We start from the raw sequence: 57,671 nt of genomic DNA on the forward strand, positions 1-57,671 counted from the left end.
AAGTCTCCAACCATTCTTGCAAAGTGTGCAACCATTTGGGCAAAGTGTCCAACAAAGGCAGGAGTGTACAACCATTATCGCGAAGCGTCCAACCATTCTTGCCGAGTGTGCAACCATTTGGGCAAAGTGTCCAACTAAGGCTGGAGTGTACAACCATTATCGCGAAGCCTCCAACCATTCTTGCCGAGTGTGCAACCGTTTGGGCAAAGTGTCCAACGAAGGCGAGAGTATGCAACCATTCTGCAGAAGCGTCCAACCATTTACCCAAAAGGCTCCAACCAATGAAAAAGCACCAACTACTATCACAATTCAACAAGCGTGAATTATGCGAGTAACTGGCGCTGGTGGGTAAAAGTCAGAAAGCTAGGTAGGAACGTGGGTTGACGGCTACGCCATCTTTTTGTACTTCAAACTGTAAATGGACTCCTGCTACTGTATTCCATTCATTCTCTGAAGTTGTGGCGAGCGCCTGACCTTGGCTTACTTCCTCACCTGGTTTGACTTGGATCGCTGTGACTGAACTGTAAATGGTCGTCAGTCCGTTTGCGTGGGATAGGATGATTGCGTCACCCATGAATGGGTCGTTCACAACTTCTTCTACTTTGCCGCTAAGTGCTGCGACCACTCCGAATGGCTTGCCTTGAATGGAAATCATTACGCCAGTATTGGTCACATATTCTTGATCGAATACGAGCAGGGCATTTTCGCGTGTAGCAGCGTCCGCTTCTGGGTCGTAAAAATCTTGTACAATGACCACGTCGTCATAGAGTTCTTCGGCAAATGGATATTTTAGTTTTTCATTTGCTGCGTTAGTCTCCACAATTGGCGAATCTTTTGCGTCCTTTCCTGCAACGTCTGCCAGCCCCGGGGAATCTTCCGTCATGAATGCATTATAACCCCAGATCATGCCGACGAAGACGATTGCGATACCGGAATAGACTATAGGCCAAAACCAACTTTTTGTCTTTGCACTTTTGTTCTTCTGAGAAGGGGCTTTCGGTTTTTCTTCTCGCATTGTCATCACCTCACTCGCTATTGTTTGCAAGTGAAGGAGTTTTTAAACATTTGGAATCAACTAATGTGAACTTTTTTATTTGTGCGCCGCTGTAATAGTGTAAAAGAATGTCTTCCGCCTTCCATCCTTTCTGAGCATATGCCTCTGCCCCGTATTGGCTCATTCCTACGCCATGGCCATAACCGATTGTTGTCATATGCACAATTTCGTTCGTGACGTCGTAGGCGATATCGAAATCTGTCGATGCAAGCCCCAATAAATCCCGCATTTCTCGGCCACTCATCTCGAAATTAGAAGCCACAACCTTTTGAACTCGTCCGGTTGGGTTTCTAACAAGCTGTAATGATTTAAAACGCTCGGCACCCCATTGACTACCTATTTTATCATTCCATTCAGCTAGCTCCATCTTCGATTCGCGTTCCACTTTTGGCGCCACGTCCTCCTCCCCAGGACTGTCCACACTTTGTAAATAGGGAATATCATTGCCACTGAAGTTTTGTGCAGTTTCAGTTTTACCATTAGATGTAGAAAAAAACATGGCCGATATCATTTCTTCACCATAGACAAGCGTATCCCCTGCTGTGGCTTCTACGGCTGCACGCACTTTTCTTTCGTTGTTCTTAAATTCTTTCTCCCAGCGCTTTTTACGCTGCGCTTCACTGGAATAAACTTGGGCGGATACGTCCGCTGCGATTGGTTTTTCACCGTAATTTGTCGTTCGGAGTGCGTAGGTCCGTGCTGCAATTGCTTGAGCCTTCAGTGCTTCCTGCTGAAAAGTAGCGGGCATTTCACCGGCAACTACTCCAACAACGTACTCTTCCAATGTAATGGACTTGTCCATACCCGCTACTGTAATCATAATCGGGCAAAGTTTTTCTTCAGTTTCCTCGATTTTGCTGCTCGTATCCGGTGGTTGTTTTAACAAAACAGGGATAAAAAATAAGAGTATGATGAATAATACGGCTAGTAGTTTGTCCATGATTAAGTATATGAGGTCGTGCGAGGTTTATGCATCCTTTTTTAAGACGTGAGGTATGGAACAAGTAAAAAAGACTGTAGATGGTGTCTACAGTCTTTTGGGATGCACTTTATCGTTAAGCGAGTTGTGCTGTTTTTTCAGTTTGCATTTCTGGTGAAACGCGGACGATATCTGCTCCGAGTGCTGCAAGCTTACCGTGGAAATTGACGTAGCCACGATCCAGATGCGATAACTCAGTGACACGTGTAACCCCTTCTGCTACAAGGCCGGCTAAAATAAGCGCTGCTGCTGCACGAAGATCAGTCGCTGCTACTTCTGCTCCTTGTAATTCAGATGGGCCCGTAATGATAACGGATCTGCCTTCAATTTTAACGGATCCATTCATACGACGGAATTCTTCGACATGCATGAAACGGTTTTCGAAAACAGTTTCAGTTAAAACACCCGTACCTGATGCTGTTAACATCAATGCCATCATTTGGGATTGCATATCTGTTGGGAAGCCAGGATGTGGCATTGTCTTTAAGTCAACAGATTTCAATGGTAACTGGGCTGTGACACGCACACCTTCGTCTAGCTCTGTGATAACGACACCCATTTCGCCTAATTTGGAAATTAGCGCAGCATTATGCTCAGGAACAGCGTTGTCAATAATGACGTCGCCACCTGTAATGGCCGCTGCCACCATGAATGTACCCGTTTCAATACGATCGGGTATAATGTGATGCGTTGTGCCGAATAATTTCGCTACACCTTCAATTCGAATTGTGTCCGTACCAGCCCCAACAACTTTTCCACCCATTTCATTGATAAAGTTCGCAAGGTCTACTATTTCAGGTTCCTTTGCTGCGTTTTCAATGATTGTTGTGCCTTTTGCTAAAGCGGCAGCTGTAATAATATTTTCAGTCGCCCCTACACTCGGAAAATCGAGGTAAATTTTAGCGCCTTTCAAACCACCTTGTGCTCTCGCCTCAACATGTCCATGACCGAATGTAATTTCAGCTCCCATTGCTTCGAAGCCTTTTAAATGCTGATCAATTGGACGTGAGCCTATTGCACAGCCACCTGGAAGAGCAACTCTCGCGTAACCATTACGCGCCAAAAGTGGCCCCATGACGAGAATCGAAGCACGCATTTTACGCACATATTCAAATTGCGCCTCATCCGATAGCGTGCCAGTTGAGTCGATAATCACTTGATCTTTTTCTGGGAAATGCTCCACTTTCGCATTCAAACTTTTGAGTACTTCATTAATCGTTCCGACATCTGAAAGATTCGGCACATCACGTATAATATTTGATCCCTCTGATGCAAGTAATGCAGCTGCGAGTATTGGCAATACTGCATTTTTAGCACCTTCCACCCGGACATTTCCTCTAAGAACACGTCCACCATTGATAATAATTTTATCCAAAGTAAGTCCCTCCGACTCCTAAGTTGTAGCCATACATATTATAGACATTTATCTACATTTTTCTTATTAGACATTTACCGTAAAAACATATCCTATTTTACATTGCCTACGCCCAATAAACAAGCGGCGTCAGGGCTATTTTCTGAACCTACTACTAAGTAGTCTATACTATGTATAGTTTTGACGTTTTGTGTCATAACAACGAATGGTCAATTTCATGCCATCGCCCCGTATATGCACTATTTCTTGCGATAGTTGTCATATACGCGGCGATAACATGGATTATTTTACATTGTCGTTCAAATTGGATAATTATTCTTGTCTCATTAAAAAGTTACTTGAACATAAATGGGAGCCTTCCTGACCAATAGGATATCTCCAAAAAGAAATTTGATACGGACGAACCGATAGCAATGCTAAGTAAAATAAACAAAAGCTGCGCTTGCATCACATGATTCTTTTTAATTATTTTTTCCGGCATAATTGCCTGTAATGCAAAAAAAGTGATACCGATGAAAAAAATATGTGACACAATTGCGAGCAAGGGTTGAAATGCCATCATATTGGTCATGCTTCAGCCTCCTGTAAACGCGATAAAAGGCGGACAGAAGAAACTTATTCCTCTGCCCGCCATCATCAACAACTCATTTTTTTCTTGTTTCGTATACATCGATACGAGTGAGGGCACGCTTCAGTTCAAGTTCCGCCAATTTGTAATTACTTTCATCTTGATCGGCGCGCAATGTATCTTCTGCACGTTTTGCCGCAGCTTGTGCACGAGCAATATCGATAGATGAAGCCATTTCTGCACTTTGTGCTAGGACAGTAACAACATCGGGACGGACTTCAAGAAAACCACCATGTACCGCTATATGTTCTGTCGCGTCATCCTTCTTCAGGCGAAGTGCACCAATTTGAAGTGGTGCTACCATCGCAATGTGGCCGGGAAGGATCCCGATTTCACCTGTTTCAGTAACCGCGATGACTACATTCGCATCCGTTTCACAAACAGGGCCGTCGGGAGTGACGATATTGACTTTAATTGTCTTCATTTTTTCCCCTCCTGGTCGCTTAATTCAAATTCGCCTTGGCGAATTTGGCGCAGATTTTATCGAGCAGGGCTCACTAACTCCCTTGAAAAATCTGTCGCATCCGCCGGAGGCTTTAATTTAATTCCTAAAGAGTTAAATTAAACTTCTACGCCCATTGCTTTTGCTTTTTCGATAACTTCCTCGATGCGTCCAACAAGTCGGAATGCATCTTCCGGAAGATGATCATAGCGACCTTCAAGGATTTCGCTGAAGCCTTTAACTGTTTCAGCTACAGGCACATAAGAACCCTTCTGTCCTGTGAACTGCTCTGCTACGTGGAAGTTCTGTGACAAGAAGAATTGGATACGACGCGCGCGTCCTACTACCAATTTGTCTTCTTCGCCAAGCTCATCCATACCAAGAATCGCGATGATATCCTGAAGCTCACGGTAACGCTGAAGCGTCTGTTGTACTTGACGTGCAACCTCATAATGCTCTTCGCCAATGATGCTTGGGCTTAGTGCGCGTGAAGTTGAAGCAAGTGGGTCAACCGCTGGGTAAATACCCATTTCAGAAAGTTTACGCTCAAGGTTTGTCGTTGCATCAAGGTGAGCAAACGTCGTTGCTGGAGCTGGATCCGTATAGTCATCCGCAGGAACATAGATCGCTTGGATAGATGTAACAGAACCGACGTTTGTCGATGTGATACGCTCTTGAAGCTGACCCATTTCCGTTGCTAGTGTCGGCTGGTAACCAACTGCTGATGGCATACGACCAAGTAGTGCTGATACTTCAGAACCCGCTTGTGTGAAGCGGAAGATGTTATCGATGAACAGAAGAACGTCCGCGCCTTTTTCGTCACGGAAATATTCTGCCATTGTCAAACCTGTTAGAGCAACACGCATACGTGCGCCAGGTGGCTCGTTCATTTGACCGAATACCATTGCCGTTTTGTTGATAACGCCAGAATCTGTCATTTCATAGAACAAGTCATTTCCTTCACGCGTACGCTCTCCAACACCAGCGAATACCGAAATACCACCGTGTTCTTGTGCAATGTTATTGATTAGTTCTTGGATCAGAACTGTTTTACCTACACCCGCACCACCGAAGAGGCCAATTTTACCACCTTTGATGTATGGAGCAAGTAAGTCAACAACTTTAATACCCGTTTCTAGGATTTCAACTTCTGTTGAAAGGTTTTCAAATACTGGAGCAAGACGGTGAATTGGGTCGCGACGGTCTGTTGCCGGAATTTCCTCACCAAGGTCAATAATTTCCCCAAGTACGTTAAATACACGTCCTAGTGTTACGTCACCTACTGGAACTGAAATCGCAGAACCCATATCGTCTACGACTGAACCACGTTGTAAACCATCTGTTGATGACATTGCAATTGTACGTACTGTATCGTCCCCAAGGTGAAGCGCGACCTCAAGTGTCAACGTTTCAGGCTCAGTGTTTGGACGATTAATCTGGACCTTCAATGCGTTATAGATTCCAGGAAGTTGACCGTTTTCAAACTTAACGTCAACAACCGGACCCATTACTTGAAGTACATGTCCTTTATTCATACTTTTCCCTCCTGTCTTACTTTTGCCGTACAGTATCAGCCCTTTTACTCGAGAGCTGCAACGCCACCGACGATTTCTGTAATTTGTTGCGTAATCGCGGCTTGTCGTGCACGGTTGAATGAAAGTGTTAAAGAATCTATTAAGTCAGCTGCATTATCAGATGCAGTTTTCATTGCTGTCATACTTGAAGCATGTTCACTTGCCTTGCCGTCAATCAATGCACCGAAAATAAGACTTTCTGCATATTGAGGGAGAAGCACTTCAAGAATTTTTTCGCCTGAAGGCTCAAACTCATAGGAAGTCGTTGCCGATGCCGATATGACGTCTGTGAGCGGAAGCAATTTCTTTTCCGTCACTTCACTTGAGATGGCGGAGACGAAGTGGTTGTAATACAAATACACTTCATCATACGCGCCTTCTGTGAACATGCCAACAGCTCGATTAGCGACTTCTTTTATTTCGTTGAATGATGGGTGATCACTAACTCCTTCGAGGCTTTCGACAATATTGAAATCAAGACGTTGGAAAAATTCAAGACCTTTCCGCCCGATCGCAATAATCATCACTTCGTCTTTCGACGCATGACGTTTTTCGATTGCATTTTTAACCGTGCGTAGGATGTTGGCATTATAGCCTCCTACGAGTCCACGATCCGAAGTAATTACGATGTAACCCGTCTTTTTAACAGGACGAGAAACGAGCATTGGGTGACCCGAGTCACTTGTACCCGCAGCAATAGCGCCTACAACTTCTTGAATTTTCTCCATGTAAGGAACAAACGCTAAAGCGTTGTTCTCTGCACGCGTTAATTTGGAAGCGGAGACCATTTGCATCGCTTTGGTAATTTGACTTGTTTTCTTCGTCGATTTAATACGGTTTTCTATATCGCGTAATGATGCCACTGACATTTCACCACCTTATCGTTTTTTAGGGGTGTTCAAAAAGTCCGTTGAATGTCCAACCTTTTGTGAACAACCACCTTTAGATCAAGAATCGTTTTGGCGTTGTTGTCAAATACGTTTCCTTGGAGAAGGATTGAACTACATCCTTCCTTACTTATTCTACTGAGACGAAGTTTTTCTTGAACTCTGTAATTGCTGCTACCATTACGTCGTCCGCTGGAAGATCCTTTGTCTTGCGAATATGATCATATACGTCAGTGTGGTTCGTTTCAAGCCAGCTTAGCATTTCGCTTTCGAAACGTAAGATGTCTTTGACTGGAACATCGTCAAGATGTCCACGCGTTAATGCGTAAAGAACGACAACTTGTTGTTCGACTTTGAATGGTTTGTTCAAATCTTGCTTCAAGATTTCAACTGTACGTACACCACGATCTAGCTTAGCTTGTGTTGCAGCATCAAGGTTAGAACCGAATTGTGAGAATGCTTCTAGCTCACGGAATGCTGCAAGGTCAAGACGTAATGTTCCCGCAACTTTTTTCATTGCTTTAATCTGTGCTGAACCACCTACGCGTGATACGGAAAGACCAGGGTTAATGGCCGGACGTACACCCGAGAAGAATAGGTCAGACTGAAGGAAGATTTGACCGTCTGTAATTGAAATTACGTTTGTTGGAATATAAGCGGAGATATCCCCTGCTTGTGTTTCAACGAATGGCAATGCTGTAATTGAACCTGCACCAAGTGTATCGTTCAACTTCGCTGCACGCTCAAGAAGGCGGGAGTGAAGATAGAAGACGTCACCAGGATAAGCTTCACGACCCGGAGGACGACGAAGTAGCAAGGACAGTTCGCGGTATGCTGCTGCTTGTTTTGATAGGTCATCATAAACGATTAGCACGTGCTTACCGTCAAACATGAATTCCTCAGCCATTGTTATACCTGCATAAGGTGCAAGGAATAGTAGTGGAGCTGGTTGTGAAGCAGAAGCTGTTACAACGATTGTGTAGTCAAGTGCACCGTTTTTACGTAATGTTTCAACAACACCACGAACAGTCGATTCTTTTTGACCAATTGCAACGTAGATACAAATCATATCTTGGTCAGCTTGGTTCAAAATTGTATCGATGGCAACAGTAGTTTTACCTGTTTGACGGTCACCGATGATCAATTCACGCTGTCCACGACCGATTGGAACTAGTGCATCAATCGCTTTAATGCCTGTTTGAAGTGGTTCATGAACGGATTTACGCGCCATTACCCCTTGTGCAGGACTTTCAATTGGACGTGATTTTGTTGTTGCAATCGGACCTAGTCCATCAACTGGTTGTCCCAGTGGATTGACAACGCGTCCAATTAGTTCTTGACCAACTGGTACTTCCATAATACGACCTGTACGACGTACTTCATCGCCTTCTTTAATGTCTGTGTATGGGCCAAGGATAACGATACCAACGTTGTTCGCTTCCAAGTTTTGCGCCATACCTAGAACACCTGTAGAGAACTCAAGAAGTTCTCCGGCCATGACGTTGTCGAGGCCATGAGCTAGTGCGATACCGTCACCAATTTTAATAACTGTACCTACTTCGCTCACTTTCAACTCAGACTGATAATTTTCAATCTGCTGTTTTATGAGAACGCTGATTTCTTCAGCTTTGATGCTCATGCATGTCACCCCTCAAATTTCAGTTTTATGATCCGATAAGATCCCGTTTCAGACGTTCAAGCTTCGCGCTTACGCTGCTGTCGTAAATCTGATTGCCAATTTGGAGACGTACGCCACCAATTAGCGCTGGATCGATGATGTTATCAATTTTCAAGGATTGTTTACCAACCTTTTGTGCGAACGCATTTGAAATAGATTGACTGATTTCATCCGAAAGCGGCAGTGTAGAATACACCGTAGCTTCAGCGACACCCGCTGAATCATTTGCAAATGTGTTGAACTCATCGACAAAGTGAATCACTTCGTTCATGCGTTTCCCGTCAAGCAGGACGTTCAATGTATTCAAAATAAGCTGATTTGCTCCCTTGAATAGGTCTGTAAGCAGTTCCTTCTTTTTTGCCAATGGTAATTTAGGTGACTCAAGCAATTGCCCAAGTCCTTTATTGTCTTGGAAAACCTTTTTCAATTCTTGAAGTTCTTCTTGAATTGAAGTGATTTGTCCATTTTGTTGTGCGAGTTCGAATAGGGCAAGTGCGTAGCGTTTTGCTGCAATCGATTGGCTCATCGACCCTCGCCTGCCTTCGCAATCGTCTCTTCAATCAATGCGCGGTTATCCTCTTCGGAAATTTCTTTCCCAAGCACTTTAGACGCTGCAAGGATGGAAAGTGATACGAATTCTTCGCGGACTGCTGCAACAGCTTTGTCCTTTTCTGTCGCAATTTCAAGCACCGCCGCTTCTTTCATGCGGTTGGCTTCTGCACGTGCAGTAATGATTAGCTCATCACGCTGTGTCTCGCCTTGCTTACGAGCGTTTTCAACAATCGATTGGGCGTTTTCACGTGCTTCTTTTAGCAACTCACGTTGTTCTTCAAGAAGTTTTTGCGATTCCAAGCGACTTTTTTCAGCTGCTTCGATTTCATTTGAAATCAATTGAGCCCGTTGATCCATAATGCCCATTAGTGGTCCCCATGCAAACTTCTTCAGAAGTAACATGAGTATCGTGAAAAATGCCACCGTAACGATAATATCGCCAAGGTTAAGACCATTTGGGTTATTTAATTTTGCCAATCCACTAGCAGCTCCACCATCAGCTGCCAATAGGGCGAAGGTATCCAAAAACACGATTGTTTCACTCCCTTCAAGAGCTTATATCTTTTTTAAGTATAGATACTTTCTTTATTTACATAAATGAATGGCGAAGGACTACATAGTATGTTCTTCGCCATTGAATTCAATTCTCGCAGAGAAATGAATGTCATTACTCTGTAGCGTATTACTTATTTGTTCATTACGATAAATGCAATAACTGCTGCGAAAATCGGAACAACCTCAACAAGTGCAACACCGACGAACATGTTTGTTTGAAGAATACCGCGTGCTTCTGGTTGACGTGCAATTCCTTCTTGTGTGCGTGATACAACAAGACCTGCACCAAGACCTGCTCCTAGTGCTCCTAAACCGATTGCGATTGCTGCTGCTAATAGACCAACTGATCCTACCATTATTGTTTCCTCCTAAGAATTCCTGTTTTTTGTTTTGTCGCTCGTTTAAACGAGCATTATATGCTTAATGGTCTGTTGCCACTTTATGTGACATGTAAACCATCGACAACATAACGAAGATAAATGACTGGATCCCCCCGACGAAAATCGAGAAGCCCATCCAAGCAAGCGATGGAACAACTGCTCCAAACAACCCGAGTATACCTGATGTTGCAAGTCCAGCCAATAGGCCAAGAAGAACTTCACCGGCATAGATGTTACCATAAAGACGCAGACCGAGTGTCAACGTATTTGCAAATTCCTCCACTACTTTAAGCGGTGCAAGGAAAGGGAGCGGCTTAAGGTAGCCTTTTCCATATTCTTTCAGACCTGTCATCTTAATACCGTAATAGTGTGTAAGAACAATGACCGTACTTGCCAGTGTCAATGTCACTACAGGGTCAGCTGTCGGTGATTTCCACCACAGGTCCCCTTTCCAATAGATTGCCATTGGAAGTCCTAGTACGTTCGCTACAAAGAGAAACATGATAAGTGTGATTCCTAATATGTGGAATCGCCCACCCGTTTTCCAATCCATGTTACTTTTGATAATCCCTTTGACGAAATCCATAACCCATTCAAAGAAATTTTGCATTCCTGTCGGCTTTAGCTGCAAACTACGTGTAGCGAAAAACGCGATGAGGAATACAATCAGACATGTGATGAAGAGCATTAGGACGTTAGATAGGTTGAATGTCATTTCGAATGCTGTTCCCGCGAAAGCCGTGCGTAACGGATTTCCATGTTCCATTTTTCGTTCACCTCCCTTAAGCACCCAAAATTAAATCAATCTTTCGTATCGCTTCACATTCATGAGAAAGCTTTATTGATGTCTTGCGTGGTAGATGATCCTCTCCACTAGTAGGAGAACGTAAGGTATCGCGAATCCGATAACTGTACTGATCAGGTCGAAATGTTCTGGCATCGCGGTCGCAAGTGCTGCCGCACCGACACCAGATGCAAAACGTAACACAGTCCCAAGTGATAAACTTTGCTTACCCTCTGAGAATTTCTGTTCCATTCTCTCCATTTTACGGATAAGGATCCAGAAATTATACAATCCAAACAGAGATCCTAGTATTAAACCTGCGAAAACTGTCTTAAAATCAGTAAATCCCCAACCTAGAACGAACAATGCTAGACAAAAAAATAGAACCCTTTTTTGCCTTCTATAAATTTCTTGCAAGGTTTGCATGGTAGGTTATTCTCCTGACTCATATTTTAGGATTGTACGGTGCTTTGTGTCTATGCGTTTATGTATAGTCACAAGCCTAACACACGGAAAAGCGGGGGTGGCTCTTGTCTCATAGTTTAGCCAAACACGGGCAAAGACTTTGAAAAAAGATAAAACCAATAAGTTGTGCGAGTAGCGTCGAAAGGTAGGTCATTTGGTGAATGCTCCGATGAGCCTAGCGTGTCTATGATTGACAACTAGGAGCATCCCTACATTTTCAACGTAATTAAGATAGGATGCTAGCGGTATCTTAGCACCACTAGATGTTGTGCTGCTACAAATATATAAGAAACCCCTATCATTCTTACCCTTTGTAAGCATACAATAGGCGAAAATTGATGTCAATTGATTCCCGTGAAATTCTTCACAAAGTGTTCGTTTTGTCAAACATTCGACAAATTTGCAATGCAGTTGTAATATGTCCAGCGATTTTCGAATTCAAGATAAATAGGGGGTTTCCCTAAGATCACTTTATTGTCGGTGTTTTGGGAACTGGATCGCCTATTTGTGGAACTGAGCTACCTCGAACTGAACATCCAAGTGTCAGACAATCGGATGTTCTAGACTTCTAGCAGTAGAAAAAAAACGACCGAGTTGCCTCGGCCGTTTATCCGTTTACTTTTCAATAGATGTTAAATACTCTTTCAGTGCTTCGACGATTCGTTCAGAGGCATGTCCGTCTCCGTAAGGGTTGGACGCTTTGGCCATTCTTGAATATTCCGCTTCGTCGGTAAGCAATGTATCAGTCAGTGTAAAGATTGTTTCTTCATCAGTACCCGCCAGCTTCAGTGTTCCAGCTTCGATACCTTCTGGACGTTCAGTCGTATCGCGCAAGACGATGACCGGTTTGCCGAGAGATGGTGCTTCTTCTTGGATACCGCCTGAATCAGTCAAAATAATATGTGAGCGTGCAGCAAAGTTATGGAAGTCAACCACTTCAAGCGGCTCGATTAAATGAACGCGGTTATTGTTGCCAAGAAGCTCATCTGCTACTTCGCGAACTGCCGGATTCATGTGAACTGGGTAAATGACCTGAATATCATCGTATTTCGCAAGTAGGCGATTAATAGCACGGAACATATTGCGCATTGGTTCACCGAGGTTTTCCCGACGGTGCGCCGTGAGTAGAATAAGCCTATCTGTCCCAATTTTGTCAAGAACAGGGTGCGAATATTCCTCGAGCACAGTTGTCTGAAGTGCATCAATTGCTGTATTACCCGTTATATAAATACGATCTTCTGGTTTTCCTTCATTCACTAAATTGCGAGCTGACTTTTCTGTCGGTGAAAAATGAAGATCTGCGATAACACCTGTTAGCTGTCGGTTCATCTCCTCTGGATATGGAGAGTATTTGTCCCATGTACGAAGCCCTGCTTCAACATGCCCGACTGCAATGCGGTTGTAGAAAGCGGCTAGACTTCCTATGAAAGTCGTCGATGTATCGCCGTGAACGAGCACGATATCCGGCTGTGCTTCTTTCATAATTCGATCGAGTCCTTCTAATCCGCGCGTTGCGACGTCTACAAGCGTTTGTCGATCTTTCATGATATTCAAATCAAAATCAGGTGTGATGCCGAATGTTTCTAGTACTTGGTCAAGCATTTCGCGATGCTGCGCTGTAACTGTTACAATCGGTTCAATATCATCCGAATGCTTTTGTAGTTCTAGCACGAGCGGAGCCATCTTAATCGCTTCTGGTCGCGTACCAAAAATCGTCATCACTTTCCATTTCTTCTTCAAACCATTCACGCCTTCCCTATCATTTTGTACCGAATAGTCGATCTCCAGCATCGCCTAGTCCTGGTACGATGTAGCCTTTTTCATCAAGTCTTTCATCAAGCGCAGCAATGTAAACGTCGACGTCTGGATGTGCTTCCGTCATTGCTTTTACGCCTTCCGGTGCCGCAATCAGGCACATGAAGGTGATGTTTTTTGCACCACGACTTTTTAATGAATCGACTGCTGCGATTGCAGATCCGCCCGTTGCAAGCATCGGGTCAACAAGGATGAAATCGCGAACCGATACGTCGGAAGGAAGTTTCACGTAATATTCGACTGGTTGCAATGTTTCAGGATCGCGGTACAAGCCGATATGCCCGACTTTTGCTGCTGGAATGAGGTTAAGAATTCCATCGACCATCCCAATACCTGCACGCAGAATCGGCACAATGCCCAGTTTCTTTCCTGCAAGTACTTTCGATTTTGCCGTACAAACAGGCGTTTCGATTTCTACTTCTTGAAGCGGTAGTTCACGTGTAATTTCATATGCCATGAGTGTTGCTACTTCATCAACCAGCTCTCGGAATTCTTTTGTTCCTGTGTTGGTATCACGTATGTACGTAAGTTTGTGTTGGATTAGTGGATGATCAAAAACATGTACTTTCGGCATATATATTCGCCCCTTTTCAAAATGTCCTGTTCATTATAACAGAAGCATGCTGCTTCAGGCACGTCAAACACCCATAAGTTTTGAAGGGAGTCAATTTCCGGCAGTCTAAGGGCGCGACGTCCTGTCGCAACGACTGCATACCCACGTCCTGTGGGCACAATTCAAAATTCGGACGCAATTACGCCAAGACCTCATTGATTATCTTATTTCTCACCAAGTAGTCGGTCTATTTCGAGTAAAGGCACTGGCTTGTAGTAGTAAAAGCCTTGCCCCACTTTACAGCCCAACTCACGCAATTTTTCACCTTGCCATTCTTCTTCAATTCCTTCTGCAACTGTTGAGAAGTTCAAATTATTAGCCAGTTGGATAATCGTCCGAACAACTGCGAGCGTAGCGGGTTCACCAATTGCATTGATAAAGCTACGGTCTATTTTTAATTCGCTTAATGGGAGTTGGGGTAAATAGCTTAACGATGAAAATCCAACACCAAAATCATCTACGGATAATTCAAAGCCCGCTTCATGCAGGTCTAGGAATATCAATTTCGCTTTGAGTATATCTGTTAAGCCGATACTCTCGGTCAATTCAAGCTTAATATGAGTTGGTAAAAGGTCGTATGTCGCAATCTGCTTTTGTAGATCCTCCACAAATGTCGGTGCAAAGAAATGCTGGGCAGAAATATTGACAGCCACCTGATACATTCTTTCACCAGCCTGTTTCCGCTGGCGTTGCCATTCCATTACTTTCGATAAAATATGAATTTCTAAGTCAATAATTCTACCGATATTTTCAGCAGCTGGAATGAATAAAGAAGGTGGCACTTGTCCGAGTGTAGGCGAGAACCAACGGGCTAACGCTTCAAAAGAAATAATGCTACCATCCTTTAAATCTACCTGCGGCTGTAAATAGACTTCGATTTGATCGGTTAATAGTGCCTTCGATAGCTCATTGAAGATTTTCATTTCTTTTCTCGTTTCCTCGTACTGTAAATCCTTATAAAAGGAAATGGCATTTCCGGATTTCTTCTTTGCATCTGTCAATGCCGTATCAGCACGTCGGAGTATATCCTCACCACTAAGGTCATTTTCCAATAATGCAACCCCGATTTTTAAGGTGATAAACATTTCCTGACCCGCAATCATAAAAGGTTTTGCAACGAGATGGTTGAGCTCAATAATGTTATATCCATTATCCTCAGGCAAAGGCTCATTGGTGAAAACAAGCGTCGCACTTGCAAAACGTCCTACAAAGTTAGGCCTCCCAATCCCTACTCGCTCAATACGCTGGCTAAGTTGAATGAAGAGCTCATCGGCTGCTTCTCCGCCGTACAAGTCCACAATTTGACCATATTCACCTGGCTCAATAATCGCTGCAAAATGATTGCGTCCATCCCGCAGGTTTTTTTCAAATTTCTTCAAAAATGCATGACGATTCGGAAGCCCTGTTTCTGGATTCGTAAAGGCAAGCCGATAATACTCAGCCTGCTGACTATAGTGAATTCTTGTCGTTTGAATAATCGGGATAACCTTTTCCAAAAAGCGAATTTGCGTTTCAGTCGGCTTCATCGATTTCTTATTAAAGATTGTCACAAGCCCACTCACATCGCCATCGCTGTCTATTATCGGAATTGACAATTCGGAGTAAAATTCACCGAGAGAACTCGTTTCTTGCCCCTCTCGCACAATCAACTCACTCGGTAAGGGCGTTTTGTCATAGACATCTTCCAGAAGCTTATCTATTAAATGAGGTGAGACGTCGTCTGCGGCACCAGTATACCAATTTCCCTCTTTCTCCTTGAACAAGATTGAACAGGCCGCATCTTGCCAAAAGAAGGATTTGATGACATTCGCAATTTTTTGGATAAGACTTGTCGGTTGCTCACTTTCATTAATGCCAGCAAAAATATCTTCCTGAAGTTTGAGCAAAATTTCGTCTTTCTTCCTCTCCGTCGTATCCGAGCAAAATGCTATTGTGTATAAATTATCGCCATGCTCGTCGATAATCGGTTGGATTACTAGCTCATTCCAAAAAGGTGTACCATCTTTTTTATAATTCAGCACCTCTGCCTTGGTCGATTGTCCACTCATTATTTCTTGTGCAACTTTACCAATTTGAACCATATCCGTATCCTCGCCATGCAAGAACCCTATGTTACTACCAATAATCTCCGAAGCAGTATAACCTGTCATTTCAATATAAAACGCATTGGCAAATACCACCTTGTTATCACCGCTATTCGGATCTAGTACGACAAAGCCCGTGCGAAAACGATTGCCAAACCTTTGAAGCCAATCCAATAAGATTCTTTTCTCTTTATGAGTTGCCTGAAGATTGCCCATCGCCTTTACCCCCTATATGACTAAGTCTTTCAAATAGGCACTATTGCTTAATACATACCTATACAAAATAAGCCGCCATCACAGGATAGCGGCTTATTCTATTATATTACTTATGCGTAGAGCGGGAACTTATCTGTCAATGCTGTTACACGTTGACGTGCTTCTTTTTTCACGTCTTCATCTTCGTGGTTTTTAAGAAGTTTTGCAATGATAGACGCAATTTCTTTCATTTCTTCTTCCTTAAAACCTCTTGTTGTTACAGCTGGTGTACCGATACGGATACCAGATGTGACAAATGGGCTTTCCGTGTCGTATGGAATTGTGTTTTTATTGACCGTAATTCCAACTTCGTCTAGGACGTGCTCTGCAATTTTACCTGTGATGCCTAGTGAACGTAGGTTCAAAAGTACAAGGTGATTGTCTGTACCACCAGAAACGATATCAACACCTTCAGCGACTAGTGCTTCACCAAATGCTTTCGCATTCTTTTTAACTTGCTGAATATATGTTTTGAATTCCGGTTTTAGGGCTTCACCAAATGCAACTGCTTTAGCCGCAATGACGTGCATCAATGGTCCACCTTGAACGCCTGGGAAGATGGATTTGTCGAGCTTGCGACCAAATTCTTCAGCAAATTCTTCGTTGACCAAAATCAGTCCACCACGTGGCCCACGTAATGTTTTATGTGTTGTAGATGTTACAAAGTGTGCGTGTGGTACTGGATTTGGATGCTCGCCTACTGCAACGAGTCCTGCGATATGCGCCATATCTACAAATAGATACGCTCCCACTTCATCAGCGATTTCACGGAATTTCGCAAAATCAATTTCGCGTGGATAAGCACTTGCACCAGCTACGATCATTTTCGGTTTATGCTCAAGTGCTTTTTGACGAACGTCTTCATAGTCAATTAACTCATCCTCTTTGCCAACACCATAGTCAACAAAGTTATACAATTCACCAGAGAAGTTGACTGGGCTACCGTGTGTCAAGTGACCGCCATGGGAAAGATTCATGCCTAGAACAGTGTCGCCTGGTTTAAGAACTGCGAAGTAAACTGCCATATTCGCTTGTGCACCAGAGTGTGGCTGAACGTTTGCATAGGCCGCACCGAAAATTTCTTTCAGGCGATCGCGTGCAATATTTTCGACGACATCGACATGCTCACAGCCACCGTAATAACGTTTGCCCGGATAGCCTTCTGCGTATTTATTTGTCAAATAAGATCCTTGTGCTTCCATAACTGCTTCTGTTACAAAGTTTTCTGATGCAATTAGCTCGATATTCGCATTTTGACGGTTTTTCTCCGCCATAATTGCTTCATATACCGCTGCGTCTTCACGTTTTACATTTGTCAATTCCATTTTTTCATTCCCCTTCTCCATCTATTATATATATTGCACGCTCTCCACCAATAAGCTTCGGTCGTGTTGTAGCTACAGTAACGACTGCCTCTCCAATTTTACTAATTGATGTTCGGAGTGGAACAGCGACAGGCTTCAAATGCATTCCAATTAATGTTTGTCCAATGTCAATTCCCGCGGTTGCACGAATGGCTTCTACAACGACCGGCTCGTCCATTTGACGATAGGCATATGTAGACATCGAGCCACCTGCATGTTGCGCTGGAATAACGGAGACTGCGTCAAGATTGAATTTTTCTGCTGCTCGACGTTCGATTGTCAACGCTCGATTGATATGCTCGCATCCTTGGAAGGCTAAATAGAGCTTATATTTCTCCGCAAAATCTTTCAAGGGCTTATACAGCGCCTCTCCAATCTCGAGTGCACCAGACGTACCAATTCGACTGCCTGCAATTTCCGAGGTTGAACAACCGATAACGAATAACGTACCCGCAACAGGGCTTGCCTGTTCAGCCATTTCTGTTAATAGTTGTTCCAGTTGGAGTTGCCATAAGTGTAAAGCATCCACTATTCTCCACCCGCCTTCTTGTGGTATTTAGGTGCTCAAGTACGATTAGATACTTGCTTTTCCATCTGGTTTTATCAGTTTTCTAATTCCATTATTTTTTCAATACGACGTTCGTGGCGTCCGCCTTCGAACGATGTGTTTAGCCATGTTGCAACAATTTCTCTCGCATGTCCTGCTCCGATGACACGTTCACCCATTGCTAGGATATTTGTATCATTATGCTCTCTCGTTGCTTTTGCGCTGAAAACATCATGAACAAGCGCACAGCGGATGCCCTTTACTTTGTTCGCCGCGATGGACATGCCAATTCCCGTTCCACAAATTAAAATGCCACGGTCGAAATTCCCCGAGGCTACTCCATTTGCGACAGGTGCTGCAAAGTCTGGGTAATCGACAGATTCATTTGAATCCGGTCCAAAATCGACAAACTCTACACCAAGCTCTGCTAACAGATTGATGATTTCACGACGAAGATTATTGCCGCCATGATCTGAAGAAATCGCGATTTTCACTTGCGTCCCTCTTTTCATAATTTACTCACAACTAATTCTACCATCTTCCCGCAAAAAAACACAGTCGAAGTTAATTATGCATCAGCATATTTTACTTCGACTGTGTTTCATTCATTTTGTTAAATCAAATTGATTGATGACTTCATAAAGTTTCTCTGATTGCTTTTTCAGTTCACCAGCCATTGCATCTGCCTGTTCAATAGAGCGTACTTGTTCCTCAGTAGCTGCTCCTACTTCTTGTGCACCTGCCGATGTTTCTTCTGCAATTGCCGCTACTTCTTGAGATTGGCGTGCAGTCACTTCAATGTTCGACAATTGCCGCTCCACAAATTTCGTGATGTCGACAACAGAGTCAGCCATTCCATTGATTTTGGTTGCCATTTCTGCGACATTTTCACTCGTCTCATTGGCACGATCAGCTTCAAACGCCGCTGTTTTCACCTGTTGCTCCATGTCTTTAACGACTTTTGTTACATCTGTTTGGATGGTACTGACTAGGCCCGAGATACCTTGTACAGCTCTTGCACTTTCGTCCGCCAAGACACGAACTTCTTCTGCAACGACTGCGAAGCCTTTCCCATGCTCACCTGCACGCGCCGCTTCGATAGAGGCATTGAGTGCTAATAAATTCGTTTGTGCTGCAATATTGCCTACGAGCTGAACAATTTCTCCGATTTTCAACGCATTTTGATCGAGCTGCCTAATTGTACCTAGTGATAGCTCACTTTGCGTCGACATATCACGGATTCCGTCGACGAGTATACGGAACACTTCCGTCGTCCGTCTAAGCTCCTCCAACATTTCTTGTGAACGGACTGATGAATCTTCTGCTCGATTGCTTACCTCAACAGCTAGCAATCGAATGTCTTCCATCGCTTCCGCCGTTTCTTGGATTGCAACAGCCGACGCCTCTGCCCCCGTAGAAATTTCAATAATGGTTGACGCTACTGCATCTGCTTGTTTTGCGGCTGCACCTGTTTCGGAGGATAGATTATCCACTGTGCTCGCCGTTTGCTCAAAGTTCGTTTCAATTTGCCCCACAATCGTGCGTAGATTGAGAACCATTTGTTGAAACGCTTCTGCTACAGAACGGATTTCATCGGATGAGCGTGGCAGTTCGATATCTGTGCCAATTTCCCCTTTAGATACTCTAATTGCGGCTGTTTCGAGTTTTTGTAAATGCTTTGTCAATATTGTACTGAAGGCAAATGCCAATACGCCCGACCAAAATACCCCTGCTGCATACGTTAACAGCTCAAACAAAAATGCATTAAAGTTCGGGAAAAATTGGGGTTGAATAATATTGATAAAAATACCACTCGTCGTATAGGTGACAACTGCCAAGATTGTTACAAAAAGAACGATTTTTTTACGTAATCCAAATTTCTTTCTGCCAGTTTCTTTCATGCTTGTCCCTCCGTTAACTTCTGTTCTAATCTGTCCATCACAGTAGACAACTCACTAAATGTCTGGCGATACATGTCAAGATTACCTCCGTATGGATCTTGTACATCCCCACCCGTTTCAAACTCCACAAACCCTTTTAAAGTAAACGTTTTCTTTTGCATTGTCGGATAACGATATAGGAGCTCAGCCCTATGCGCTTCCGTCATCGTCAGCACTACATCTGCCCACTCCAAATCTTCGCCTGTGACGGCTCTTGACCACGGAGTGTAGGGCATGTCCGCTTCTTCAATAAGCGTTTTTGCATGTCGTGAAATGGGCTGCCCGTTTTGGGCATGTATACCCGCCGAGCGAACCGTCACATTGCCGAGTTCCTTGGAGCGAAGAACCGCTTCCGCCATCGGACTTCTGCACGTATTGCCTGTGCAAATCAAATAAATATTCATTATCTCTCACCTACTTCCTATAGAATAACCGAGTTTTGCCAATAAAGGAATAGATAATTTCAACGAAAACATGACATTACACCCATGACCAATAAAGCAATGCCTGCAAAACGCCTTATATTTTTTCCATCTCCTAAACCCATTCGCTCTTTAAATATAAGTGCTGTATAAGAAAGGATAAATGTGAATAGACCTGATGCGAGGATAAAGAGGGTTTTATCAAAATGAAGCATACCGAATGAAACACTGACGGAGAAGGTATCAAGACTGACTGCTAGCGCAACTAAAGCGGGAGGGAGATGTTTCCTCGTAGATCCTGGCCCATCATCCTGTAACAACATATGTATGCCAATTAAAGCGAGCAATATGCCCGATAATAGACTGCTCCATTCTGCAAATAGATGTGATGATAGCTCTCCCGTCGCAAATCCAAGAAAAGGGAAGAACATATTGAGAAAAGACGTCCAAAGTGCCAACCCAAATCTTCCTTCTTTCACCTGCAAGAAAGCGAAGACGACTACAACGTCAACGCTTGTAATGCCTGCCGCAACTAATTCCACCACAATAAAACCTCCCCAGATACCGCATCTGTCCATCTTATGCGCTTTCTCGGGAGGTCATTCATGTTCAACTTGAATCAGCCGGCGTCTCCGACTTCAGCTGATTCAAGTTACGCCGCCGGCAGATGTCACTTAGTCCTCGTAACGTTTTCCGTCAGCTGCCTTGGTTAGTCGGTTCATGACCGCAGCACCTACTCCGGACAAATCTGTTTCAACTGCGAGGATAATATCCGCCTGCGTTAAGTCACATTGACGTAGCGCCCTGTATAAGTGAGAGGCCATCGCCTCATTATTATTTCTTGGGCCAACCGCAAAATACCAATCTGCGGCGGGAATATCGATATCGTCCGGCCCGATTACCGCAACTCGCTTACCTTCTTCGTGGAGAACGTCGACCGCTTCACGAATCGCAATCACATCAGGTGCAATGACGAAAAGAGGCGCTTCTGGTGCATAATGCATATATTTCATGCCTGGTGAACGCGGTGCTTGTTCGCCGGGATCTTTACTATCTGCACGTACTGGACCAATTATCATCTCAATCATTTCTTGCGTCGTACCACCCGGTCGTAAAATGGTTGGCGGGTTCGTCGTCATATCCAAGACAGTCGATTCAACACCAATCCCTGTCTGTCCTCCGTCCAAAATGAGTGGAATATGCCCTTCTAGATCTTCAAAAACATGTATGGCTTCAGTTGGACTCGGTTTACCGCTTCGATTAGCACTCGGTGCGGCAAGTGGTCCTCCTAATGCCTGCAGTAACTCTAATGCCACTGGGTGATCCGGCATTCGAATCCCAACTGTTTCAACACCCGGTGTAACATTCGGCGCAATGACACCTGGCATTTTATCGAAAACAAGTGTAAGAGGCCCCGGCCAATAAGCGTCCATCAGTTTTTTCGCATCTTCTGTAATATGCATTGCATAATTGGCAACCTCAGCTTGCCGGCCAATATGAACGATGAGCGGATTATCGGACGGTCTTCCCTTCGCTTCAAAAATCTTCTGTACCGCTTGCCCATCTGTTGCAAGTGCACCAAGTCCATAAACTGTCTCTGTTGGGAAAGCGACTACACCACCATTTGTTAAAATATCCACAGCTTGTTGGTATTTTTTGTTGTTATCCAGATGATTATCCACTGAAATTAGAATAGTTTCCACAGGTTGAACCCCCTTTATCCACATGCTTTTGTTAGTTATCCACATCTTTTGTTAGTAACTCAATCAAATAGTCCCTTTATCCATTCCCAAATGAAGAAAGTGACTTGTTCTTCATCCTTTTCCTGTTTATCTGGAAAACAAATTTTAGGGAATAGCGCACACCACCAGTTATCGCCACGACCGCTTCCAATTGTTAATATATAAGCGTCATAGGTCGCTTGTGGGTGAATGACTAGCCCCGACCGCTTTGCGGGAAATAGCGCTTTTTTACGTTCCAATGAAATGGCTTGACCATTCGACAATGATTTTGCCGTTTCAATAATGGTGCTCTCAAGCCGTTCTAAGTTACCCACAAGTTCTTTTGTTGATAAAGACGAAGCAACCGCCTTATTAATAAGCGGTTCAATTTGCTGTTGAATGTCCTTTTTCATTTGCTGATCGACAGGTGCGTTAGAATGAGCGAGCATTCGGAAGCGAATAGTATCCTCTTCTGCCGCCCCCGCTGTGAATAATGTCAATACGGACTGAATCAAAATGAGAACGATGATAAATTCGATGAAAGGTATCATCTTCTCGAATATAGTTGTCTCTCTTATAATCTCGTAGTCTGGTAACATGTCTATCCCCTCCTACACCGCATTATTGACGGATAGCAGGAGGTTTATTCACAAGTCTCACAAAATATTATTCTGTCTTTACCGTTAATATCCTGGACAGTTTCCACAATCGCGTTTGGAAATGCGTCTTGGAACAACTTATGCACAGCCGGACCTTGCAAATAGCCGATTTCCACAGCAATAAGAAACGATTTGTTCATAAGCGCTGGTAGCCCCTCCGCCAGTTTACGATAGAAGTAAAGCCCGTCTTCCTCTGCGAATAAAGCATTATGTGGCTCATGCTTCAATACAGTATCGGACATCTGCGTTGCTTCCTCATAGGCAATATAGGGCGGATTCGATAGGACAATATCCCATTTGTCACTTGCAATCGGTTCGAGCAAATCACCTTGTCGGAAGTCAATGCTGACATCGTTTGTTACAGCATTGTGCTTAGCGATGGACAATGCACCTTCACTAATATCTGTTGCAGTGACAATCGATTCCGGCCATTCTTTTTTGAAGGACACTGCGATTGCTCCACTACCGGTGCCAATATCTGCAACGGTAATCGATTTGTTTTGGAATCGTTTTCGTCCGCGTTCCAGCGCTCCGTAAACAAGCTCTTCTGTTTCAGGACGCGGAATGAGGACATTATCATCCACTTTGAATGTATAGCCATAAAAGCTTTCTTCTCCGATAACATATTGGACTGGCTTTCCTGCAAGTAGTTCAGTTGTTTTATCCCAAAAGGCTTGGTGCTGTACCTCAGTTAGTAGCTCGCGTACATCCGCAAATAAGCTTGCCCTGGATTTTTTTGTGACGAATTCCATGAGCATTTGCGCCGTATGCGGTTCCAATCCTTTTTCTTCTAATAAAGAAGAAGCCCGTTGAAGAGCTTCATAAATTTTTTCAGTCATGGCGATCCAAACTTTCGAGGCGATAAGCCTGTTCTTCCATAATCAACGCATCGAAGACTTCATCGAGCTTGCCTTCAATAATTTGATCTAGCTTTTGAATCGTCAAGCCAATACGGTGATCCGTTACTCGGTTTTGCGGGAAATTATACGTGCGTATCCGTTCGGAACGGTCGCCTGTTCCGACAGCTGATTTTCGACTCGCTGCATATTCTGCTTGCGCTTCTTGTTGTGCCGCATCATAGACACGGGCTTTTAATACTTTTAACGCTTTTTCACGGTTTTTAATTTGTGATTTTTCATCTTGCATGGATACGGTGATTCCCGTCGGTAGGTGCGTAATACGAACAGCAGAGTCTGTCGTGTTAACGTGTTGACCACCTGCACCACTTGAACGGTACGTATCGATTTTCAAATCTTCTCGGTGAATTTCAATATCGACATCTTCAGCTTCCGGTAAGACTGCGACTGTCGCAGTTGATGTATGCGTTCTTCCACCAGACTCAGTTTCCGGTACTCGCTGAACCCGGTGTGCGCCATTTTCAAATTTTAGTTTTGAATATGCACCGTTGCCGTTTATCATGAAAATAATTTCTTTAAAACCACCGAGTTCCGTTGGGGATGATTCGATTACTTCCGTTTTCCAGTGGTTCATTTCCGCATAGCGGCTATACATACGGAATAGATTCCCCGCAAATAAGGCGGCTTCGTCGCCACCGGCTGCCCCACGGATTTCCATAATGACGTTCTTATTATCATTCGGATCCTTTGGTATTAACAGGATTTTCAACTTTTCTTCAAGTGACTCAATTTTATCTTCTAGTTCAGCCACTTCCATTTTCACAAGCTCTTTCATGTCATCTTCGAGCGTTTCGTTCAGCATTTCCTTGGCATTTTTATATTCTGCTTTTGTATTTTTATAGTCACGGTATATTTCAACCGTTTCTTGCAGGCCGGACTGTTCTTTCGAATAATCACGAAGTTTCGCGATGTCACTTACAACTTCCGGATCGCTCAGCAATTCATTCAATTGTTCGTAACGATCTTCTACTGCTTGAAGCCTTTCAAACATTGTGTGCACCTCTTTTTCAGGACTGTTTTGTACGTTTATTGTACGGGAAATGACGGGGTAAATACAACCACTGATGTGTATACTGCGAAATTAGTGGGGTTGGCGGTGTTGTGTCCAACATTGCCGGTGGACTCTCCAACATTGGACTGACTTTCCAACATTGCTAGTGAAGTGTCCAACATCGGACTGACTTTCCAACATAGTTAGCGAAGTGTCCAACATTGACGGCGGACTCTCCAACATTATTAGCAAAGTGTCCTACAACGGACTGACTTTCCAACATTGTTAGCGAAGTGTCCAACATTGACAGCGGACTCTCCAACATTGTTAGCGAAGTGTCCAACATTGACGGCGGACTCTCCAACATTAATAGCAAAGTGTCCTACAACGGACGAACTTTCCAACATTATTAGCGAAGTGTCCAACATCGGACTGACTCTCCAACATTATTAGCGAAGTGTCCAACATCGGACTGACTCTCCAACATTATTAGCAAAGTGTCCAACAACGGACTGACTTTCCAACATTGTTAGCAAAGCGACCAACATTCGACAAACATTATAAAACCCGCCCTCTTCCACGGACGGGTTTATAGCGTTATCCTTTTACTTCAGCCATGATTGAAACGCCTGTGGGTACTTCGTGGTGTTTCCGGCATCTTGGTTCATATGCTTCTGCGGCACCTACAAGAATGACGGGATCGTCATAGCCAGCGGGTATACCGTTAATGAGCCGTTGTGTTCTGCTTGAGGGTGATCCACATACTGTGCAGACGGCTTGTAGTTTTGTGACGTGTTCGGCAATCGCCATTAGACGCGGCATCGGGCCGAACGGTTCGCCGCGAAAGTCTTGGTCGAGACCGGCGATGATGACTCGGAATCCTCGATCTGCTAGCTCCATTACGGTATCTACGATATGATCGTCAAAAAATTGAGCTTCATCGACCGCAATGACATCATAGTCTTCTGTAATAAATTCTTCGATATGCGATGAGTTTGCAACTGGTATCGCAATGACGGTTGTCCCATTATGACTCACAACAGCCTCTTCGCTATAACGATCATCGATTTCCGGTTTGAATACAGCTATTTTTTGTTTGGCGAACTGAGCTCGTCTCACACGTCGAATCAATTCCTCCGATTTTCCTGAAAACATGCTGCCACAAATTACTTCAATCCATCCACCTTGCATGGTTACGTACATGGATGATCCGCTCCTTTCGGTACTTCTGTATAGGGTCGTTTCTAAATCTTCCTTGGAAAGTCTATCATACCCGAAAAAATGTTAAATTTAACGTCTGTTTTTTCTAAGCCAACTATGTTATATAGACCGTTTTCGACCATAGAAATACCCGCCCGGCGCATATGCACCTGACGGGTATTGTGAAAGCCTTACTCTTCGTCGCGGCCTTCTTCTTTGAGACCATATTTTTTGTTGAAGCGATCGACACGGCCGTCCGCTGCAGCAAATTTTTGGCGTCCAGTATAGAATGGGTGGCATTCGGAACAAACTTCCACTCGGATGTCTCCTTTTACAGAACCTGTAGTGAATGTGTTTCCACATGAACAAGTAACAGTTGCTGCCTCATAAGCTGGGTGAATTCCTGTTTTCATTACGCTCTCTCCTTTGCCCTGGACCATCTGGTACAGAGTTATAATATAAGACTGGTGCCTTACACGGTCCGTATGTGTCAACCGCATATGCAACAGATAGTATCTAACATACCTGAGTTATTATATCAAATTCTATTTTCATGTGCAACTTTTATTGTGAAATTAACTTCTAGATATGTTGACATAAAAAATCGCGTCGAACTCGTTGCTGCGCTGGGGGATGTCTCCCGCCACAAGCCAAACAGCTTCGCCGTCAGTCTTATAGCTTCGGCTCCCCCGTTAAGGCGCCTCCGCTATTCGTTCAAATTATCTACCTTACAGCAATCCCTTACCGTTACGCTGGGCTTTCATTTCTTCGTTTAGCTTGTCGAAAAATTCTTCGTTCGTTTTTGTTAAACGCAGTTTCTTTAAGAAGCGTTCTGAAAAGTCCGGTGCGTCGGAAAATGTTTTGCGGATTGCCCAAAGCTTTTCAAGCTGATCGGCTGGAATGAGTAATTCTTCTTTCCGCGTGCCTGAGCGACGAATATCGAGCGCCGGGAAAATACGTCGTTCTGCAAGATGGCGGTCCAAATGCAACTCCATATTGCCCGTTCCTTTGAATTCCTCGTAAATCACTTCGTCCATGCGAGAGCCTGTGTCAATTAAAGCTGTTGCTAAAATCGTTAAGCTACCGCCTTCTTCTAAATTACGCGCAGCTCCAAAAAATCGTTTTGGACGGTGGAATGCTGCAGGGTCAATTCCTCCAGATAATGTCCGACCACTTGACGGAATGACGAGGTTATAAGCACGTGCTAGTCGAGTGATTGAATCCATTAAAATCACAACATCTCGTTTATGCTCTACTAGTCGCATCGCTCGTTCGAGTACAAGCTCAGCTACTTTGACGTGGTTTTCCGGTAATTCGTCGAAGGTTGAACTGACGACATCAGCATTCACTGACCGTTCGATATCCGTTACCTCTTCCGGTCTTTCATCAATTAGAAGGACTATGAGCTCCGTTTCGGGATGATTCGTTGTAATTGAATTGGCAATTTCTTTTAATAGCAATGTTTTCCCGGCTTTTGGTGGAGCAGCAATGAGTCCACGCTGACCAAAACCTACCGGTGAAACGAGATCCATAATACGCGTTGACAGCTTCATAGGGTCTACTTCCAACTTTATGTGCCGATCTGGATAAAGCGGTGTAAGGGCTGGGAAATGCACACGCTCACGGGCAACTTCAGGGTCCTCACCGTTAACGGCCTCAACTTGTAACAGACCGTAATAGCGCTCCGATTCTTTTGGAGGTCGAACTTTCCCTGACACTTTGTCACCATTCCGAAGATCGAATCGACGGATTTGCGAAGCCGATATATAAATATCTTCCGAACTCGGGGAGTAGTTAATCGGACGAAGGAAGCCGTAGCCCTCCGATTGAATAATTTCAAGAACACCTTCCATGAAGAAAAAGCCTTCCTGTTCAGCTCTTGATTTTAATATAGCAAAAATCAATTCTTTTTTTGTTAGTTTGGCATAGTAGGCAATTTTGAATTGTTTAGCGAGGGCATATAACTCCTTTAAAGTCATATTCTCCAGCGTTGAGATTGTTAGTATTGTCATCTTTTGGCACCACTCTTTACGTTAATGGGTATTTTTTTGAGGCAAAGGGAAGACGCCCGGCACACGGCCAGGCGATGGGGTCTAATCAATTGCACATCCGTCGACCGACTAATTAATTGCAACACAACCTGCAGCAATGTCGGTACGAGTACATCGGAAGCTTGAACTAGCAGATACTTTTACTAATTCAAATCAATCTTGCATAACGAGCAGAGGTTTTTTCTCCATGCTATGTCGACCTTCAACAAATCGAATCGTACCCGATTTTGAACGCATGACAAGTGAGTGTGTCTCACTATAGCCACCTTTAAACTGTACGCCTCGGAGAAGTTCTCCATCTGTTACGCCAGTTGCGGCGAAGATGGCATCGTCCCCTTTGACGAGATCATCCATGTATAATATTTTTTCAACATCAATGCCCATCTTTTCACAACGTTCCCGTTCTGCATCATTCATAGGAATAAGTCTTCCTTGTAGTTCACCGCCCAGACATTTTAGTCCAGCTGCTGCGATGACGCCTTCCGGTGCACCGCCAATTCCGAACATGATGTCCACACCTGTTTCATCGAACGCCGTGTTAATAGCCGCTGCAACGTCGCCGTCTGTGATGAGCTTAATACGGGCACCTGCTGCACGAATTTCTTCAATAATTTTAGCATGACGATCCCTCGCCAGAACAGTGGCAACAATATCCCCAATATCTTTGTTTTTCGCCTTTGCAACAGCATGCAGGTTCTCTGTAACAGATGCATCTAGGCTAACTTTACCAACAGCTTCTGGACCGACCGCAATTTTATCCATGTACATATCCGGTGCGTTAAGCAAATTTCCTTTATCCGCGATGGCAATAACTGCAAGCGCGTTCCAACCACCAGCTGCAACGATATTTGTTCCTTCGAGTGGATCCACTGCAACATCCACTTCAGGACCTTGGCCTGTTCCTAGCTCTTCACCAATATAAAGCATTGGTGCTTCGTCCATCTCGCCTTCACCAATCACAACAATTCCTTGCATCGGAATCGTATCAAATACGTTACGCATCGCTGTTGTTGCAGCGTCATCTGCCTCGTTTTTTAAACCGCGTCCCATCCAGCGTGATGCTGAAACTGCCGCCGCTTCTGTAACTCGAACTAACTCCATCGATAGACTGCGTTCCATTGGCTGTGTTCCTCCCGTTTTACGGTTGTCCCGTAGGTTTTACCACTCGAAATAATTATAACACAAACATTTAAGTTGCTTGTCTGTTCATTCGTTAACAATCACTTCTTCTGGAATTGTCACTTTACGGATGTCCGCACCGAGACCTTGAAGTTTGTCAATTAGAGAGCTGTAGCCGCGTTCAATATGTTGAATTTCTTGTACTTCCGTTACTCCGTCTGCGATAAGCCCTGCGAGGACGAGTGCAGCACCGGCACGTAAATCCGATGCACGGACTGTTGCAGCCTGTAGTGGCGTCGGTCCTTCTACAATGGCTGATCGCCCTTCAACACGCCCATCCGCATTCATCCTACGCAACTCGTCGATATGCTTGAACCTTGCAGAGTAGACGGTATCCGTAATGACGGACGAGCCAACTGCCTGTGTCAGCAATACGGAAAATGGCTGTTGCAAATCTGTAGGGAATCCTGGATAGACAAGTGTTTTCACATCGACTGCATGTAAGTTTTTCGATTTCGGGATGAAAATTTGTTCTGCCCCTTCAACGATGTTGACACCCATTTCACGGAGCTTGGCTGTTAAAGCTTCTACGTGAAATGGTATAACGTTGTCGATTGTCACACCGTCTCCGGCAACAGCTGCCATAATCATAAATGTACCTGCTTCGATACGGTCAGGAATAATTGTATGTTTTGTGCCGTGAAGTTTTTCTACGCCGTCAATTCGAATGACATTTGTTCCTGCACCTTTAATTTTCGCGCCCATATTGGAAAGTAATGTTGCAACGTCGATAATTTCAGGCTCTTTTGCTGCATTTTCAATCGTTGTACGTCCTTTAGCAAGGACAGCTGCGAGCATAATATTAATCGTTGCACCAACACTGACAACATCCAAATAGATTTTCGCACCACGAAGTTCTTCTGCACGTAAGTAGATCGCACCGTGTTCGTTCGTTACCTTGGCACCAAGTGCTTCGAACCCTTTAATATGTTGATCGATAGGTCTTGGCCCTAAATGACAGCCTCCTGGAAGACCAATTACTGCATTTTTAAATCTTCCAAGCATAGCTCCCATCAAATAGTAGGACGCACGGAGCTTCTTCACATTTCCATTCGGAAGTGGCATAGAGATCATTTCTGTTGGATCTACCGTCATTGTTCCATCCGTAAAATCGACCTTTCCGCCGATATCTTCTAATAACGCTTGAAGTGTCAACACATCGGAAATCTCAGGGAGTCCTTCAATCGTAACGAGAGAGTCCGCTAAAATGGACGCTGGAATAAGTGCAACTGCACTATTTTTTGCCCCGCTAACTTTAATCGTCCCTTTTAATGGTTTGCCACCTGTAATTTTATAAACGTCCATATTATTCTCCTTCAGTACATCACTTGTTCTTCCTAGCTTCCCAGTCTGCTAGGAATGCTTCGATTCCTTTGTCAGTCAGTGGGTGGCTAAATAATTGTTTCAAAACATTAAATGGCGTTGTTGCAATATGCGCACCGCTAAGAGCTGCATCTGTAATATGTTGAGGACCGCGAATTGAAGCGGCGATGATTTCTGTTTTTATGTCATGAATTGTGAAGATATCCGCGATTGTAGAAACTAAAGACATACCATCCTGTCCAATATCATCTAGTCTACCGAGGAATGGGGATACGTAAGTAGCACCTGCACGTGCGGCAAGGAGTGCTTGGTTTGCACTAAAAATCAGTGTGACATTTGTTTGAATGCCTTCTTGCGAGAACACCGAACAAGCTTTCAATCCTTCAGGCGTCATCGGTAATTTCACTGTAATATTTGGTGAGATTGCCGCCAGTTCACGCCCTTCCTTGATCATACCTTCCGCATCAAGTGCAATTACTTCAGCACTAACTGAGCCGGGGACAAGTGTGGAGATTTCACGTAATCTGTCATGGAAAGGAACATCCTCTTTCGCGACAAGTGAAGGATTTGTAGTGACGCCAGATAGAATCCCCCAACTATGTGCTTCTTTAATTTCTTCAAAGTTTGCTGTGTCAATGAAAAATTTCATCTGTAAATCCCCCTTTAAATTATCGTGAACCAGTACTTTTTAATGGAAAAGGAGGAGAATGCACCCTACTGAATGCTTCTCCTCTTTCCTCTTACTATAGTATTATGCTTTTTGCGAGCTACCAAATTCGCGCATTTTTCCGATAACTGATTTCTTGATAGCGTCACGCATTGGTGTTAAGTATTTACGTGGATCGTATACTTCAGTATCCGCCGCAAGTGCTTCACGTACAGCTTTTGTACCTTCGATTTGGTTCTCTGTATTAACGTTGATTTTTGCTGTCCCTAAAGAAATTGAACGTTGGATATCTTTCGTTGGGATTCCTGTTCCACCATGTAGAACAAGTGGAAGATCCGACTGACCTGAGATTTCTTCCATCTCTTTAAAGCCAAGATTCGGTTCACCTTTGTAAGGTCCGTGAACAGATCCAAGTGCAGGTGCTAGGCAATCGATACCAGTTTTTTCAACAAGCTCTTTACATTCTGCTGGATCTGCATAAATAACGCCTTCTGCAATGATATCGTCTTCTTGTCCACCTACAACACCTAGTTCTGCTTCCACAGAAACACCGCGTTCATGTGCATAGTCAACGACGCTTTTAGTAATTTCAATATTTTCGGCAAGTGATTTTGACGATGCATCGATCATGACAGACGTAAAGCCTGCATCAATTGCTTCTTTACATTTCTCAAAGCTTGAACCGTGATCAAGGTGAATGGCTACAGGAACTGTAATTTTCAGGTCATGCATAAGACCCTTCGTCATATTAACAACTGTTGTGAAGCCGCCCATATAACGCGCCGCCCCTTCAGAAACACCTAAAATAACAGGTGATTGCTCCTCTTGTGCAGCTTGTAAAATTGCTTGTGTGTATTCAAGGTTATTCAAATTGAACTGGCCAATTGCATATCCTTCTTTTTTCCCTTTGATCATCATATCTTTCATTGACTCTAACGCCATGTAAATTCCTCCTCCGAAAAATTGAACTGAATATTGCATATTAAGTATATACCTTTTTAATCATAACAAAAAAGGACAGTGTTTACCACTGTCCGATTTGTCAATTTTCAAAAAGTGCATTGACGGCATCACGAACCTCATAAATATCAAAAGGCTTTGTGAAATATTTTAATGCACCGATTTGCAGTGCATCATCAGTCAGTTCAAGTTCTCCATAGGCGGTCATCATTATGACTGGAACTTCCGGCCAGCCCTTCTTGATTCTCTTCAATACTTCTACACCGTCAATTCCCGGCATTTTCATATCAAGGAGGACACAATCCGGCACTTCATTCTCTATGGCTTGAAGTGCTTCCATTCCATTTGCGGCGAGCCTCGTGACAAAACCCTCTCGCCGAAATACTTCGTCTAGTAGAAGACGGATGCCTGTTTGATCGTCAACGATTAATAAGTTTTTCAACTTCTACCCCTTCTTCCTGCAATCGGTTTCACTTATAGTACTTATTTGACACATTAAAGTTTATTCCTTCTTTTTATTGTAATTAATTGCATTTCTACGGATTTGAGTCCAAATTTCGACACTTTTTTCAAATCACCGCTCTTTTGCTTTCTATACCTTCCCTTCTTATAATGGAGTAGAGGTGATCATAATGAAAATATTAACGACACAAATCGGCGGACTTCTTCAGCGTATCGCTGCTAATGCCGAAGAATCCATTGAAGAGACAGCAAGACTTCTTGCACAAGCAACAATTGGCGAGGGCCGTGTAATTATTGCTGGGTTTGGCGAAATGGGCGCAGTAACAGCAACTGCATTAACGAGTGTAGAGCCGTTTAAAGGAGCCGTCCGCTATGTAGAAGGAATGGACATCGAATCTGCAGACCGTGTTTGGTTATTGAGTCGTTCAGCAGAGGATGAGCGTGCGTTAGCTTTAGCGCAACTGCTTGCAGAGCGCTTTATTCCGTTCGCTGTGCTTAGTGCTGATAAGCCAGGTGAAGGGAATGTGCTCCATGATTTGTCCTACACATATATATCGACGGGTTTGACACGCGGTTTGTTACCAGGTGACGATGGAAAACGTATTGTTCAGCCCCATGCAATTGCGGCTTTGTTTGTTTATGAAGGTGTCAAGCTTGCGTATGATGAGATGATTTCAGATGAGGATTAATGGATAAAAAAAGCCGTACCCTAACGAATTTTTCCGTTTTGGGTGCGGCTTTTTCATTCTACTGAAACTAGTTTCAGGAGGGTATTTACTATCTTCTATATTTATTTTCCGGCAAGTGCTGCTTCGACGAAGTCCCGGATTAGTGGCTGTGGACGTGTTGGACGTGATGCGAATTCTGGGTGGAATGACACACCGATAAAGAATGGATGGTCTTCCAGTTCGATAATTTCAACAAGTTCATCATTCGGGCTGATACCAGAAAGGATCATGCCCGCGGCTTCAAATTGCTCTCGGTATTCGTTGTTAAATTCATAGCGGTTACGGTGGCGTTCGTAAATCAATTCTTCACCGTAAGCAGCACGCGCTTTTGTACCTTCTTGTAATTTACATGGATAAACGCCAAGTCTGAAGTAGTCTTCTGAGTTGGCATTGCTTTCAGTTGGACTTTCAATAATTCGGTATTTCGTCTCATTATGAAATTCGGCTGAATGCGCATTTTCTAAGCCCATAACGTTGCGTGCATATTCAACTGCAGCTAATTGCATACCGAGGCTGATACCGAAAAACGGTACTTTGTTTGTACGAGCATACGTGACAGCTTCAATTTTACCGTCAATGCCACGCTCACCAAAACCACCGGGTACAAGGATTCCATCTACATCCCCGAGTAATTCCGCTACATTTTGCGCTGTTACTTCTTCAGAATTAATCCACTTCATTTCAATATCTGCGTCGAAGCCGTAACCTGCGTGGCGAAGTGCTTCAACCGCAGAAATATAAGCATCTTGTAGTTCGACGTATTTGCCGACAAGTCCAATGCGCACTATTTTCGATAAGGATTTCACTTTATCGACGAGTGCTTCCATTTCTGTCATGTCAGGTTCTTTTGTCTCAAGTCCTAGGAAGTCCACAACGATTTGATCCATCTGCTGTTCATGTAATCGAAGTGGCACTTCATATAATGTTTCTGCGTCAAGTGCTTCGATGACTTCTTCTGGTTTAATATTACAGAACAATGCAATCTTGTCCTTCATTTCTTGCGGCACTGGGTATTCACTGCGCACGACGATCATATTTGGCTGAATGCCAAGGCTGCGTAGTTCCTTAACGCTATGCTGTGTTGGCTTTGTTTTCATTTCACCAGCGGCATGTAGATAAGGGATCAGTGTGTTATGGATATACATGACGTCATTTTTACCGAGATCCGTTTTCATCTGACGAAGCGCTTCTAGATATGGCAATGATTCGATATCACCGACGCTACCGCCGATTTCTGTAATGACGACATCCGCATTCGTTTCTTTTCCAGCGCGCTTGATAAGGCTTTTAATTTCGTTCGTAATATGGGGGATGACTTGAACTGTGGCTCCGTTGTATTCACCACGACGTTCTTTTTTCAGTACTGAGGAATAGACTTTCCCCATCGTTACGTTTGAGTACTTATTCAATTTAATGTCGATGAAGCGCTCGTAATGACCTAAGTCCAGATCCGTTTCTGCCCCGTCTTCTGTGACAAATACTTCACCATGCTGTAAGGGACTCATCATTCTTGGATCGAGGTTAATGTATGGATCGAACTTTTGCATCGTTACTTGAAGTCCACGGCTTTTCAATAACCGTCCAAGTGATGCTGCATTGATTCCTTTACCGAGCGATGATACGACGCCACCTGTTACAAAAATATATTTTGTCATGTCAAACTCCTCCATTCGTTTTATCATATTCAAAAAGAAAAAATTAAAAAGCGCCCCGTCTGTAGAGATGAATCTACAGGAGGAGCGCATATGCACTAGTTCTTGTGTCCTTTTTTAAGGAGCCCAGTAAAATCTTATAGTGTTAGGCGAATGAAGTCAAGTACTTATTCTTCAATTTCGTCCTCATCTTCTTCTTCATCATCGAGTTCGAGCTCCTCATCGTCCGGGATGATTTCAAGATCATCGTCAGCTTCAAGTAGGTCCACTTCGATTTCGACGATTTCTTCTTCCTCTTCCTCGTCGTCTTCGTCCTCATCTTCGTCCACAAGCTCATCGAATTCTTCGTCGAATAGCTCGTCCTCATCGTCATCCTCTTCTTCCAAATCCTCATCTTCTTCGTCCAGCACTGCTTTTTTCTTCTTCTTTTTGCGTACTTTAACGACTGGAGCTGTTTCTTCTTCAATTTGATCAACAGGGTACCATTCACGAAGGCCCCAACGGTTGTCATTGATTGCAAGGAATCTTCCATCAATGTTCATGTCTGTATAGAATTGTTGTAGTTTTTCCTTCATTTTTCTTTCGCTAATACCTGTAAGCTTCCGGATTTCATCCATTAGCTGTTGAAGTGTAAGCGCCTCATGTTTTTCAGTCAAAATCGCATAGGCGATATTAATCATCGATTCTTCCAACAGTTGTTCTTTTGTCATTTCACGGATATTCAATAGACGCACGTCCTTTCTCTGCAGATCAATTACGCCCCGGAGTAATTGCGTCCGGAGGCTCTATCTTCATTCAGCGGCATCCGCTGAACGTGGATAAGCATATCTACCATTATATACAATGAAGACAGGAATATGCTACAATCTTTTACTTCCGCTCAAACTTTTCAGTTCTTTTATGACAATCCAGCATAAATAAATAGCTGCCAAGAGGAAAGGGATAGCACCTAAGCCGTCATCATATAGAAAATAAATGAGAATAATAATTACTGTGATAATGGCTATATGCATAATCCTTTTCATGGTAAACAGCCCCTCCTCTATTATCTTACAGTATAGAAAATAAAGGTAAAGTATGCCACCTTTTTTGGTTTATTTTCGATGAAACCATTAGCTTTAGCATTCAAATGAGGGTTCCATAGTTAGGAGTAACCAAATAAGTACCTGTTTAATCACAAAAACTCCACGGGTCATTTAATCCCTGTGGAGTTTTTATGTCTAGGCTTCGGACGTCACGCTCTTTTTTTTACTACATATTTCTACGATACTGACCGCCGACTTCGTAGAGGGCGTTTGTGATTTGGCCGAGGCTTGCTACCTTTACAGTTTCCATCAGTTCCGCGAAAATATTGCCGCCGGAGACGGCTACTGACGTAAGTTTGTCTAACGCTTCTGCCGTTTGGTTTGCGTGTGTAGCTTGGAAAGCGCGCAGATTGGTAATTTGTGTTTCTTTTTCTTGTTGCGTGGCGCGCGCCAATTCCATGTTATCGATATCATCCGCGGACGGTGGGTTCGGGTTTAAATAGGTGTTGACGCCGATAATCGGTAGCTCCCCCGTGTGCTTCAGCATTTCGTAATGCATGGATTCTTCTTGAATTTTACCGCGTTGGTACTGTGTTTCCATTGATCCAAGTACGCCGCCACGGTCATTCAAGCGGTCGAATTCCTGAAGCACGGATTCTTCAACAAGATCTGTTAGTTCTTCGATAATGAATGTCCCTTGAAGTGGGTTTTCATTCTTTGCAAGGCCAAGCTCTTTTGTAATGATCATCTGAATTGCCATTGCACGACGCACAGATTCCTCTGTCGGCGTTGTAATTGCTTCGTCATAGGCATTCGTATGCAAGGAGTTACAGTTATCCTGCAATGCCATTAGTGCCTGCAACGTTGTGCGAATATCATTGAAATCGATTTCTTGTGCGTGTAAGCTACGTCCTGATGTTTGTACATGATATTTTAATTTCTGGCTACGTTCGTTGGCACCGTATTTATCACGCATGGTCACTGCCCAAATACGGCGAGCGACTCGTCCGATTACCGTATATTCTGGATCGAGGCCGTTCGAGAAGAAGAACGATAGGTTCGGCGCAAAATCGTCAATCGCCATACCTCGACTTAAATAATACTCAATATACGTAAAGCCGTTCGCCAATGTAAAAGCGAGCTGTGAAATCGGGTTCGCGCCTGCTTCGGCGATATGATAGCCCGAAATCGACACAGAGTAGTAATTACGCACTTGTTGGTCGATGAAGTACTGCTGAATATCACCCATCATGCGGAGCGCAAATTCTGTTGAGAAGATACAAGTATTTTGACCTTGGTCTTCCTTCAAAATATCGGCTTGCACCGTTCCGCGTACAACTTGTAATGTTGCACTGCGAAGCTCTGTAAATTCATCCATTGTCAATGTGCGCCCGAGTGCTTCTTCTTTCAGACGTACTTGCTGATCAATCGCCGTGTTCATGAACATTGCCAATATAATCGGAGCTGGACCATTAATCGTCATCGATACTGACGTTGATGGTGCGCATAAATCAAAGCCGTCATAGAGCTTTTTCATATCCTCAAGTGTACAAATACTAACGCCTGACTCTCCGACTTTGCCATAAATATCTGGACGCTCATCTGGATCTTCCCCATATAACGTTACAGAGTCAAAGGCTGTCGATAAGCGCTTAGCATCGTCATCTTTCGACAAGTAATGGAAGCGACGATTCGTCCGTTCAGGTGTACCCTCTCCTGCAAATTGACGTTTCGGATCTTCTCCCTCGCGTTTAAATGGGAAAACACCAGCCGTATATGGATAAGAGCCAGGCACATTTTCTTTGTATACCCAGCGTAAAATCTCGCCGTAATCCTTGAATTTCGGTAAGGATACTTTCGGGATTTTCAAGCCAGAAAGACTCGTAGTTGTTAACGCTGTCCGCAGTTCCTTATCACGAATTTTTGTGATGAATTCATCGCCAGCATAGGCTTCTTTCAACTGCTCCCAATTCGCTAAAATCCGCTTCGATTCAGCTGTCATTTCTTCACGTACACCGTCTACAAGTGATTGAAGAGATGCTGTGAGCACATCATTCGGCGCTTTTTCATTCACAGCCTCAATGGCACCTTCAAGCTGGAAAAGGCGACGAGCAAGGTCGACTTGTTGTTCGGATTTCTTATGATAATCACGTACCGTACTGGCAATTTCGCGCAAATAATGGTGGCGGTCATTTGGAATAATGACGTTCTGTTTTTGTGTTTTAATGAATTGACCATAGGACGTTTCCCAATCCAATCCACACTTCTCGTTCAACACGTTGACGAGCGCAGCGAATAAGGCGTTTGTTCCTTTATCATTGAATTGGCTAGCGATTGTGCCATAGACAGGCATTTCCGCTACGTCTTTGTCCCATAATAAATGGCTGCGCTGATACTGTTTTTGCACTTGACGAAGTGCGTCTTCAGAGCCTTTTCTTTCGAATTTATTAATAACAATTAGGTCTGCGAAGTCAATCATATCGATTTTTTCAAGCTGTGTCGGCGCACCGAATTCACTCGTCATGACGTACATTGAAGCATCGGATACTTCTGTAATTTCCGCATCTCCTTGCCCGATTCCGCTTGTTTCGACAATAATCAAATCGAAACCAACTGTTTTGACAATATCGAGCACATCTTTGATAGCACCAGAAAGTTCAGTTCTGGAACCACGTGTTGCAAGGCTACGCATGAAGACACGGTTGTTGAAAATCGCATTCATACGAATACGGTCTCCAAGCAATGCACCGCCCGTTTTCTGTTTTGTTGGGTCAATCGATAGGATGGCAACTTTCTTATCAGGCAGTTCTCGTAAAAAACGTCTGATTAGCTCATCCGTTAGCGAGCTTTTCCCTGCACCACCCGTACCTGTAATTCCGAGGACAGGTGTGTTTTTGGAAAGTGTGCGCGCCTTTGTGATAAACGCATTCGCCTTGGTATCTTTTTGATCATACATTTCTTCTGCATACGTAATGAGATTGGCAAGCACTTCCGGTGTTTCCGTCGTTACTGTTTCGAGTTGACCTAGTTCATCGTCCACTTCTGTTAGAAAATCACATTCCTCCAGCATACGATTGATCATGCCTTGTAGTCCCATCTTACGACCGTCTTCTGGCGAGAAAATCCAGGCAACCCCATGGTCATGTAGGTCTTTGATTTCCTTCGGGATAATGACTCCGCCGCCTCCGCCATAAATACGAATATGCGGTGCACCTTTTTCTTGTAGCAGATCATACATATACTTAAAATATTCGACGTGACCGCCTTGGTAAGATGAAATGGCAATTCCTTGCACGTCCTCTTGAATCGCGGCGTTTACCACTTCCTCGACAGAACGATTATGCCCCAAATGAATCACTTCTGCGCCACTAGATTGCAAGATACGACGCATAATATTGATGGACGCGTCGTGGCCGTCAAAAAGGCTCGATGCTGTGACGAACCGAATATGATGTTTTGGTTTATAAATTTCAACTGTAGCCATATTAGAACACCCCTTTTTCTGGAGTGTCAGTTACGCACACAATTCATGAACCCCGATTTGTGTGCGTGACTGACACCTTATTAATCCACAAGCCCTTTGAAAAGCTGATCTGTCTGGATACGAATATAGTCTTCGATTGTATAGTTTTTACTCAATGCCCATCTGCGGAATGCCCACATCTGTCCTTGGACAACAATATGGTGTGCCGCAATGTCAATGTCTGCTTGCGCTATGCGGAGATTTCCTGATTTTGCACATGCCTGTAGCAACTTTTCAAACAGAGCAACCATTTCCATTTCTTTTTTCAGCACATAGGTCAAAGCATCTTTTGGCAATGATTTCGATTCCTGATACATGACGAGAAACTCATCGGACATATCGTCGATTAAATGAAAGTATTGGTTAATCGCTAGCCGCAGACCGTCAATCGTCCCTTCTTGAGTTGGCAAGGTTGACAGACGGCTATGCACTTCATTGTAAATACTATCGCAAACGAGGTAGAGCACATCTTCCTTCGTCCGAATGTATTCATAGAGCGTACCAATGCTAAAGCCAGCTTCCTTCGCAATTTCACGGGTCGTCGCGCGATGGAATCCTTTTTCCTTGAACAGTTTCACCGCACCTTGAATCATCTGTTCACGCCGTTTTTCGATGAGACTTTCATCTTTGACGGATGATTTTACTTTACGCTTCGTTTCCATAGCTGTTACCCCCGATCATTTTGTTAGCATACGGGAGATGACGAGACGTTGAATTTCCTGCGTTCCTTCGTAAATTTGCGTAATTTTCGCGTCGCGCATGAAGCGTTCAACTGGATAGTCTTTCGTATAGCCGTAGCCACCGAATACTTGAACAGCATCCGTTGTCACTTTCATCGCCGTATCTCCAGCCATTAGTTTGGCCATTGCGGACTCTTTGCCATACGGTAAATTATTTGATTCCAACCACGCGGCTTGGTATGTCAATAATCTAGATGCTTCTGTTGCTGTTGCCATATCTGCTAGTTTGAAGCCAATGCCTTGGTTTGCAGCGATTGGTTTGCCGAACTGTACGCGTTCTTTCGCGTAGTCAACAGATGCGTCAAGTGCGCCTTGAGCGATACCGACTGCTTGTGCAGCGATGCCATTACGTCCACCGTCGAGGGTTTTCATCGCGATAATGAAGCCATCTCCTTCTTCACCAAGCAAGTTCTCTTTTGGTACACGGCAGTTGTCAAACATGATTTCAGTCGTTGGTGATGAACGAATCCCTAATTTCTTTTCCTTTTTCCCGACAGAGAAGCCTGGGAAATCTTTTTCAATGATGAATGCGCTTGTGCCCTTATGTTTGGATTCTGGATCAGTGACTGCAAAAACGATGTATGTGTCGGCAATGCCGCCATTTGTAATAAAGATTTTTGAACCATTCAAGACGTAAGCGTCGCCATCGAGTTTTGCCGATGTACGCATACCGCCAGCATCCGATCCTGAGCTTGGCTCCGTTAAGCCATAGGCACCGATTTTCGTACCTTCCGCCATTGGACGCAAGTATTTCTGTTTTTGTTCTTCTGTGCCGTATTTGAATACCGGCCAGCCTGCTAGTGATGTGTGTGCAGAAAGTGTGACGCCTGTTGACGCGCAAACGCGTGATAGTTCTTCGACTGCGATGACGTAGGCAAGATAGTCACTGCCGATGCCGCCATACTCTTCCGGCCAAGGAATACCTGTTAGGCCGAGCTCCGCCATCTTTTTGAAGATGTCCATATCAAAACGTTCTTCTTCATCGCGCTCCGCCGCAGTAGGTGCTACTTCATTTTCGGCAAAGTCACGGACCATTTTGCGGATCATTTCATGTTCTTCGGATAGTTTGAAATTCATGTTAGTTCCCCCTCTATTCTAGTGGTGCCACAAATTGAAGCAATAACTGGCACTGGATTGCTTATGGAATTTTGCTTGCACTTTTCAATGATTTGCTTGCACACGTTAAGAGTTTGCTTGCACTTACCATCTATTTGCTTGCATTCGCTATGAGTTTGCTTGCAAATTATAACTAAAGACTCACTTCAATAAATGCTTCGAGATGACGATGCGTTGGATTTCGCTTGTGCCTTCGTAAATTTCGGTTACTTTGGCGTCGCGGAAGTAGCGCTCGACTGGGTAATCTTCGGTGTAGCCGTAGCCGCCGAATACTTGGACTGCTTCAATGGAGCCTTCGACTGCCGCTTTCGATGCAAATAGTTTGGCCATGGATGCTTCTTTCCCGCAAGGCAATCCTTCTGCGCGAAGTTGTGCTGCACGGTAGACAAGTAATTTGGCTGCTTCGACCGCTGTTGCCATATCCGCTAATTTGAAGCCTACGCCTTGTTGCGCAGCAATCGGCTTGCCAAACTGCACCCGTTCTTTCGCATAGCCCGTTGCCGCCTCAGATGCAGCTTCTGCGATACCAAGTGCCTGTGCCGCGATACCAATCCGGCCAACATCCAGGTTCGCCATCGCAATTTTAAATCCTTCGCCTTCTTCTCCAAGACGATTGCGAGCAGGTACTGTCATATTATCAAAAGATAGCTCAACTGTACGAGAGCCATGAAGCCCCATTTTCTGTTCATCTTTGCCGATGATTAAGCCCGGCGTATCTTTATCGACAATAAATGCAGAAATTCCATATGTCCCTTGCGCTGGATCAGTTGATGCGAACACGATATAAACATCTGCTTCTCCACCATTGGTAATGAACATTTTCGAGCCGTTTAACACGTAATGATCGTCTTTTTTCACAGCACGCGTTTTCAGTGAACCGGCATCGGAACCGGAGGATGTTTCTGTTAAACAGAATGCGCCGAGATATTCCCCGCTTGCCAATTTTGGCAAATAGCGCTCTTTTTGTTCATCGTTGCCGAAATACATAATCGGATTCGTTCCAACTGACGTATGAACAGACAAAATAACGCCGACGACTGCACTCACCTTTGATAGCTCATGGATTGCGCTAATATACGACACAAAATCCATGCCTGAACCACCATATTTTTCTGGAACCGTAATGCCCATCAAACCAAGTTGACCCATCTTCTTTAAAATTTCTCGCGGAAATTCGCCCGTCTCCATTTGCGGAATGAACGGCTCAATTTCTGTCTTCGCAAAGCCGCGGACCATGTCGCGCATCATCTGCTGTTCTTCGGTGAATGTTAAATTCATAATCGTTTCCCCTTTAATTGTAGACGTAAAAACCTCGACCTGATTTCTTCCCTAACCAGCCTGCTTTGACATATTTTCTAAGCAATGGACACGGTCTATATTTAGAATCCCCAAATCCTTCATGTAACGTTTCCATAATGTATAAGCATGTGTCGAGCCCAATAAAATCTGCCAGTTGCAAAGGTCCCATTGGATGATTCATACCGAGTTTCATGACATCGTCAATCGCTTCAATAGATGCCACGCCTTCGTACAATGTGTAGATGGCTTCGTTGATCATCGGCATTAATACCCGGTTGGCGACGAACCCTGGGAAGTCATTGACTTCGACCGGCGTTTTTGACAACTTGACAGTCATCTCCTCGACTGCTTTGTAGACTTCATCAGCTGTAGCAAGACCACGGATAATTTCAACAAGCTTCATGACGGGTACCGGATTCATAAAATGCATACCGATAACTTTTTCAGGTCGGCTTGTTGCTGCTGCGATTTCCGTAATCGGGAGAGAAGATGTATTCGATGCCAAAATAGCATGTGCGGGTGCAATGCCGTCGAGTTTGGCGAAAATCGATCGCTTGATGTCCATATTTTCAACAGCTGCTTCAATTACGATATCAACGTCTGAAGCGTCTTGCAGGTCAAGTGATTTTGTGATGCGGCTAAGAACTGCTGTTTTTTCCTCTTCCGTCATGCGACCCTTTTCGACATTACGGGATAAGTTTTTTGCGATGACTGCGAGTCCTTTGACAAAGGATTCTTCCTTAATATCGTTTAGTTTTACCTCGAAGCCCGCTTGTGCACATACTTGGGCGATGCCTCCGCCCATTTGTCCGGCTCCAATGACCATTACTTTTTTGATATCCATCCTGTCGATTCCCTCCAACTCTATTTCGATTTTAAATTTATTGAGCAGGTGTTTGATCCCTGCTCAATAAATTTAAACTTCAATCATAATGGCGTCGCCTTGACCTCCGCCTGAACAAATGGCCGCGATACCAATGCCGCCTCCCCGTCGTTTCAGTTCATACGCCAATGTTAGTATGATGCGTGCCCCGCTTGCCCCGATTGGGTGGCCAAGTGCCACTGCCCCGCCGTTCACATTCACTTTTTCTGGATCAAGATCTGCAATTTGTGCGCTTGCGAGTGCAACGGCTGCAAATGCTTCGTTTATTTCAAAAAGATCGATGTCTTCTAGTTTCTTTCCTGTCTTTTTCAGCAGTTCGTTAATAACGAGTCCTGGTGTTTGCGGGAAGTTTTGTGGTTCGATTGCTACTTCCGCATGACCAATGATAGTTGCTAGTGGTGTTTTTCCTTCTTTTTGCGCACGCTCTTCATTCATCAGCACAAGTGCACATGCTCCATCATTGACGCCTGGCGCGTTGCCAGCTGTAATTGTGCCGTCTTTGCCGAATGCAGGACGTAACTTCGCCAGTGATTCAAGTGATGTATCACGTCGCGGCGCTTCGTCTGTATCGAATATCACGGGATCACCTTTGCGCTGCGGAATGTTAACCGCTATGATTTCTTCCGCGAACAAACCGTTATCGATGGCGCTGATTGCGCGTTCATGACTACGTAGCGACCATTCGTCCTGCGCTTCACGTGTCAATGACAATTCCTCCGCTGTCGAGTTACCGTATGTGCCCATATGGACGCGGTCTGGAGAAAATGAACAAGAAAGTCCGTCATAGATCATGCCGTCAACGAGTTGTGTATCACCCATTTTCAAGCCGAAACGTCCTTTTGGTAAATAGTACGGTGCATTGGACATCGATTCCATACCACCTGCCACAATGACTTCTTCGTCGCCTAGACGAATGAGCTGATCCCCTAACGTGACACTGCGCATACCGGATGCACATACTTTGTTGATAGTCTCTGTTTTCACAGACCATGGAAGTCCTGCTTTCGTTGCCGCTTGTCTGGACGGAATTTGTCCCTGAGCTGCCTGCAATACCGTACCGATAATGACTTCATCAACATGAGCTTCCTTGACGTCTGCACGCTTCAATGCTTCTTTAATCGCCATCCCACCAAGATCACTTGCCGTTAAAGATTGTAATGCTCCCCCTAATTTCGCAAAAGGAGTTCTTGCTCCGTCTAGAATAACTGTCCTTGCCATTGTATCGCCTCCAGGATTGATTTGTTAACGCTTTCATTTCGAATGGATATAAACGACTGAACGCTCGCTCGATAAGATTTCAAGAAAAGAGGGAGTGCGTACACTCCCATTTCCTCAATTCTACGATATTACTAATCATTCTGCAATCTTTTATTGTAAAACAGGTTCTTCTTCTGTCTCTTCGATTGCTTGTGCGTCTTCGCCGAAAATAGAGCGTTCAAGAAGCTCCGCAATGTCGTATGTGCCCACTTTGTCTTCCACTTCAACGGCTTTTGTCCCGTCGGATAGCATCGTCAAGCAATATGGGCAACCAGATGAGATAATGCCTGGGCTCACTTCGAGCGCCTGCTCCGTCCGCGCTACGTTAATGCGGTGACCTGTATCTTCCTCCATCCACATGAGGCCTCCACCTGCACCACAGCACATTCCATCTTCGCGGTTACGTTTCATTTCAACGAGCGTAACACCAGGAATGGCCTTCAAAATTTCACGTGGCGGATCGTAAACATCGTTGTAACGGCCTAGATAACATGAATCATGGAACGTAATTGTTTCATTGATTGCATGCTGCGGCTTCAATTTCCCTTGTACAACGAGCTCATAAAGTAATTCCGTATGGTGAATAACTTCTGCTTTGAAGCCAAAATCAGGGTATTCATTTTTAAAGATATTATAAGCATGTGGGTCAATCGTGACGAGCTTCTTCACACCGGCTTTTTCAAATTCCTCAATATTGGCAGTTGCGAGTTCTTGGAATAAAAACTCATTTCCTAAACGACGTGGTGTGTCGCCAGAGTTTTTCTCTTTATTGCCCAAAATAGCGAATTTGACGCCTGCTTCATTCATGAGATGGACAAATGCCAACGCAATTTTTTGTGAACGGTTATCGAATGCACCCATCGAGCCAACCCAGAATAGGTACTCAAATTCCTCATCCGCTTTTTTCAATTCTTTCACCGTTGGAATATGAAGATCCGGACGTGCTTCACGCCATTTTTCTTTTTCTTTACGGTTAAGGCCCCATGGATTTCCTTGACGTTCGATGTTTGTCATCGCACGCTGTGCATCCGGGTCCATTTTCCCTTCCGTCATAACAAGATAACGGCGAAGGTCGATGATTTTATCTACGTGCTCATTCATAACTGGACATTGGTCTTCACAGTTACGGCATGTTGTACAAGCCCAAATTTCTTCTTCCGTAATGACATCACCGATTAGAGATGGGCTGTAAATATCATCCATTGAAGCGCCTTCAAGACCAGCCGCAAATGCAATTTGATTAGCCTTCGTATTGTTAAATGCGAAAGTCGGTACCCATGGCTTTTGTTTCGTCACAAGTGCACCATGGCTCGTTAAGTTATCTCTTAATTTTGTAATCAAATCCATCGGAGACAGCATTTTTCCTGTTCCAGATGCGGGACACATATTTGTACAGCGACCACATTCCACACAGGCATATAGGTCAATCATTTGTAATTGCGTAAAGTCAGTGATTTTACCTACACCGAGAGCCGGCATGTCATCTTCATTTTCCTCGTCTTCTAATGCTTCGAAATCAATGGCTTTCAGCTTACCTGCATTATCTAAACGATGAAAGTAAACGTTTGCAGGACCCGCAATTAAGTGCGCGTGCTTCGATTGTGGCACGTAAACAAGGAATGTTAGTAAGATTAACAGATGAATCCACCAGCCGAAGTAAAAAATAGCTGCTGCCGCTGCTGTTGGCATGAAACTAAAAATCGTGGCAATTGTCGATGCGACTGGCTCTGACCATGTTGCTTCGTGACCATGCCAAATCATACCCATACCATTTGCGAGTAGTGTTGACAGCATCAAACCACCGATGAAAATAAGAACAAGTCCTGATTTCCAGCCACGCTTCAAGCGGACGAGTTTTTCAATATAACGACGATGGAATGCCCAAACAACTGCTACTAAAATCGTAAGTGCAACGATTTCCTGGAAAAATGTAAAGGCTGGATAGATAGGACCGAATGGTAAATGTGATCCCGGTTTTAAACCTTTCCAAATTAGATCGATCGCTCCAAATTGAACAAGTAAAAATCCGTAGAAGAACATGACGTGGATAGCTCCACTTTTCTTATCCTTCAATAGCTTTTTCTGTCCGAAGACGTAGACCCATATTTTCTGGAGACGTTCTTTAATATTGTTATCAAACTCTTCTTTTCTACCAAGCTTGATGAACTGAATCCGTGTTTTGATTAAGTATGTGAACAGAGCTAAAGCGTATGCCGTCACCGCAAGAAACAAAATCCAGTTGGCAATCAGTAATGGGCTCATTTGTCCTCTCCCCTTTCGTTTGCGTTTCAATAATTAATGATAGTGTAGTGGAAAATAACTTTTCTGTCGATACTCTATTTACTAGTTTAAAATATGAATGAGCATTCAGTCAACCAAAAGTTTTAATGATTCGGGGAAAACGGGTGAATTATAGAGAGACGACGAGGAGTGTTGAATCAGATTCTCGTTGGTTATTAATTTAGAGAACTGGGCTACCTTTTTCGTGAACCGGACTACGTATTTGTGGAACTCAAATACCTTTTTGGTAAACTCGGATACCTCAGGAGAACTGGACTACCGATTCTGCTAACTCGACTACGTATTCGTGGAACTCAGATACCTTTTTGGCAAACTCGGATACCTCGACTACTCCTCCACCGATAAAAGCAAAAAAAACCTGCAATGCTCACGCAGGTTTTTTGCTAGTGATTTGTATTTCATTCAGCAATTTGCCAAATAGCACTTCCGCTTCGGTTATTCGCTCAGCGGGAATCGCCAGAAAGACGACTGTTGCCGGACCCGCGGACTTCGTTGGGTCTAGTACGGTTTCGACCTGCGCCGTTTCATCGCCTGTCATGTGACGAGCCTCTTGCAAAATCCCGCCTGAACCGACCGGCCAAATTTGTTGGACAATACTATCTACTAACGCCTTTCGAAGTAACCGAAGTGACGCAACTTCTTCCTTACGCTCTAGCACTTCATGGCCAACAAGTGGGATACCGTATGTACACCAAACCACCTCATCCACAAGTGCTAACTTTTTTCGCTCACCAATCATGGTCACCGCCATCGCTGATTGCACAAGCTCCATATTCGTTTCCGTGCTACCGCTAATTGTCGGAACCGCAAGCCCCGCCTCTTCAAATAAATTCGTCACACCTGCCACATATTTGTCCCAACTCGCGCTACCGCTAAAGTTATGGATCATCACAGTAACAGGTTCTGCATGACTCGCCCATTGTTCAAGCAGGGCGACACGCGCGGCGAAATAAGCCGTGACATGGTCTGGGGCAGCAACAACATCGCCTGGTTTCTCCCCAATGCCGCCCGAATTATCCGTTGTGACAATAAAACCATTGCCAATTTCGATTGCATTTCTCAACGCAATGCTCCTATGCGATTTACCGCAACATGCTTAAGAGCAGGTAAAACGACTGCCGCAACGACTGCATTCAGCACAGTTGCAACAACTATCGACGGTAATATCCCGATGAAAAATGCCGGTGAAACTAAGAAATAAAATGGTAATGGTGCGAGCAAGCCATTGGCGATGACGAAAAACACCCATTTCATAATGGCGAAGCCCGCTTGATGCATGCGTGCAAAAATCAGTATGATCACAAACATTTCAAGTGCGATAATCACATGGAATGGTCCTAATGGAAATCCCGCATACATCGCAGAGGCCGTATGTCCTAACATCGATGCAATCCCCGAAAAAACAGGTGGCAAAAACGCCGCCGATACAAGAGCTGGTACTGTGTCGAGCGCTAATGAGCCAACAGCCGATGGGATTTTAATTAAACCGCCAACAGCACATAATGCCACGAATAATGCCGTTAATGTCATTCTTCTCAATCGCATTTTTTCAGTTCTCCTTTTTCTTATCCGTCCTGAATACTTTTGCGCTGCGGACATATTCATTATCGGGTACATTCACCCGTGCATTGGCAATGCGTGCTGCGACAAAAAAATAATCGGAGAGTCTATTCAAATAACGTTGCACAACTGGTGAAACATCCTCTTCTGCCTTCATCAGTGTTACGGTTTGACGTTCCGCGCGTCTCGCGATTGTTCGTGCAATATGGAGCGTTGCCGCGGCCGGTGTTCCACCCGGTAATATGAAACGCTCAAGCTCCGGTGCTTCCTCCATCAGCTTGTCGATGCGCTGTTCCAATACTTCAATCGGCTCATCTGCTAATTTATAGTGGCGCTCTTTCATAACGTTTGCGAGGTCACCGCCGCCGTCAAATAATTCATTTTGAATAGCTTCTAAATCTTCCAGCATATCTGCAAAAATAGTCGTATCCAGCTCTGTCATTGCCTTTCCGACGAATGAATTCAATTCGTCCATCGTGCCATACGCTTCTACTCGCAAACTATCCTTGTCAACACGTCCACCTATTAAACTCGTTTGCCCTTTATCCCCTGTACGTGTATAAATTTTCATAATCCTTCTCCCCTTTTCTTTAAAGTTTGTGCAAGGCCATACCAAATCCGTGTCACTTCATCTGCCTCCGCCATCAACCGCTGATAGAGTCGGCCGCAAGCATCCCGCAACTTTCTGTGCTGTGCATCTATCGGTACAATTCCTCGGCCGATGTCGGTTAAAATTACAATCGCCTCTCGACCCGCTACGATTGCCAACACATAGTCAATCGCATCTGCTTCTGACAGCTTTGTCTCTGCAAGCCACTTCTCAATGCCGGCAACAACGATTACCTGATTCGTGTCCAATTGCTGCCGGTCACTCAGTATAGAACCTTCGAGCCACTCGATTTTTCGACTCGCCAACATCGCATTCACGTAGTCTCGTTTGCCGTTATGAGCACCGCCGATAATGACGTGCATGGCTGTCCCTCCTCAAATGCTTGTTCACTGGCCCACTCCAGTCGATAACCTGTTCCATGCGGAATCGGCCACGACCAAAACTCTTTGTCTATTGGTGAAAACCTCGTCAACAGGAGCCGAATCGGTCCACCATGCGTCACAATCACCGCCCCATTTGAAACCTGTTTCAAGGCGGATAGTACTCGCTGTTCTAGCGCCATCAAACTTTCACCGCCGCGCGGTGCATTTTGATAAGGATCGTCAATCCACCGACGATAGTCCATATCCTTTTCAAGGTCGTCATACGTTTTTCCTTCAAAATCGCCAAAATGACATTCACGCCAATTCGAATTTGCTTCATATGCCGCCTCTGGGAAATAAAGAGCGGCTGTCTGCCTAGCACGTAACAAATCGCTACCTACAACGAATGATGCGGGTAACAGACACTTAGCCTCTGTCGCTATAATCGGTTCATCTGTCCAGCCAATGTACTTGCGCAATTCATTGCCAGCGGTCGGCAGATGGCGGATTACATGAAGCACAAAACGGTCATCCATAACAAAGCCTCCGTTCCTTCGATGAAAGCCCCACATAAGTCACCGCTGACACCGCCGAAATGCTTGCGTGACCAGCTACGAAACACGACAAGGGCAACTGCCAGCACAGCAAACAAACCAATTGGTAGAAGCAAGCTATTTATCAATAAGCCAACAGCTACCAACAACACCACACTAGCGGCCACCGAGCAGCCAATGACCACATTGCCAGCCATCTTCTCCTTAAAAAAATGAGCAATTCCTTTATCTTTCGCAAGACCAACCGTTGTGAAATAAACATTCAAGGCAGCTCGAGCTAAAAAAGGAATAACGATAAACAACGCGATATTTGCTGTCCCGCGCATTAGAATTTCATGGAACAAGGCGATTTTGACAACGATGAGCAGCACAAGTGCCATCGTCCCGAACGCGCCAAGACGCGGATCATCCAATATCTCCAAGCGCTTGGCACGGTCCCGATAGGAATAGAATGCATCGCCTGTATCCGCCCAGCCATCCAAATGCAAGCCGCCGGTCAATACAATGCCCGCTAACAGCACGAATACTGCGGCAAGAAGTGGGCCAACATGTACGACGTCTAACATGAGGGTCGATACTGCATACATCACGAGTCCGATTGCTGCTCCGACAAATGGTAGCGCCACATACATCGCCGTCACTTCCTTGCGACCAAGCGGCAGCTCTTTCTTCACCGGGATCGCTGTAAAAAATTGCAGTGCCAACAAAATACCATTCATCTTATTCCCTCGGTTCCGACAGAATGTCTGTCAATAGCGGCCAATTGAGGTTTGCCTTCACATGGGCCGCCCACTCGTCATAGATATCGACGCCACGCGGTGCAGACATGACCGGACGATCTGCATCTTCCTCTTCAATGCCGTGATCGACTTTGTAAGGAATCACTCCTGCAACGGGAATTCCTGTATACGTTTCAATAAATTCAATGCCCTCTTGGAATAAGGAAACGTCCCCATGAAATTTATTAATGATAATCGCTTTCACGCGCGCACGGTGTGCGGGAGGGAGCAATTGAAGTGTGCCAACAATCGATGCAATGGCGCCCCCGCGGTCAATATCCGCCACTAATACAGCAGGCACATCCGCAATTTCTGCCACACGCATATTGACGATCTCACGGTCATTGAGATTTACCTCAGCAGGGCTTCCTGCACCTTCAATAATGACTGTGTCATAGCTTTCCGCCAGTTTGTTAAGTGAGGTCTGTATGGCTGCGATCGCCCGATTAAAAAACTGTTCCCGGTACGCCATTCCTGCCACTGGGCCGAATTTCTCTCCGAAAAAAAACACCTCAGATTTCATGCCTGCCACCGGTTTCAACAATATCGGATTCATCTCAATCGCTGGTACCGTTCTAGCTGCAAGCGCTTGAATAAATTGCGCACGGCTCATTTCCTCGCCATTATCTGTTGTCGCGGAAAATCTAGACATATTTTGCGATTTAAAGGGCGTTACACGCACACCTTCGTCGGATAACATACGGCATAAGGCTGTACAAATCATCGTTTTTCCGGAATCTGATGCCGTGCCTAAGACCATAAGTCCATTCATAAATTCACTCCCCTTTCCAATAAGTCGCTACGCCATAATCCATCTCGATAGCTGTACCTGCTGTTGCTACGAGTTGTTGATGAATCTGTCCAATCCATTGCCTATACTGATTCGTTTCTTCATCCTTTGACGGTAGCTCGTCCAGCACTTCATTGGAGACAATCACGAGATGTGCAACTTGAGAGAGTAGCGCATCAATCGTTTCATATAGTTGCTGTGCTTTTTGTTCCATGCAACCGTTTTGCTGGATGCATGGTGTTCCTGTTTCCCAGCCTTCATATAATTCATTAGCTAGCCAGGTTGTTAAGCAATCCCATAAGACAGTATCACCTTGTTGAATAACGGACAATACTTCCTTTAGCTTCGTCGGCTTCTCGAGCGTCAGCCAGTTTTGAGAGGCACGGTCCTGCCGATGCCACTCAATGCGCTCCTGCATTTCTCGATCCGTTGCTAAACCGGAAGCAATATAGACCAAACGGCCACCATTTTGCTGCACTTCATTAACGAGTAATCGTTCCGCATAGCCACTTTTCCCACTACGAACACCACCACTTATGAACGTCAGTTTTCCGCGAACCATCGCTCCAGCTCCTCTGTCAATACAGCCATATCCGCTTCATTTTTCATGCCAATTCTGAACCAGCGACCGTCCATACCACGGAAATTCTCGGAGTGCCGGAGCACAATCCCTCGTTCTACTAAATCCAAATAGAGCTTGTTGGCATCTCGACCTTGTCCTACCTTAAACGTTAGAAAATTCGTCACAGAATCCGTCACCGTACAGTTATGCGACTTGAGAAATGAGGTAAGCTGTTCACGTTGCCGATTGCTATGCTGAATCGCTTGTTGCCTAAATGATTCTTCCGGTAAACAAACCGCTCCAATCCGAGCCGCCATGCCATTGACATTCCAATGCGGTGCCAGTTCTTTTATGCCCTCAATCACGGTTTCATTCGCAACAACATAGCCAAGCCGGATGCCGGGAATGGCGTACATTTTTGTCATGGAACGGACAATGATGACATGTGGATTTTCTTTAATTGCCGAGATCAATGACAGCTTTTCATCGACAAAATCAATGAAGGCTTCATCCAACACAATGTCACAACCCACATCGGCACCATAACGAATTAAGTCTGTTAACTCCCGGCGTTCAGGCATCATGCCCGTCGGATTGTTTGGTGTACATACATAAAGAACTGCAGCCGATACCATCGCTTGTTTGATCTCATTCAAAGGCAGCTTGAATCCGTCTGTTTCTGAGGCTACGACGCGGATGACATCAACATTTTTCGCATGCAATGTCGCTTCATATTCCGAAAATGTCGGATGGACAACAATCGCCCGTTTGCCTCGATAACGTTCTGCGATAAGCGCCAGCAGCTCCGCCGCCCCGTTGCCGACAAATAGCTGCGACTTGGAAACGTTGTGAAAATCAGCGACTGCCGATATAAATGGCTCTCCGGCTGGATCAGGGTACGCCCCGATCTCTGCCAATAAATTCGGCCACATCACACGAACTGCTTGCGGTGGACCCGCCGGATTCACATTCTCACTAAAATCCAATACACGCGCTGGCAAGTCAATGCCTAGTCGCTCATAGACATGATGTGGGTTAGCACCGTGTTCAGGCAATTGCATAGAAAAACACTCCAATCACAGTGAGGACTAGCCAAAAAGTAAAGGCAACAATATGCATTTGCCTAATCGTCAATTTAATATGTGCTGCTGCAAGTGGGACTGTGCCTGGTCCAATTTCCGGCCGCTCAGATACCTTGCCACGATATGTACTTTTTCCACCTAGCGTCACGCCTAATTGCCAAGCCGTCGCCGCTTCTAAAAAACCACTGTTCGGGCTTGGATGTTGCCTAGCATCCCGGTTCCAACCTGCAAAGCGCTTCATCAAGCCTAGCTTGCCTTCATTTGGAGAATAAAAAATAATGAGAAAGCCCGTAATCCGCGCCGGAATGAAATTCAAGACATCATCTGCGCGTGCAGAAAATTTGCCGAACTTTTCATAGCGCTCATCCTTATAACCAATCATCGAATCAAGTGTATTGACCGTTTTATACAACCATAAGCCTGGGGCACCGAGTAAAAACGCCCAAAATAACGGTGACGTAATGCCATCTGCCGTATTTTCGGATACTGTTTCAATAACCCCACGCGCAATGTCATTTTCCTGTAGCTTGTCAGTATCACGTCCGACAATCCACGCTAATTTTTTACGCGCTTCCGGTAAATCATTCGCAACAAGCGGCTCGTAAACGCTTAATCCTGCATCACGTAAACTTTTTTGTGCCAGTCCAATTGCAATCAGAATGGCTTCCACAATAATACCGACAAATAAATTGATTTGATAAGCGAATGCGACAATGATGAAGACCATTATAAAAACGATTCCGACTATACTAAAGAGCGTTAGTGCCCCTTTCCCAGTGCGAAAACGTCCTTTATTCAAAAGGGATGTCAGCTTAGAAATAAACGCTCCTATCCAGCGAACAGGATGTGGCCAGGTCTGTGGATCACCGATTATTCGGTCCAGTAAAAAACCAATCGCAATCGCAATAAAATGTGCAGGTATCACGTTGTCCACCCCTTTGCTTGTTTATAGGCACGAATTGCTCGAGCAGTACAATCATAGACCCCATGACCAATCAATTTGCCTAGTGGCGTAATGGGCCCTGCATAGGATAAATATTCGCCTTGCTGCGTTGCCGCTACAAGCAAGCTGTCCGTTGACGTGCCCGTCGCAATAGTACCTGTCAGTGGGTCTTGAATGGCTTCCGTTTGCATCGCCTTAGCTTTAGCTTCTGTCGCAGTAATCATTGCTTGAATAAATGCCTCGTCGGATAATGTGCCATTGATGATAATCCATGTATTAATCGTGCCGATGCGTTGCTCCCGGTCGCGGGTAAGTGCTTTCGACACGTCAACCGCATTGCCAATTCCAGCCGTCACCGCGATTAAAACCGTACCAAAATCACCTTGGTACGATTCCACTTCCACATGTTCTGTCATCACCGCTGTCATCATGCCAACCGTCTCCATGCCATGAAAACCCTGCCGCTCTAAATAACTAGCCATTTCGGCTTTAGCATCATCGTAAGCGTAATTGGCGTCGACATGACGATTGACAAATGCACGATACCAGCCAGTTCCCGCATTATGCACTGCAGAGGACATTGTTTTCAATGGACCAGCCGTCCGTAAAGAGACGTAGTCCGATGACACTGTAAAATCATCGACGGTCACCGTAAATGGAGTCGTTTTTTCTTTCATATCAGCAAATGTGACAGACTTTACTTCAGACTTCTTGCCGTTGCCACCTATTAAATTATCCCCTTGTAGCATGTCACATTGCCCCTTTTCTTCGTTATTGCGTCTAGATTTTGAATGGCGTATCGAACAGAAAAGGTTCAATTTCTACGTTTCCCGCAAAAATTAAAGCATTCATCTATCCTTTTTTTGTTCCAAATAAAAATCCTCCGTATGAGTACGGAGGAATGTTTAGTAAAAATGCGGACGCATTAATGCACCGATTTCCACCAAGCCTATCCTCGTAAGCAACCGGTTTTTTCATAAAGGCAGGTCTCCTGACTTGTGTGCATATCGTTTGACGACAAGCTGGCACTTACAGTGGCGGGACCGTGTCGGACTTCAACCGACTTCCCTTTTAACCTCGTTCTTAATGGCGAGGCACCTTTATGTTTGGCTATGTAATTTCTATATCTTTTAGTATACTACAAGTTTTGAAGGTGTCGAGAGGAGACAAAAGTTATTGGTGCTCGAAGGCGAATTATTACTTTCCCCCCCAAAAAAACGCCACACCAAGGAAATATATCCTCAGTGTAGCGGCCAATCCAGTTACATTTTTTCCGGTGCTGAAACACCAATTAGTTTTAATGCGTTGGCAATTGTTGTGCGTGCTGCTGTAATGAGTGCAAGCCTTGCTTCTGACAAGTCTTGATTTGCAGGGTCCAACACTTTTTCGGCGTTGTAGAAGCTATGGAATGCTGCCGCTAGTTCTTGAATATACGTCGCGACACGATGCGGTATGCGCAATCTTGCAGCATCACTGACCACTTTCGGGAAGTCTCCAATTTTCTTCAACAATTCCAATTCTTTTTCAGCTTGCAATAAAGAAACGTTAGCCACTGATGTAGCTAGGCCTGTTTCTTCGGCTTGTCGCAAAATCGAAGAAATCCGTGCGTGTGCATATTGCGCGTAATATACCGGATTTTCATTGGATTGAGAAATGGCCAAGTCAAGGTCAAAGTCCATTTGTGAATCACCTGAACGCATAGCGAAGAAGTAACGGACTGCATCCAAACCGACGTCTTCTACGAGCTCACGTAAGGTAACTGCTTTCCCTGTCCGTTTACTCATTTTGAATTTCTCGCCGTCTTTATACAGCTGAACCATTTGTGCCACACTTACTTCCAATGTATCGCGGTCATAGCCAAGTGCTTCAATCGCTGCTTTCATCCGCGGAATATAGCCGTGGTGATCGGCGCCCCAAATGTTAATAAGCTTGTCAAAGCCACGGAATAATTTATCTTCATGATAAGCAATGTCAGGCAATAAATACGTGTACGTGCCGTCGTTTTTAATGAGCACACGGTCTTTGTCATCTCCAAATGTTGTTGAACGGAACCATGTTGCGCCATCTTCTTCAAAAATATGCCCGTTTGCACGCAATTTATCGAGTGCGACATCGATTTTACCGTCTTCATATAATGAGGTTTCCGAGAACCATACATCAAATGATACGCGGAAATCTGCGAGGTCCTTCTTCAATTTCGCCAATTCAAAATCAAGTCCGTACTTACGGAAATAGTCATAGCGCTCTTGTTCAGAAACGTTGACGTATTTATCGCCAAATTGTGCTGCTAGTTCTTCCCCGATGCCTACAACGTCTTTCCCATGGTAGCCATCTTCCGGCATGTCTTTGTCTAAACCGAGTGCTTGGAAATAACGCGCTTCAATGGAGTAGGCAAGGTTATTGATTTGATTACCAGCGTCGTTAATATAATATTCGCGCGCGACATCGTAGCCAGCAAAATCAAGGACATTACTCAAGGAATCGCCGAGTGACGCACCTCTTGCATGACCTAGATGCAAGTCGCCAGTTGGGTTAGCTGAAACAAATTCGATTTGAATTTTTTCATTGGCACCAGAGGTTGAGCGACCATAATTTTCACCTTGCTCAAGAACCGTTTTGACGATGTCGCCTAGGTAATCTGTTGCTAATTTGATGTTCATGAAGCCAGGACCCGCAATGTCAACCGATTCAATGGATGTTGCTGACGTGTCTAAGTGTTCCAAAATCGCTTCTGCAATGGCACGTGGTGGTTTTTTCGCCAATTTTGTCAACTGCATCGCAATATTCGTTGCGTAATCTCCGTTGTCTTTACTTTTCGGTGTTTCCAGCATAATGTCTGGTATTGCTGCCTCTTCTACAAGCTCTGCCGCAATAACCGCTGCGCGCAATGCCGATTTCACTTCCTGCTCAATTTGTTCTACTGCGTTCATAATATTCCCTCCGTATATGTAATGGTCAATTCGTATGTCCCGAGTAAAGATCCTTCTGCATGTAGCTCGTATGCGACATGGAATCGCCCTAGCTGTTCATTAAAATCAAGGTGAGTCGTTTTGACGAGTAAATTAAATGACGCAGGACCATTGCCATAATTTCCTGGCCGTTCACCTTTTGAAATGAAAGGCAACCGCATCTTGACTGCGCCACTACGGAAGATCAGTGCGTCCTTCGCACCCATTTTGACCGTTGTCAAAACAAGTTGACCATTTTGTTCCTCTTCATATTTCAAGTAATGGATCCCTTTTTTCTCAATGAGCTGACCAGCTAGGTTCATCTCATAGCTCTCCTGATCCTGTCCGGGATGTCGGATTGACGAATGGAGCTGGATATCCACCTTGCGTACTCTATCCTGCGTTTCCATACGCTCACCGTCCTTTTCCTTTTG

58 protein-coding genes and 1 riboswitch are annotated in these 57,671 nt (G+C 44.5%); of the genes, 1 reads left to right on the forward strand and 57 read right to left on the reverse strand.

The annotated features are described in order from the left end of the window. From R2B77_RS12220 to R2B77_RS12390, 35 genes are all read right to left on the reverse strand, one after another. Positions 1–268, reverse strand: a 268-nt coding sequence (locus tag R2B77_RS12220) for a hypothetical protein (protein WP_322555708.1), incomplete at its 3' end; no start/stop codon positions are given. 87 nt (positions 269–355) lie between these two features. Then, positions 356–1,015: a peptidoglycan DD-metalloendopeptidase family protein gene (locus R2B77_RS12225; RefSeq protein ID WP_203248465.1), complete on the reverse strand. Its 660-nt coding sequence runs from the start codon at positions 1,013–1,015 to the stop codon at positions 356–358. Positions 1,016–1,025: 10 nt separating this feature from the next. Continuing rightward, on the reverse strand, positions 1,026–1,994 hold the full coding sequence (gene spoIID, locus R2B77_RS12230) for a stage II sporulation protein D (protein ID WP_203248464.1): 969 nt from the start codon (positions 1,992–1,994) through the stop codon (positions 1,026–1,028). 115 nt (positions 1,995–2,109) lie between these two features. Beyond that, on the reverse strand, positions 2,110–3,408 hold the full coding sequence (murA, locus tag R2B77_RS12235) for a UDP-N-acetylglucosamine 1-carboxyvinyltransferase (protein ID WP_203248463.1): 1,299 nt from the start codon (positions 3,406–3,408) through the stop codon (positions 2,110–2,112). A 334-nt stretch (positions 3,409–3,742) separates the two neighbouring features. Beyond that, positions 3,743–3,979 carry a DUF1146 family protein gene (locus tag R2B77_RS12240; protein WP_203248462.1) on the reverse strand — a complete coding sequence of 79 codons (237 nt, stop codon included), beginning with the start codon at positions 3,977–3,979 and terminating at the stop codon, positions 3,743–3,745. Between the two features lie 73 nt (positions 3,980–4,052). Further along, positions 4,053–4,460, reverse strand: a complete 408-nt coding sequence (locus R2B77_RS12245) for a F0F1 ATP synthase subunit epsilon (RefSeq protein WP_203248461.1) — start codon at positions 4,458–4,460, stop codon at positions 4,053–4,055. Between the two features lie 137 nt (positions 4,461–4,597). Beyond that, complete coding sequence (atpD, locus tag R2B77_RS12250) at positions 4,598–6,013, reverse strand: F0F1 ATP synthase subunit beta (RefSeq protein ID WP_203248460.1); 1,416 nt, start codon at positions 6,011–6,013, stop codon at positions 4,598–4,600. A gap of 44 nt (positions 6,014–6,057) precedes the next feature. Then, on the reverse strand, positions 6,058–6,915 hold the full coding sequence (gene atpG / locus R2B77_RS12255) for an ATP synthase F1 subunit gamma (RefSeq protein WP_203248459.1): 858 nt from the start codon (positions 6,913–6,915) through the stop codon (positions 6,058–6,060). Between the two features lie 154 nt (positions 6,916–7,069). Beyond that, the gene (gene atpA, locus R2B77_RS12260; protein ID WP_203248458.1) at positions 7,070–8,578 is read right to left on the reverse strand and encodes a F0F1 ATP synthase subunit alpha; all 1,509 of its coding nucleotides are present in this window, start codon (positions 8,576–8,578) and stop codon (positions 7,070–7,072) included. 25 nt (positions 8,579–8,603) lie between these two features. Next, the gene (locus R2B77_RS12265) at positions 8,604–9,143 is read right to left on the reverse strand and encodes a F0F1 ATP synthase subunit delta (protein WP_203248457.1); all 540 of its coding nucleotides are present in this window, start codon (positions 9,141–9,143) and stop codon (positions 8,604–8,606) included. Then, a complete protein-coding gene (gene atpF, locus R2B77_RS12270) occupies positions 9,140–9,700 on the reverse strand; it encodes a F0F1 ATP synthase subunit B (protein WP_203248456.1) in 561 nt (186 codons plus the stop codon). Before atpF ends, R2B77_RS12265 begins: the two co-directional genes overlap by 4 nt. A gap of 155 nt (positions 9,701–9,855) precedes the next feature. Continuing rightward, positions 9,856–10,080 carry a F0F1 ATP synthase subunit C gene (gene atpE, locus R2B77_RS12275; protein WP_203248455.1) on the reverse strand — a complete coding sequence of 75 codons (225 nt, stop codon included), beginning with the start codon at positions 10,078–10,080 and terminating at the stop codon, positions 9,856–9,858. Between the two features lie 64 nt (positions 10,081–10,144). After that, positions 10,145–10,870, reverse strand: coding sequence for a F0F1 ATP synthase subunit A (gene atpB, locus R2B77_RS12280; RefSeq protein WP_203248454.1), 726 nt, complete (start codon positions 10,868–10,870; stop codon positions 10,145–10,147). 72 nt (positions 10,871–10,942) lie between these two features. Further along, entirely contained in the window at positions 10,943–11,314 is a 372-nt protein-coding gene (locus tag R2B77_RS12285; RefSeq protein WP_203248453.1) for an ATP synthase subunit I, read from the reverse strand. A gap of 654 nt (positions 11,315–11,968) precedes the next feature. Further along, entirely contained in the window at positions 11,969–13,093 is a 1,125-nt protein-coding gene (wecB, locus tag R2B77_RS12290; protein ID WP_322555709.1) for a non-hydrolyzing UDP-N-acetylglucosamine 2-epimerase, read from the reverse strand. 19 nt (positions 13,094–13,112) lie between these two features. After that, complete coding sequence (upp, locus tag R2B77_RS12295; protein WP_203248451.1) at positions 13,113–13,742, reverse strand: uracil phosphoribosyltransferase; 630 nt, start codon at positions 13,740–13,742, stop codon at positions 13,113–13,115. Positions 13,743–13,945: 203 nt separating this feature from the next. Beyond that, a complete protein-coding gene (locus tag R2B77_RS12300; protein WP_203248450.1) occupies positions 13,946–16,081 on the reverse strand; it encodes an EAL domain-containing protein in 2,136 nt (711 codons plus the stop codon). A 110-nt stretch (positions 16,082–16,191) separates the two neighbouring features. Next, positions 16,192–17,445 carry a serine hydroxymethyltransferase gene (gene glyA, locus R2B77_RS12305; protein ID WP_322555710.1) on the reverse strand — a complete coding sequence of 418 codons (1,254 nt, stop codon included), beginning with the start codon at positions 17,443–17,445 and terminating at the stop codon, positions 16,192–16,194. Between the two features lie 4 nt (positions 17,446–17,449). Continuing rightward, positions 17,450–18,013 carry a TIGR01440 family protein gene (locus R2B77_RS12310; RefSeq protein ID WP_203248449.1) on the reverse strand — a complete coding sequence of 188 codons (564 nt, stop codon included), beginning with the start codon at positions 18,011–18,013 and terminating at the stop codon, positions 17,450–17,452. Positions 18,014–18,087: 74 nt separating this feature from the next. Then, positions 18,088–18,525 (reverse strand): ribose 5-phosphate isomerase B, encoded by a 438-nt coding sequence (rpiB, locus tag R2B77_RS12315; RefSeq protein ID WP_322555711.1) that lies wholly within the window; start codon positions 18,523–18,525, stop codon positions 18,088–18,090. A gap of 111 nt (positions 18,526–18,636) precedes the next feature. Then, a complete protein-coding gene (locus R2B77_RS12320) occupies positions 18,637–19,932 on the reverse strand; it encodes a methyl-accepting chemotaxis protein (protein WP_203248447.1) in 1,296 nt (431 codons plus the stop codon). Beyond that, entirely contained in the window at positions 19,929–20,375 is a 447-nt protein-coding gene (locus tag R2B77_RS12325) for a low molecular weight protein arginine phosphatase (RefSeq protein WP_203248446.1), read from the reverse strand. The genes R2B77_RS12320 and R2B77_RS12325 overlap by 4 nt, the downstream gene beginning before the upstream one ends. A 59-nt stretch (positions 20,376–20,434) precedes the next feature. Next, positions 20,435–20,938, reverse strand: a complete 504-nt coding sequence (locus R2B77_RS12330; protein ID WP_203248445.1) for a manganese efflux pump MntP — start codon at positions 20,936–20,938, stop codon at positions 20,435–20,437. Between the two features lie 129 nt (positions 20,939–21,067). Continuing rightward, a complete protein-coding gene (locus R2B77_RS12335; RefSeq protein WP_203248444.1) occupies positions 21,068–22,096 on the reverse strand; it encodes an L-threonylcarbamoyladenylate synthase in 1,029 nt (342 codons plus the stop codon). A gap of 59 nt (positions 22,097–22,155) precedes the next feature. After that, the gene (locus R2B77_RS12340) at positions 22,156–22,713 is read right to left on the reverse strand and encodes a stage II sporulation protein R (protein ID WP_203248443.1); all 558 of its coding nucleotides are present in this window, start codon (positions 22,711–22,713) and stop codon (positions 22,156–22,158) included. Positions 22,714–22,757: 44 nt separating this feature from the next. Beyond that, on the reverse strand, positions 22,758–23,612 hold the full coding sequence (gene prmC, locus R2B77_RS12345) for a peptide chain release factor N(5)-glutamine methyltransferase (protein WP_203248442.1): 855 nt from the start codon (positions 23,610–23,612) through the stop codon (positions 22,758–22,760). Continuing rightward, positions 23,605–24,681 carry a peptide chain release factor 1 gene (gene prfA, locus R2B77_RS12350; RefSeq protein WP_203248441.1) on the reverse strand — a complete coding sequence of 359 codons (1,077 nt, stop codon included), beginning with the start codon at positions 24,679–24,681 and terminating at the stop codon, positions 23,605–23,607. The genes prmC and prfA overlap by 8 nt, the downstream gene beginning before the upstream one ends. Before the next feature lie 597 nt (positions 24,682–25,278). Next, the gene (locus R2B77_RS12355) at positions 25,279–25,884 is read right to left on the reverse strand and encodes a thymidine kinase (RefSeq protein WP_203248440.1); all 606 of its coding nucleotides are present in this window, start codon (positions 25,882–25,884) and stop codon (positions 25,279–25,281) included. 188 nt (positions 25,885–26,072) lie between these two features. Next, positions 26,073–26,294 (reverse strand): 50S ribosomal protein L31, encoded by a 222-nt coding sequence (gene rpmE, locus R2B77_RS12360; RefSeq protein ID WP_203248439.1) that lies wholly within the window; start codon positions 26,292–26,294, stop codon positions 26,073–26,075. Positions 26,295–26,609: 315 nt separating this feature from the next. Then, positions 26,610–27,893, reverse strand: a complete 1,284-nt coding sequence (gene rho, locus R2B77_RS12365; protein ID WP_203248438.1) for a transcription termination factor Rho — start codon at positions 27,891–27,893, stop codon at positions 26,610–26,612. Between the two features lie 192 nt (positions 27,894–28,085). Beyond that, positions 28,086–29,051 carry a class II fructose-bisphosphatase gene (gene glpX / locus R2B77_RS12370; protein WP_203248437.1) on the reverse strand — a complete coding sequence of 322 codons (966 nt, stop codon included), beginning with the start codon at positions 29,049–29,051 and terminating at the stop codon, positions 28,086–28,088. An 87-nt stretch (positions 29,052–29,138) separates the two neighbouring features. Then, on the reverse strand, positions 29,139–30,416 hold the full coding sequence (locus tag R2B77_RS12375) for a UDP-N-acetylglucosamine 1-carboxyvinyltransferase (RefSeq protein WP_203248436.1): 1,278 nt from the start codon (positions 30,414–30,416) through the stop codon (positions 29,139–29,141). 19 nt (positions 30,417–30,435) lie between these two features. After that, positions 30,436–31,083: a fructose-6-phosphate aldolase gene (fsa, locus tag R2B77_RS12380; RefSeq protein WP_203248435.1), complete on the reverse strand. Its 648-nt coding sequence runs from the start codon at positions 31,081–31,083 to the stop codon at positions 30,436–30,438. 102 nt (positions 31,084–31,185) lie between these two features. Further along, positions 31,186–32,043 carry a class II fructose-bisphosphate aldolase gene (locus R2B77_RS12385; protein WP_203248434.1) on the reverse strand — a complete coding sequence of 286 codons (858 nt, stop codon included), beginning with the start codon at positions 32,041–32,043 and terminating at the stop codon, positions 31,186–31,188. A 100-nt stretch (positions 32,044–32,143) separates the two neighbouring features. Then, positions 32,144–32,503, reverse strand: coding sequence for a response regulator (locus R2B77_RS12390; RefSeq protein ID WP_203248433.1), 360 nt, complete (start codon positions 32,501–32,503; stop codon positions 32,144–32,146). A gap of 190 nt (positions 32,504–32,693) precedes the next feature. On the opposite strand from R2B77_RS12390, the gene R2B77_RS12395 reads away from it, so the two are divergent. Next, complete coding sequence (locus R2B77_RS12395) at positions 32,694–33,212, forward strand: DUF2529 family protein (protein ID WP_203248432.1); 519 nt, start codon at positions 32,694–32,696, stop codon at positions 33,210–33,212. A gap of 101 nt (positions 33,213–33,313) precedes the next feature. On the opposite strand, the gene R2B77_RS12400 is transcribed toward R2B77_RS12395, so the two are convergent. The 22 genes from R2B77_RS12400 to R2B77_RS12505 all read right to left on the reverse strand — a co-directional run bounded on the left by R2B77_RS12400 (position 33,314) and on the right by R2B77_RS12505 (position 57,647). Then, entirely contained in the window at positions 33,314–34,996 is a 1,683-nt protein-coding gene (locus R2B77_RS12400; RefSeq protein WP_404830754.1) for a CTP synthase, read from the reverse strand. 74 nt (positions 34,997–35,070) lie between these two features. Further along, positions 35,071–35,637, reverse strand: coding sequence for a DNA-directed RNA polymerase subunit delta (rpoE, locus tag R2B77_RS12405; protein ID WP_322555712.1), 567 nt, complete (start codon positions 35,635–35,637; stop codon positions 35,071–35,073). A 517-nt stretch (positions 35,638–36,154) separates the two neighbouring features. Further along, positions 36,155–39,412: a fused isobutyryl-CoA mutase/GTPase IcmF gene (gene icmF, locus R2B77_RS12410; protein WP_203248429.1), complete on the reverse strand. Its 3,258-nt coding sequence runs from the start codon at positions 39,410–39,412 to the stop codon at positions 36,155–36,157. 80 nt (positions 39,413–39,492) lie between these two features. Next, positions 39,493–40,113, reverse strand: a complete 621-nt coding sequence (locus R2B77_RS12415) for a TetR/AcrR family transcriptional regulator (protein WP_203248428.1) — start codon at positions 40,111–40,113, stop codon at positions 39,493–39,495. Between the two features lie 15 nt (positions 40,114–40,128). Continuing rightward, positions 40,129–41,268: an acyl-CoA dehydrogenase gene (locus R2B77_RS12420; RefSeq protein WP_203248427.1), complete on the reverse strand. Its 1,140-nt coding sequence runs from the start codon at positions 41,266–41,268 to the stop codon at positions 40,129–40,131. Positions 41,269–41,448: 180 nt separating this feature from the next. After that, positions 41,449–42,585, reverse strand: a complete 1,137-nt coding sequence (locus R2B77_RS12425; protein ID WP_203248426.1) for an acyl-CoA dehydrogenase — start codon at positions 42,583–42,585, stop codon at positions 41,449–41,451. Between the two features lie 13 nt (positions 42,586–42,598). Next, complete coding sequence (locus R2B77_RS12430; protein ID WP_203248425.1) at positions 42,599–43,450, reverse strand: 3-hydroxybutyryl-CoA dehydrogenase; 852 nt, start codon at positions 43,448–43,450, stop codon at positions 42,599–42,601. 72 nt (positions 43,451–43,522) lie between these two features. Then, positions 43,523–44,707: an acetyl-CoA C-acetyltransferase gene (locus tag R2B77_RS12435; RefSeq protein ID WP_203248424.1), complete on the reverse strand. Its 1,185-nt coding sequence runs from the start codon at positions 44,705–44,707 to the stop codon at positions 43,523–43,525. Between the two features lie 150 nt (positions 44,708–44,857). Continuing rightward, positions 44,858–47,008 (reverse strand): heterodisulfide reductase-related iron-sulfur binding cluster, encoded by a 2,151-nt coding sequence (locus tag R2B77_RS12440; RefSeq protein ID WP_203248423.1) that lies wholly within the window; start codon positions 47,006–47,008, stop codon positions 44,858–44,860. A 406-nt stretch (positions 47,009–47,414) separates the two neighbouring features. Further along, positions 47,415–48,110, reverse strand: a complete 696-nt coding sequence (locus R2B77_RS12445) for a hypothetical protein (protein WP_203248422.1) — start codon at positions 48,108–48,110, stop codon at positions 47,415–47,417. Then, on the reverse strand, positions 48,107–48,592 hold the full coding sequence (locus tag R2B77_RS12450; RefSeq protein ID WP_203248421.1) for an ECF transporter S component: 486 nt from the start codon (positions 48,590–48,592) through the stop codon (positions 48,107–48,109). The genes R2B77_RS12445 and R2B77_RS12450 overlap by 4 nt, the downstream gene beginning before the upstream one ends. 4 nt (positions 48,593–48,596) lie before the next feature. Then, positions 48,597–49,178, reverse strand: a complete 582-nt coding sequence (locus R2B77_RS12455; protein WP_203248420.1) for a cob(I)yrinic acid a,c-diamide adenosyltransferase — start codon at positions 49,176–49,178, stop codon at positions 48,597–48,599. Next, positions 49,175–49,579, reverse strand: a complete 405-nt coding sequence (locus R2B77_RS12460) for a bifunctional adenosylcobinamide kinase/adenosylcobinamide-phosphate guanylyltransferase (RefSeq protein ID WP_203248419.1) — start codon at positions 49,577–49,579, stop codon at positions 49,175–49,177. Before R2B77_RS12460 ends, R2B77_RS12455 begins: the two co-directional genes overlap by 4 nt. Beyond that, positions 49,531–50,115, reverse strand: a complete 585-nt coding sequence (locus R2B77_RS12465; RefSeq protein ID WP_203248418.1) for a histidine phosphatase family protein — start codon at positions 50,113–50,115, stop codon at positions 49,531–49,533. Before R2B77_RS12465 ends, R2B77_RS12460 begins: the two co-directional genes overlap by 49 nt. Then, positions 50,088–50,852, reverse strand: coding sequence for an adenosylcobinamide-GDP ribazoletransferase (gene cobS, locus R2B77_RS12470; protein WP_203248417.1), 765 nt, complete (start codon positions 50,850–50,852; stop codon positions 50,088–50,090). Before cobS ends, R2B77_RS12465 begins: the two co-directional genes overlap by 28 nt. 1 nt (position 50,853) lies before the next feature. After that, positions 50,854–51,684 (reverse strand): cobyric acid synthase, encoded by an 831-nt coding sequence (locus R2B77_RS12475; RefSeq protein ID WP_203248416.1) that lies wholly within the window; start codon positions 51,682–51,684, stop codon positions 50,854–50,856. Positions 51,685–51,688: 4 nt separating this feature from the next. Next, positions 51,689–52,264 (reverse strand): bifunctional adenosylcobinamide kinase/adenosylcobinamide-phosphate guanylyltransferase, encoded by a 576-nt coding sequence (locus R2B77_RS12480; RefSeq protein ID WP_203248415.1) that lies wholly within the window; start codon positions 52,262–52,264, stop codon positions 51,689–51,691. Next, complete coding sequence (locus tag R2B77_RS12485) at positions 52,246–53,325, reverse strand: pyridoxal phosphate-dependent aminotransferase (RefSeq protein WP_203248414.1); 1,080 nt, start codon at positions 53,323–53,325, stop codon at positions 52,246–52,248. The genes R2B77_RS12480 and R2B77_RS12485 overlap by 19 nt, the downstream gene beginning before the upstream one ends. Then, positions 53,312–54,268, reverse strand: a complete 957-nt coding sequence (gene cbiB / locus R2B77_RS12490; protein WP_322555714.1) for an adenosylcobinamide-phosphate synthase CbiB — start codon at positions 54,266–54,268, stop codon at positions 53,312–53,314. The genes R2B77_RS12485 and cbiB overlap by 14 nt, the downstream gene beginning before the upstream one ends. Beyond that, on the reverse strand, positions 54,268–55,038 hold the full coding sequence (locus R2B77_RS12495) for an adenosylcobinamide amidohydrolase (RefSeq protein WP_203248412.1): 771 nt from the start codon (positions 55,036–55,038) through the stop codon (positions 54,268–54,270). Before R2B77_RS12495 ends, cbiB begins: the two co-directional genes overlap by 1 nt. A gap of 215 nt (positions 55,039–55,253) precedes the next feature. Then, positions 55,254–55,406, reverse strand: a riboswitch (cobalamin riboswitch). A gap of 145 nt (positions 55,407–55,551) precedes the next feature. Continuing rightward, the gene (gene argS / locus R2B77_RS12500; protein WP_203248411.1) at positions 55,552–57,219 is read right to left on the reverse strand and encodes an arginine--tRNA ligase; all 1,668 of its coding nucleotides are present in this window, start codon (positions 57,217–57,219) and stop codon (positions 55,552–55,554) included. Continuing rightward, positions 57,216–57,647, reverse strand: coding sequence for a DUF1934 domain-containing protein (locus tag R2B77_RS12505; RefSeq protein WP_203248410.1), 432 nt, complete (start codon positions 57,645–57,647; stop codon positions 57,216–57,218). Before R2B77_RS12505 ends, argS begins: the two co-directional genes overlap by 4 nt. Positions 57,648–57,671 lie beyond the last annotated feature (24 nt).

The sequence above is a fragment of the Sporosarcina beigongshangi genome, assembly GCF_033485195.1.
GTDB classification, from domain to species: Bacteria; Bacillota; Bacilli; order Bacillales_A; family Planococcaceae; genus Sporosarcina; species Sporosarcina beigongshangi.

What these genes read in the sequence shown, in the direction of transcription:
- R2B77_RS12355 (WP_203248440.1), bottom strand. Translation starts at nt 25,884, where the DNA reads ATGTACGTAACCATGCAAGGTGGATGGATTGAAGTAATTTGTGGCAGC.
- R2B77_RS12425 (WP_203248426.1), bottom strand. Translation starts at nt 42,585, where the DNA reads ATGAATTTAACATTCACCGAAGAACAGCAGATGATGCGCGACATGGTC.
- R2B77_RS12420 (WP_203248427.1), bottom strand. Translation starts at nt 41,268, where the DNA reads ATGAATTTCAAACTATCCGAAGAACATGAAATGATCCGCAAAATGGTC.
- fsa (WP_203248435.1), bottom strand. Translation starts at nt 31,083, where the DNA reads ATGAAATTTTTCATTGACACAGCAAACTTTGAAGAAATTAAAGAAGCA.
- atpA (WP_203248458.1), bottom strand. Translation starts at nt 8,578, where the DNA reads ATGAGCATCAAAGCTGAAGAAATCAGCGTTCTCATAAAACAGCAGATT.
- atpE (WP_203248455.1), bottom strand. Translation starts at nt 10,080, where the DNA reads ATGGTAGGATCAGTTGGTCTATTAGCAGCAGCAATCGCAATCGGTTTA.
- R2B77_RS12240 (WP_203248462.1), bottom strand. Translation starts at nt 3,979, where the DNA reads ATGACCAATATGATGGCATTTCAACCCTTGCTCGCAATTGTGTCACAT.
- R2B77_RS12435 (WP_203248424.1), bottom strand. Translation starts at nt 44,707, where the DNA reads ATGGCAAGGACAGTTATTCTAGACGGAGCAAGAACTCCTTTTGCGAAA.
- glpX (WP_203248437.1), bottom strand. Translation starts at nt 29,051, where the DNA reads ATGGAACGCAGTCTATCGATGGAGTTAGTTCGAGTTACAGAAGCGGCG.
- R2B77_RS12395 (WP_203248432.1), top strand. Translation starts at nt 32,694, where the DNA reads ATGAAAATATTAACGACACAAATCGGCGGACTTCTTCAGCGTATCGCT.
- R2B77_RS12460 (WP_203248419.1), bottom strand. Translation starts at nt 49,579, where the DNA reads ATGCACGTCATTATCGGCGGTGCTCATAACGGCAAACGAGACTACGTG.
- R2B77_RS12495 (WP_203248412.1), bottom strand. Translation starts at nt 55,038, where the DNA reads ATGCTACAAGGGGATAATTTAATAGGTGGCAACGGCAAGAAGTCTGAA.
- prmC (WP_203248442.1), bottom strand. Translation starts at nt 23,612, where the DNA reads ATGACTGAAAAAATTTATGAAGCTCTTCAACGGGCTTCTTCTTTATTA.
- R2B77_RS12430 (WP_203248425.1), bottom strand. Translation starts at nt 43,450, where the DNA reads ATGGATATCAAAAAAGTAATGGTCATTGGAGCCGGACAAATGGGCGGA.
- R2B77_RS12455 (WP_203248420.1), bottom strand. Translation starts at nt 49,178, where the DNA reads ATGAAAATTTATACACGTACAGGGGATAAAGGGCAAACGAGTTTAATA.
- icmF (WP_203248429.1), bottom strand. Translation starts at nt 39,412, where the DNA reads ATGGCTACAGTTGAAATTTATAAACCAAAACATCATATTCGGTTCGTC.
- R2B77_RS12285 (WP_203248453.1), bottom strand. Translation starts at nt 11,314, where the DNA reads ATGCAAACCTTGCAAGAAATTTATAGAAGGCAAAAAAGGGTTCTATTT.
- R2B77_RS12300 (WP_203248450.1), bottom strand. Translation starts at nt 16,081, where the DNA reads ATGGGCAATCTTCAGGCAACTCATAAAGAGAAAAGAATCTTATTGGAT.
- argS (WP_203248411.1), bottom strand. Translation starts at nt 57,219, where the DNA reads ATGAACGCAGTAGAACAAATTGAGCAGGAAGTGAAATCGGCATTGCGC.
- R2B77_RS12440 (WP_203248423.1), bottom strand. Translation starts at nt 47,008, where the DNA reads ATGAGCCCATTACTGATTGCCAACTGGATTTTGTTTCTTGCGGTGACG.
- R2B77_RS12340 (WP_203248443.1), bottom strand. Translation starts at nt 22,713, where the DNA reads ATGTTACCAGACTACGAGATTATAAGAGAGACAACTATATTCGAGAAG.
- glyA (WP_322555710.1), bottom strand. Translation starts at nt 17,445, where the DNA reads ATGGAATTGACAAATGTAAAACGTGAAGACGCAGCGGTATATGAAGCA.
- R2B77_RS12320 (WP_203248447.1), bottom strand. Translation starts at nt 19,932, where the DNA reads ATGAAAGAAACTGGCAGAAAGAAATTTGGATTACGTAAAAAAATCGTT.
- R2B77_RS12385 (WP_203248434.1), bottom strand. Translation starts at nt 32,043, where the DNA reads ATGGCGTTAGAGTCAATGAAAGATATGATGATCAAAGGGAAAAAAGAA.
- cobS (WP_203248417.1), bottom strand. Translation starts at nt 50,852, where the DNA reads ATGAATGGTATTTTGTTGGCACTGCAATTTTTTACAGCGATCCCGGTG.
- R2B77_RS12265 (WP_203248457.1), bottom strand. Translation starts at nt 9,143, where the DNA reads ATGAGCCAATCGATTGCAGCAAAACGCTACGCACTTGCCCTATTCGAA.
- R2B77_RS12475 (WP_203248416.1), bottom strand. Translation starts at nt 51,684, where the DNA reads ATGAATGGACTTATGGTCTTAGGCACGGCATCAGATTCCGGAAAAACG.
- R2B77_RS12485 (WP_203248414.1), bottom strand. Translation starts at nt 53,325, where the DNA reads ATGCAATTGCCTGAACACGGTGCTAACCCACATCATGTCTATGAGCGA.
- prfA (WP_203248441.1), bottom strand. Translation starts at nt 24,681, where the DNA reads ATGTTTGAAAGGCTTCAAGCAGTAGAAGATCGTTACGAACAATTGAAT.
- atpB (WP_203248454.1), bottom strand. Translation starts at nt 10,870, where the DNA reads ATGGAACATGGAAATCCGTTACGCACGGCTTTCGCGGGAACAGCATTC.
- R2B77_RS12325 (WP_203248446.1), bottom strand. Translation starts at nt 20,375, where the DNA reads ATGAATATTTATTTGATTTGCACAGGCAATACGTGCAGAAGTCCGATG.
- R2B77_RS12505 (WP_203248410.1), bottom strand. Translation starts at nt 57,647, where the DNA reads ATGGAAACGCAGGATAGAGTACGCAAGGTGGATATCCAGCTCCATTCG.
- atpD (WP_203248460.1), bottom strand. Translation starts at nt 6,013, where the DNA reads ATGAATAAAGGACATGTACTTCAAGTAATGGGTCCGGTTGTTGACGTT.
- R2B77_RS12465 (WP_203248418.1), bottom strand. Translation starts at nt 50,115, where the DNA reads ATGGATGACCGTTTTGTGCTTCATGTAATCCGCCATCTGCCGACCGCT.
- upp (WP_203248451.1), bottom strand. Translation starts at nt 13,742, where the DNA reads ATGCCGAAAGTACATGTTTTTGATCATCCACTAATCCAACACAAACTT.
- rpmE (WP_203248439.1), bottom strand. Translation starts at nt 26,294, where the DNA reads ATGAAAACAGGAATTCACCCAGCTTATGAGGCAGCAACTGTTACTTGT.
- R2B77_RS12480 (WP_203248415.1), bottom strand. Translation starts at nt 52,264, where the DNA reads ATGGTTCGCGGAAAACTGACGTTCATAAGTGGTGGTGTTCGTAGTGGG.
- R2B77_RS12225 (WP_203248465.1), bottom strand. Translation starts at nt 1,015, where the DNA reads ATGCGAGAAGAAAAACCGAAAGCCCCTTCTCAGAAGAACAAAAGTGCA.
- R2B77_RS12245 (WP_203248461.1), bottom strand. Translation starts at nt 4,460, where the DNA reads ATGAAGACAATTAAAGTCAATATCGTCACTCCCGACGGCCCTGTTTGT.
- R2B77_RS12450 (WP_203248421.1), bottom strand. Translation starts at nt 48,592, where the DNA reads ATGCGATTGAGAAGAATGACATTAACGGCATTATTCGTGGCATTATGT.
- R2B77_RS12375 (WP_203248436.1), bottom strand. Translation starts at nt 30,416, where the DNA reads ATGGACGTTTATAAAATTACAGGTGGCAAACCATTAAAAGGGACGATT.
- spoIID (WP_203248464.1), bottom strand. Translation starts at nt 1,994, where the DNA reads ATGGACAAACTACTAGCCGTATTATTCATCATACTCTTATTTTTTATC.
- R2B77_RS12400 (WP_404830754.1), bottom strand. Translation starts at nt 34,996, where the DNA reads ATGCGCTCCTCCTGTAGATTCATCTCTACAGACGGGGCGCTTTTTAAT.
- rho (WP_203248438.1), bottom strand. Translation starts at nt 27,893, where the DNA reads ATGACAATACTAACAATCTCAACGCTGGAGAATATGACTTTAAAGGAG.
- R2B77_RS12415 (WP_203248428.1), bottom strand. Translation starts at nt 40,113, where the DNA reads ATGGAAACGAAGCGTAAAGTAAAATCATCCGTCAAAGATGAAAGTCTC.